At 61.7% G+C, this 57671-nt stretch carries 52 protein-coding genes (2 of these 52 cut by a window edge); 33 read left to right on the top strand and 19 right to left on the bottom strand.

The features are described 5' to 3' along the window. Both mscK and selO read left to right on the top strand, forming a co-directional pair. Positions 1–2678 carry the 3' portion of a mechanosensitive channel MscK gene (gene mscK, locus NF676_RS02895; protein WP_252887202.1) on the top strand. The gene continues 676 nt to the left of window position 1, outside the view, so 2678 of the gene's 3354 nt are visible here — the last part of the coding sequence; its start codon lies beyond the left edge, outside the window; it ends in the stop codon at positions 2676–2678. A 48-nt stretch (positions 2679–2726) separates the two neighbouring features. Then, positions 2727–4190, top strand: a complete 1464-nt coding sequence (gene selO, locus NF676_RS02890) for a protein adenylyltransferase SelO (RefSeq protein ID WP_252887201.1) — start codon at positions 2727–2729, stop codon at positions 4188–4190. 5 nt (positions 4191–4195) lie between these two features. Here selO and mazF read toward each other — a convergent pair whose 3' ends face one another. Next, positions 4196–4558, bottom strand: a complete 363-nt coding sequence (mazF, locus tag NF676_RS02885; protein WP_056787412.1) for a type II toxin-antitoxin system toxin MazF — start codon at positions 4556–4558, stop codon at positions 4196–4198. After that, positions 4558–4827 (bottom strand): type II toxin-antitoxin system antitoxin MazE, encoded by a 270-nt coding sequence (mazE, locus tag NF676_RS02880; RefSeq protein WP_008077592.1) that lies wholly within the window; start codon positions 4825–4827, stop codon positions 4558–4560. Before mazE ends, mazF begins: the two co-directional genes overlap by 1 nt. A gap of 236 nt (positions 4828–5063) precedes the next feature. Between mazE and trxC the strand changes: the two genes are divergently transcribed. Then, positions 5064–5498, top strand: coding sequence for a thioredoxin TrxC (gene trxC, locus NF676_RS02875; protein WP_056787410.1), 435 nt, complete (start codon positions 5064–5066; stop codon positions 5496–5498). A gap of 130 nt (positions 5499–5628) precedes the next feature. Here trxC and NF676_RS02870 read toward each other — a convergent pair whose 3' ends face one another. Next, the gene (locus tag NF676_RS02870; RefSeq protein WP_056787407.1) at positions 5629–6399 is read right to left on the bottom strand and encodes a ParA family protein; all 771 of its coding nucleotides are present in this window, start codon (positions 6397–6399) and stop codon (positions 5629–5631) included. Between the two features lie 356 nt (positions 6400–6755). Between NF676_RS02870 and NF676_RS02865 the strand changes: the two genes are divergently transcribed. The 22 genes from NF676_RS02865 to NF676_RS02760 all read left to right on the top strand — a co-directional run bounded on the left by NF676_RS02865 (position 6756) and on the right by NF676_RS02760 (position 25905). Continuing rightward, positions 6756–7481, top strand: coding sequence for a beta-ketoacyl synthase chain length factor (locus NF676_RS02865; RefSeq protein WP_041477598.1), 726 nt, complete (start codon positions 6756–6758; stop codon positions 7479–7481). After that, positions 7457–8269, top strand: a complete 813-nt coding sequence (locus NF676_RS02860; protein WP_041477597.1) for a lysophospholipid acyltransferase family protein — start codon at positions 7457–7459, stop codon at positions 8267–8269. Before NF676_RS02865 ends, NF676_RS02860 begins: the two co-directional genes overlap by 25 nt. Continuing rightward, entirely contained in the window at positions 8247–8522 is a 276-nt protein-coding gene (locus NF676_RS02855) for a phosphopantetheine-binding protein (RefSeq protein WP_039756723.1), read from the top strand. Before NF676_RS02860 ends, NF676_RS02855 begins: the two co-directional genes overlap by 23 nt. Positions 8523–8531: 9 nt before the next feature. Continuing rightward, positions 8532–8786, top strand: a complete 255-nt coding sequence (locus NF676_RS02850; RefSeq protein ID WP_016772026.1) for an acyl carrier protein — start codon at positions 8532–8534, stop codon at positions 8784–8786. Beyond that, positions 8783–9328 carry a COG4648 family protein gene (locus NF676_RS02845; RefSeq protein WP_041477595.1) on the top strand — a complete coding sequence of 182 codons (546 nt, stop codon included), beginning with the start codon at positions 8783–8785 and terminating at the stop codon, positions 9326–9328. Before NF676_RS02850 ends, NF676_RS02845 begins: the two co-directional genes overlap by 4 nt. Further along, entirely contained in the window at positions 9325–11004 is a 1680-nt protein-coding gene (locus NF676_RS02840; protein WP_252887200.1) for an acyl-CoA synthetase family protein, read from the top strand. Before NF676_RS02845 ends, NF676_RS02840 begins: the two co-directional genes overlap by 4 nt. Then, positions 10997–11731, top strand: a complete 735-nt coding sequence (locus NF676_RS02835; RefSeq protein WP_056787395.1) for a glycosyltransferase family 2 protein — start codon at positions 10997–10999, stop codon at positions 11729–11731. Before NF676_RS02840 ends, NF676_RS02835 begins: the two co-directional genes overlap by 8 nt. After that, positions 11728–12675: a lysophospholipid acyltransferase family protein gene (locus tag NF676_RS02830; RefSeq protein ID WP_252887199.1), complete on the top strand. Its 948-nt coding sequence runs from the start codon at positions 11728–11730 to the stop codon at positions 12673–12675. The genes NF676_RS02835 and NF676_RS02830 overlap by 4 nt, the downstream gene beginning before the upstream one ends. After that, a complete protein-coding gene (locus NF676_RS02825; protein ID WP_095181015.1) occupies positions 12656–14200 on the top strand; it encodes an HAL/PAL/TAL family ammonia-lyase in 1545 nt (514 codons plus the stop codon). The genes NF676_RS02830 and NF676_RS02825 overlap by 20 nt, the downstream gene beginning before the upstream one ends. Beyond that, complete coding sequence (locus NF676_RS02820; RefSeq protein ID WP_056787385.1) at positions 14193–14618, top strand: acyl-CoA thioesterase; 426 nt, start codon at positions 14193–14195, stop codon at positions 14616–14618. Before NF676_RS02825 ends, NF676_RS02820 begins: the two co-directional genes overlap by 8 nt. Then, positions 14615–15217, top strand: coding sequence for an outer membrane lipoprotein carrier protein LolA (locus tag NF676_RS02815; protein WP_252877293.1), 603 nt, complete (start codon positions 14615–14617; stop codon positions 15215–15217). The genes NF676_RS02820 and NF676_RS02815 overlap by 4 nt, the downstream gene beginning before the upstream one ends. Next, positions 15201–17531: an MMPL family transporter gene (locus NF676_RS02810; RefSeq protein WP_252887198.1), complete on the top strand. Its 2331-nt coding sequence runs from the start codon at positions 15201–15203 to the stop codon at positions 17529–17531. The genes NF676_RS02815 and NF676_RS02810 overlap by 17 nt, the downstream gene beginning before the upstream one ends. Then, positions 17528–18691 carry a cation:proton antiporter gene (locus tag NF676_RS02805; RefSeq protein WP_252877291.1) on the top strand — a complete coding sequence of 388 codons (1164 nt, stop codon included), beginning with the start codon at positions 17528–17530 and terminating at the stop codon, positions 18689–18691. The genes NF676_RS02810 and NF676_RS02805 overlap by 4 nt, the downstream gene beginning before the upstream one ends. After that, positions 18678–19925 (top strand): NAD(P)/FAD-dependent oxidoreductase, encoded by a 1248-nt coding sequence (locus NF676_RS02800; RefSeq protein ID WP_252887197.1) that lies wholly within the window; start codon positions 18678–18680, stop codon positions 19923–19925. The genes NF676_RS02805 and NF676_RS02800 overlap by 14 nt, the downstream gene beginning before the upstream one ends. Then, positions 19922–20647, top strand: a complete 726-nt coding sequence (locus NF676_RS02795; protein WP_125925750.1) for a class I SAM-dependent methyltransferase — start codon at positions 19922–19924, stop codon at positions 20645–20647. The genes NF676_RS02800 and NF676_RS02795 overlap by 4 nt, the downstream gene beginning before the upstream one ends. Continuing rightward, positions 20647–21258 carry a hypothetical protein gene (locus tag NF676_RS02790; protein ID WP_252887196.1) on the top strand — a complete coding sequence of 204 codons (612 nt, stop codon included), beginning with the start codon at positions 20647–20649 and terminating at the stop codon, positions 21256–21258. The genes NF676_RS02795 and NF676_RS02790 overlap by 1 nt, the downstream gene beginning before the upstream one ends. After that, on the top strand, positions 21255–22451 hold the full coding sequence (locus NF676_RS02785) for a beta-ketoacyl-[acyl-carrier-protein] synthase family protein (RefSeq protein WP_217851087.1): 1197 nt from the start codon (positions 21255–21257) through the stop codon (positions 22449–22451). The genes NF676_RS02790 and NF676_RS02785 overlap by 4 nt, the downstream gene beginning before the upstream one ends. Beyond that, complete coding sequence (locus NF676_RS02780) at positions 22448–22912, top strand: hotdog family protein (RefSeq protein ID WP_056787367.1); 465 nt, start codon at positions 22448–22450, stop codon at positions 22910–22912. Before NF676_RS02785 ends, NF676_RS02780 begins: the two co-directional genes overlap by 4 nt. After that, positions 22905–23633, top strand: coding sequence for a 3-oxoacyl-ACP reductase FabG (gene fabG, locus NF676_RS02775; RefSeq protein ID WP_041477582.1), 729 nt, complete (start codon positions 22905–22907; stop codon positions 23631–23633). Before NF676_RS02780 ends, fabG begins: the two co-directional genes overlap by 8 nt. Next, positions 23633–24859, top strand: coding sequence for a beta-ketoacyl-ACP synthase (locus NF676_RS02770; RefSeq protein WP_041477581.1), 1227 nt, complete (start codon positions 23633–23635; stop codon positions 24857–24859). Before fabG ends, NF676_RS02770 begins: the two co-directional genes overlap by 1 nt. Before the next feature lie 29 nt (positions 24860–24888). Further along, the gene (locus NF676_RS02765; protein ID WP_041477580.1) at positions 24889–25332 is read left to right on the top strand and encodes a hypothetical protein; all 444 of its coding nucleotides are present in this window, start codon (positions 24889–24891) and stop codon (positions 25330–25332) included. Between the two features lie 135 nt (positions 25333–25467). After that, positions 25468–25905, top strand: coding sequence for a DUF4471 domain-containing protein (locus NF676_RS02760; protein ID WP_252887195.1), 438 nt, complete (start codon positions 25468–25470; stop codon positions 25903–25905). Between the two features lie 103 nt (positions 25906–26008). On the opposite strand, the gene NF676_RS02755 is transcribed toward NF676_RS02760, so the two are convergent. Beyond that, the gene (locus NF676_RS02755; RefSeq protein WP_056787362.1) at positions 26009–26911 is read right to left on the bottom strand and encodes a LysR family transcriptional regulator; all 903 of its coding nucleotides are present in this window, start codon (positions 26909–26911) and stop codon (positions 26009–26011) included. 118 nt (positions 26912–27029) lie between these two features. Here NF676_RS02755 and NF676_RS02750 point away from each other — a divergent pair, with 118 nt between their 5' ends. Next, positions 27030–28304: an MFS transporter gene (locus NF676_RS02750; protein ID WP_056787358.1), complete on the top strand. Its 1275-nt coding sequence runs from the start codon at positions 27030–27032 to the stop codon at positions 28302–28304. Positions 28305–28480: 176 nt separating this feature from the next. Here the strand turns inward: NF676_RS02750 and hemE are convergent, their stop codons facing one another. The 11 genes from hemE to NF676_RS02695 form a co-directional block, all read right to left on the bottom strand. Continuing rightward, on the bottom strand, positions 28481–29548 hold the full coding sequence (hemE, locus tag NF676_RS02745; RefSeq protein ID WP_076565240.1) for a uroporphyrinogen decarboxylase: 1068 nt from the start codon (positions 29546–29548) through the stop codon (positions 28481–28483). A gap of 246 nt (positions 29549–29794) precedes the next feature. Next, complete coding sequence (locus NF676_RS02740; protein ID WP_007909438.1) at positions 29795–31213, bottom strand: FAD-dependent oxidoreductase; 1419 nt, start codon at positions 31211–31213, stop codon at positions 29795–29797. Between the two features lie 33 nt (positions 31214–31246). Then, positions 31247–35692 carry a glutamate synthase large subunit gene (gene gltB, locus NF676_RS02735; protein ID WP_252887194.1) on the bottom strand — a complete coding sequence of 1482 codons (4446 nt, stop codon included), beginning with the start codon at positions 35690–35692 and terminating at the stop codon, positions 31247–31249. Between the two features lie 350 nt (positions 35693–36042). Continuing rightward, the gene (locus tag NF676_RS02730; RefSeq protein ID WP_252887193.1) at positions 36043–37629 is read right to left on the bottom strand and encodes an AAA family ATPase; all 1587 of its coding nucleotides are present in this window, start codon (positions 37627–37629) and stop codon (positions 36043–36045) included. Positions 37630–37639: 10 nt separating this feature from the next. Then, positions 37640–38740, bottom strand: a complete 1101-nt coding sequence (gene aroB, locus NF676_RS02725; RefSeq protein WP_073471604.1) for a 3-dehydroquinate synthase — start codon at positions 38738–38740, stop codon at positions 37640–37642. Between the two features lie 152 nt (positions 38741–38892). Next, positions 38893–39411 carry a shikimate kinase AroK gene (gene aroK / locus NF676_RS02720; protein WP_024011270.1) on the bottom strand — a complete coding sequence of 173 codons (519 nt, stop codon included), beginning with the start codon at positions 39409–39411 and terminating at the stop codon, positions 38893–38895. 4 nt (positions 39412–39415) lie between these two features. Next, the gene (locus NF676_RS02715) at positions 39416–41503 is read right to left on the bottom strand and encodes a type IV pilus secretin PilQ (protein WP_056787342.1); all 2088 of its coding nucleotides are present in this window, start codon (positions 41501–41503) and stop codon (positions 39416–39418) included. 13 nt (positions 41504–41516) lie between these two features. Continuing rightward, on the bottom strand, positions 41517–42041 hold the full coding sequence (locus NF676_RS02710) for a pilus assembly protein PilP (protein WP_056787340.1): 525 nt from the start codon (positions 42039–42041) through the stop codon (positions 41517–41519). Then, on the bottom strand, positions 42038–42661 hold the full coding sequence (gene pilO, locus NF676_RS02705) for a type 4a pilus biogenesis protein PilO (protein ID WP_056787337.1): 624 nt from the start codon (positions 42659–42661) through the stop codon (positions 42038–42040). The genes NF676_RS02710 and pilO overlap by 4 nt, the downstream gene beginning before the upstream one ends. Next, positions 42658–43224 (bottom strand): PilN domain-containing protein, encoded by a 567-nt coding sequence (locus NF676_RS02700; RefSeq protein ID WP_056787334.1) that lies wholly within the window; start codon positions 43222–43224, stop codon positions 42658–42660. Before NF676_RS02700 ends, pilO begins: the two co-directional genes overlap by 4 nt. Further along, on the bottom strand, positions 43224–44288 hold the full coding sequence (locus tag NF676_RS02695) for a pilus assembly protein PilM (protein WP_056787331.1): 1065 nt from the start codon (positions 44286–44288) through the stop codon (positions 43224–43226). Before NF676_RS02695 ends, NF676_RS02700 begins: the two co-directional genes overlap by 1 nt. Before the next feature lie 219 nt (positions 44289–44507). Between NF676_RS02695 and NF676_RS02690 the strand changes: the two genes are divergently transcribed. Further along, on the top strand, positions 44508–46952 hold the full coding sequence (locus tag NF676_RS02690; RefSeq protein ID WP_375709703.1) for a penicillin-binding protein 1A: 2445 nt from the start codon (positions 44508–44510) through the stop codon (positions 46950–46952). Between the two features lie 320 nt (positions 46953–47272). Here the strand turns inward: NF676_RS02690 and NF676_RS02685 are convergent, their stop codons facing one another. From NF676_RS02685 to rpmE, 3 genes are all read right to left on the bottom strand, one after another. Then, the gene (locus tag NF676_RS02685) at positions 47273–48541 is read right to left on the bottom strand and encodes a malic enzyme-like NAD(P)-binding protein (RefSeq protein ID WP_016772053.1); all 1269 of its coding nucleotides are present in this window, start codon (positions 48539–48541) and stop codon (positions 47273–47275) included. Positions 48542–48725: 184 nt separating this feature from the next. Next, positions 48726–49514: a thermonuclease family protein gene (locus tag NF676_RS02680; protein ID WP_252887192.1), complete on the bottom strand. Its 789-nt coding sequence runs from the start codon at positions 49512–49514 to the stop codon at positions 48726–48728. Positions 49515–49555: 41 nt separating this feature from the next. Next, positions 49556–49777: a 50S ribosomal protein L31 gene (rpmE, locus tag NF676_RS02675; RefSeq protein WP_041477565.1), complete on the bottom strand. Its 222-nt coding sequence runs from the start codon at positions 49775–49777 to the stop codon at positions 49556–49558. 284 nt (positions 49778–50061) lie between these two features. Here rpmE and NF676_RS02670 point away from each other — a divergent pair, with 284 nt between their 5' ends. Continuing rightward, positions 50062–52281: a primosomal protein N' gene (locus NF676_RS02670; RefSeq protein WP_252887191.1), complete on the top strand. Its 2220-nt coding sequence runs from the start codon at positions 50062–50064 to the stop codon at positions 52279–52281. A gap of 119 nt (positions 52282–52400) precedes the next feature. Here NF676_RS02670 and NF676_RS27555 read toward each other — a convergent pair whose 3' ends face one another. Further along, positions 52401–52523 (bottom strand): hypothetical protein, encoded by a 123-nt coding sequence (locus tag NF676_RS27555; protein ID WP_016772057.1) that lies wholly within the window; start codon positions 52521–52523, stop codon positions 52401–52403. Here NF676_RS27555 and argS point away from each other — a divergent pair. The 5 genes from argS to NF676_RS02645 all read left to right on the top strand — a co-directional run. Further along, on the top strand, positions 52522–54258 hold the full coding sequence (gene argS / locus NF676_RS02665; RefSeq protein WP_041477563.1) for an arginine--tRNA ligase: 1737 nt from the start codon (positions 52522–52524) through the stop codon (positions 54256–54258). The genes NF676_RS27555 and argS overlap by 2 nt on opposite strands. Before the next feature lies 1 nt (position 54259). Continuing rightward, positions 54260–54970, top strand: a complete 711-nt coding sequence (locus NF676_RS02660) for an SPOR domain-containing protein (protein ID WP_076565226.1) — start codon at positions 54260–54262, stop codon at positions 54968–54970. Positions 54971–55260: 290 nt separating this feature from the next. Further along, positions 55261–55791 (top strand): ATP-dependent protease subunit HslV, encoded by a 531-nt coding sequence (gene hslV, locus NF676_RS02655; RefSeq protein ID WP_007968352.1) that lies wholly within the window; start codon positions 55261–55263, stop codon positions 55789–55791. Between the two features lie 55 nt (positions 55792–55846). Then, positions 55847–57184 carry an ATP-dependent protease ATPase subunit HslU gene (gene hslU, locus NF676_RS02650; RefSeq protein ID WP_016772060.1) on the top strand — a complete coding sequence of 446 codons (1338 nt, stop codon included), beginning with the start codon at positions 55847–55849 and terminating at the stop codon, positions 57182–57184. 153 nt (positions 57185–57337) lie between these two features. Next, positions 57338–57671: the 5' portion of a gamma-butyrobetaine hydroxylase family protein gene (locus tag NF676_RS02645; protein ID WP_217864588.1), read on the top strand. It continues 44 nt past the right edge of the window; the window shows 334 of its 378 coding nt (coding positions 1–334); its start codon is at positions 57338–57340; its stop codon lies off the right edge, out of view.

Raw genomic sequence — 57671 nt, 5'->3', positions numbered from 1 at the left:
AGAAATCCGATCGCCTCGACCGCGAGATCCAGGAACTGCAAACCCTGATCAACCAGAAGCGTCTGGCGCAGTCGCAAGAAACCGTTACCCAGCAATCGATCGAAGCGCAGAAGGCCGGCGGCAGCAGCCTGCTGGCGAGCGAGAGCGCGACCAATCTCAAGCTTTCCGACTATTTGCTCAAGAGCACCGACCGTCTCAACGAAGTCACGCAGCAGAACCTGCAGACCAAACAGCAACTCGACACCCTGACCCAGAGCGATTCGGCACTGGACGAACAGATCAGCGTGCTCAAGGGCAGCCTGTTGCTGTCGAAAATTCTCTATAAACAGAAGCAGGCGCTGCCGCACTTGAAGGTCGACCGCGACCTCGCCGACCAGATTGCCGATATTCGCCTGTATCAGTTCGATGTCAGCCAGCAGCGGGAGCTGTTGAGCAATCCGGCGACCTACGTCGACAATTTGCTGGCCACCCAGCCGCCAGAGCAGGTCACCCCGCAACTGCGCAAAAGCCTGCTCGATCTGGCCAACACACGCGCTGATCTGCTCGAGCGGCTGAACCGCGAATTGAGCGCGATGCTCAATGAATCGATCACCCTGCAGCTCAACCAGAAACAATTGCTGAGCACCGCGCAAAGCCTGCGCGCGACCCTCGACGAACAGATGTTCTGGATCCCCAGCAACAAGCCGCTGGACGTGGAATGGATGCGCGGCGTGCCCGAGCGTCTCGAGCGACAGGTCAACACCCTGCCCTGGGCGTCGAGCCTGAGCGAACTGGCTGACGGCCTGACCCAGCGCCCGCTGCTGTTCCTGCCATTGGCGCTGCTGATCGGCGCCCTGTTGTGGCGCCGCAAGGCGCTGTACGGACGACTCAACAAGGTTCACCAGGACATCGGCCACTTCAAGCGCGATAGCCAGTGGCACACGCCGCAGGCGATTCTGATCAACATTCTGTTGGCGATGCCGGTGGCGTTGGGTCTGGCGCTGTGCGGTCTGGCCCTGCAGATTGACGCGCGCGGGCAGAACGCCAACATGGGCGCGGCGCTGTTGCAGATGGGCCAGGCCTGGCTGGTGTTCTACACCGCGTACCGGATTCTTGCGCCGGGTGGCGTGGCGGAATTGCACTTCCGCTGGGAAAAACCGCAGGTCGAGTTCCTTCAGGGCTGGGTACGTCGATTGGGCCTTGTGGTCATGGCGCTGGTGGCCGTGGTGGCCGTCGCCGAGTTGCAACCGGCGGCGCTGGCCGATGACGTGCTCGGCATGCCGGTGGTACTGACCTGCTACGCCTTGATGGCATGGCTGCTCAGTCGCCTGCTGATCAGCAGCCCGACGCACCAGAACGCTTCGCTGTTCCGCAAAGCCGTCGGAGTGATGTTCACCCTGCTGCCGATCGCCCTGTTTGTCGCGGTGTGCTTCGGCTACTACTACACCGCACTGAAACTCAGCGACCGCTTGATCAATACCCTGTACCTGTTGATGTTCTGGCTGGTGATCGAGGCCACCTTCGTGCGTGGTCTGAGCGTTGCCGCGCGGCGTCTGGCTTACCAGCGCGCGCTGGCCAAACGGCAGGCGGCAAAAGAGGCCGGCGACGGCGAAGCGGTGATCGAAGAGCCGACCCTGGACATCGAAAAGGTCAACGAACAGTCCCTGCGCCTGATCCGCCTGGCCCTGCTCGGCGGCTTCATTGCGGCGCTGTACTGGGTCTGGTCGGACCTAATTTCGGTGTTCTCGTATCTGGACAACATCACCCTTTACGAATACACCAGCGGTACCGGCGCCAACATGAGCATGGTGCCGATCAGCATCGGCGACATGCTCGGCGCGCTGATCATCATCGGCATCACCTTCGCTCTGGCGCGCAACTTGCCCGGCCTGCTCGAAGTGTTCGTGCTGTCCAAACTCAATCTGGCCCAGGGTAGCGCTTATGCGACAACCACGCTGCTGTCCTACGTGATTGCCGGCGTTGGTTTTGTCACCACCCTGTCGACCCTCGGCGTCAGTTGGGACAAGTTGCAATGGCTGGTGGCAGCGCTGTCGGTGGGCCTCGGCTTCGGTATGCAGGAGATCTTCGCCAACTTCATCTCCGGCATCATGATCCTCTTCGAACGCCCGGTGCGGATCGGTGACACCATCACCATCGGCAACCTGTCGGGCACGGTGAGCAAGATCCGCATCCGCGCCACGACCATCACCGACTTCGACCGCAAGGACATCATTGTCCCGAACAAAACGTTCATCACCGGGCAATTGATCAACTGGTCGCTGACCGACACCATCACCCGCGTCACGCTGAAACTCGGCGTCGATTACGGTTCGGATCTGGACCTGGTCAAGGAACTGCTGCTCAAAGCGGCCCGGGAGAACCCGCGCGTGCTCAAAGAACCTGAGCCACACGTGTACTTCCTCAACTTCGGCGAAAGCACGCTCGACCACGAACTGCGCATGCATGTACGCGATCTCGGTGACCGCAACCCGGTGCTGGATGAGGTCAACCGCTTCATCAATCGCGAGTTCAAGAAGCAGCACATCAACATCTCGTTCCGGCAGATGGAGGTTTATCTGAAGAACCTCCACGGTCAGGAATACAAGATGGTGCCTGTGGAACCCGAGAACAAAACCATCGTGCCGATCGTCGACGGGCAGAAACCGTTGCCGGAACCGCCACCGAGCAAACTCGACTAACCGACATGGTCCCAGCAGAATGCTCGGACATTCTGCTGGAGCCGGCCCGTGAAAGCCCTCGACGAACTGACTTTCGATAACCGCTTTGCCCGGCTGGGCGACGCGTTCTCCGCGCACGTGCTGCCCGAACCGATCGACAATCCGCGTCTGGTGGTCGCCAGCCCGGCCGCTCTGGCCTTGCTTGATCTCGATGCGGCCAGCGCCGACACCGAAGAATTCGCGCAACTGTTTGGCGGCCACAAGCTGTGGGCCGATGCCGAGCCGCGGGCGATGGTGTATTCCGGGCATCAGTTCGGCGGTTATACCCCGCAACTGGGTGACGGGCGCGGTCTGCTGCTGGGTGAGGTGTACAACAACGCTGGCGAGCATTGGGACTTGCACCTCAAAGGCGCCGGGCAGACGCCGTTTTCACGCATGGGCGATGGTCGCGCGGTGCTGCGCTCATCGATTCGCGAGTTTCTCGCCTCCGAGGCGCTGTTTGCGCTGAACATTCCATCTTCGCGGGCCGCCTGCGTGATTGGCTCCGACACGCCGGTCTGGCGGGAAAAGCAGGAACGCGCGGCGATGGTGCTGCGTCTGGCGCCGAGCCATATCCGCTTCGGCCACTTCGAATATTTCTACTACACCAAGCGCCCCGAGCAGCAGAAACAGCTTGGCGAGCATGTGCTGGCGATGCACTTTCCCGAGTGTCTGGAACAACCGGAACCGTATCTGGCGATGTTTCGCGAGATCGTCGAGCGCAACGCCGAGCTGATCGCCAAGTGGCAGGCCTACGGCTTCTGTCACGGCGTGATGAACACCGACAACATGTCGATCCTCGGCATCACCTTCGACTTCGGCCCGTTCGCCTTCCTCGATGACTTCGACGCGCATTTCATCTGCAACCACTCCGACGATCAGGGCCGCTACTCGTTCAGCAATCAGGTGCCGGTGGGGCAGTGGAACCTCAGCGCGCTCGCCCAGGCGCTGACGCCGTTCATCAGCGTCGAGGCCCTGCGCGAAACCCTCGGCTTGTACCTGCCGCTGTTCCAGGCGCACTACCTCGACCTGATGCGCCGCCGCTTCGGCTTCACCACCGCCGAGGACGACGATCAGCAACTGCTGGAAAACCTGATGCAACTGATGCAGAACAGCGGCGTCGACTACACGCTATTCTTCCGCCGCCTCGGTGAAGAGTCAGCCGAACAGGCCATCGCCCGCCTGCGCGACGATTTTGTCGATATCAAAGGTTTCGATGCCTGGGGCAAACGCTACGTCGCCCGGGTCGGCCGCGACGGCAATGCCGATCAGGCACAACGCCGCGCACGGATGCATGCAGTCAATCCGCTGTACATCCTGCGCAATTATCTGGCGCAAAAGGCTATTGATGCGGCGGAACAAGGGGATTATGCCGAGGTACGCCGACTGCATGCGGTGCTGAGCAAACCGTTTGAGGAGCAGCCGGGGATGGAGGGTTACGCCGAGCGGCCACCGGAGTGGGGAAAGCATTTGGAGATCAGTTGTTCTTCGTAGGCGCTTCAGCTTAGCGGGTCGATTGCACTGATTACACGGTCGACGATGTCAGACATTGTCACGTCATCCAGTCGCTCGATGAATTTGGCCGTGCCGTCTCGTACCCGTTGTTCTATGTCAAAACTGCGAACCTGATTACACACCGCTACACCATTGGTTTCGTGGCCAGTAATGGCGACCGCCAAACCCATATACCGGCTGAAATTCCCACCGCTAGTAACAGGCACCGTCATGCTCACGCCCAATGCGTTGATCTCTCTGGGCGTGATCACCACAAAGCGATGTCTGTTCATCATCTCCCGCCCCGCCACTGGGTTTGGATCAATCCAGTAAACGTCACCCCGCTGAGGGGGCTGTCGGCGCACCATCAACCCAGCTCCCGGCCGACAGAATCACCTTCAAGGGTCTCGCTAGTCTGGGCGTTAAGTTTCTGCAATTCTTCTGCGCCTTCGAGTAGCTCTGACAAACTATAACGCTTACGCGTAGCGGCTACGGCTGGACGAGCAATCAGTTCGCCATCGACCACATTCAGCTCTAGCTGTGCGCCAACCTCCAGATGCAACAACTTTAAAAGCGTGGGCGGAATCGTAATGACGGCAGCGCCGCCTTGGCGGCGTATCTTGGAAGTTACGGACATTATGTCGCTCCGATTTGATGCATAGGAATCATCGATTCCTGGATTAGTGCAACAAAAGTAGCACGCGAATAAAGACAAAGCGATCTCCTCACGACAAGCGTAAAACGCCGAATTGGTCTTCAGACTAGCCATCGATCCCGGAACTGTTTTGAGAAAAATGTGAGCAGTTGCGACATTGATAAGTTGGCAGATCGACTCCAAATCAGTTCTATAGACTGCCTATCAGAGAACCAATCATGACCACCCCACTCCTCATCCCCTGCCCCTCCTGCAATGGCGTCAACCGCATTCCAGCCGAGCGTCTCGCCGATCAACCCAAGTGCGGACGCTGCAAGTCTGCGGTGATGGTGAGCAAACCCTTCGAACTCAAACAAGGCGATTACGCCAGTCAGATCAAGGGCGATCTGCCGTTACTGGTGGATGTCTGGGCGGACTGGTGCGGGCCGTGCAAGTCGTTTGCGCCGGTGTTCGAACAGGCTGCGGCGCAGCTGGCGGGCAAGTGCCGGCTGGCCAAGCTCGACAGCGAAGCGAATCAGCAGTTGTCGGCGCAGTTGGGGATTCGCTCGATTCCGAGTCTGATTCTGTTTAAAAACGGCAGGGAAGTGGCGCGGCAGAGCGGTGCGTTGCCATTGCCGCAGTTGATGGCGTGGCTGCGTAGCCAAGGCATCTGATCCAGCACAGATCCCCCTGTGGGAGCGAGCCTGCTCGCGAAGGCGGCCGATCATTCAACGCTGATGTTGAATGTGCCGGCCTCTTCGCGAGCAGGCTCGCTCCCACAGGATTTGCGTGTGAGTCGGGGAATCAGTGGCCTTCCAGCAGATTGTGCAGTTCAACAAACTGCTGCGTCAGTTTGTGCCGTGGATCGAGGTGGATCAGCGGCATGCTGGCCTGGTGCGACTCGCGCATGCGCACCGAACTGCTCAGGTACACCGGTAATACCGGCAAGCCTTCGGCGATCAACTCATCGAGCATCTGCTGTGGCAGGCTGGCCCGCGCCTGAAACTGATTGACCACAATGCCTTCGACTTCCAATCCTTCGTTGTGGTCATCCTTCAACTCTTCGATCTCGGCGATCAGCCCATACAGGGCCTGACGTGAAAAGCTGTCGCAGTCAAAGGGGATCAACACTCGATCTGCGGCAATCAGCGCCGATACCGCGTAGAAATTCAGTGCCGGCGGGGTATCCAGATAAATCCGGTCGTAATCCTCGGACAATTCGTCGAGCAACTTGCGCAGCTTGTTGATCTTGTGTTTCGCCTCGAGCTTGGGCTGCAGGTCAGCCAGCTCGGCGGTGGCAGTAATGATGTGCAGGTTGTCGAACGGCGTTTCATAGATGTCCGCCTGATTCTTTTTCGAGAACGGCCCGGACGACAGGGTCTGTTTGAAGAAATCGGCGATGCCCATCGGAATGTCATCACCGGTGAGCCCGGTCAGATACTGAGTGGAATTGGCCTGGGCATCGAGGTCGACCAACAACGTGCGATAACCCTCGCTGGCGCTGACCGCCGCCAGATTGCAGGCGATGCTGGATTTGCCCACGCCACCTTTCTGATTGAACACCACGCGCCGCATGACCAAACCTCCGTGTATCAAAGAATGACCGAGTGTAGTTGGCGGTGACCGCGCTTCGCTACCTTCACCGACATGGACTACGTCGTCAGGTGTAAAAATCGACGCCCAGGCATGGAAAAAACCGCCAGCCATTACGGAGACACCTGACAGACACGCCGCGTCAAATCTGGATAATGGCCAAGTGATAGCCATACAGCGAACCGCTCGGTACATTTTGTTGGGCAAAATGTAACCAACATTTGCTACACACCCGTCGCACCGGGATAATGCGCGCCACCCGGCGCCCTGCGCCAAGCCAAGCCTGCTGCGGCGCTGGCGACTCAACGCGTCAACGAAAGCCCGCAGGGGCGGGATGAATGTCCGTGATCAACTTCAACATCGCCCAATGGCGCGCGTGGGCCCCGGGGCTCGACAGCGTGGACGCCTGGCAGGCCTGGAGCCGACAACCGGTCGTGCTGCAGAGCAGTGATGCCGCGCCCGATGTGTCGTTTCTGCCGGCCATGCAGCGCCGCCGCCTCAGCCGCCTGGCGCGGATGGCCTTCAGCGTTGGCTGGCCGCTGGCCGACGGGCGGGACAATCTGCCGCTGGTGTTCGTCTCGCGGCACGGCGAAACCCCCCGCACGTTTGAAATCCTCCGCGATCTGGCCACCGAGCAGCCCTTGTCGCCGACCCAATTCAGCCTGTCGGTGCATAACGCGATCATCGGTTTGTGGTCGATCATGCGCGGTGAAACCAGCGAAATGACCGCCCTCGCCGCTGCTGGCGACGGCCTCGAACACGGCATGCTCGAAGCGGCGGCATTGCTTGATGAAGGCGCCCCGGCGGTGCTGCTGGTGATCACCGAAGAGCAGCCGCCCGAGGCGTATTCGCAGTGGGTCGATGATGTGCCGTTCCCTTATGCGCTGGGCTTGTTGCTCACGCCCGGTACCGACTGGCGGCTGACCCTGAACAGCAGCACCGAAACCCGGTCAAAGGCGCACTGGCCGCACGCGCTCAACCTGCTGCGAACCCTGCTCGGCCAGCAACCTGACTGCCAACATGCGTGGAAAAATCGTGTATGGACCTGGCATCGCAACCCGTGACCGCCAAACACCGCGACGCCTACTACTGGCGCCTGCTGGCCACTGCTGCGAGCTTCGCCTTGTTCGGGCTCGGCGGGCTGTGTCTGCGCCTGCTGGTATTTCCGCTGCTCGGCTGCCTGCCCGGTGACGCGCTGGTCCATCGCCTGCGCGCGCGGCGTACGGTCAGTCGCTTGTTCTGGTTTTTCGTGCGTTTCATGGCCCGCACCGGCGTGCTCACTTACGACATTGAGGGTGCCGAGCGCCTCGGTCGCCCGGGGCAGATGATCATCGCCAACCACCCGTCGCTGATCGATGTGGTGTTTCTCATCGGTCTGGTGCGCCACGCCAATTGCGTGGTGAAAAAAACCCTCTGGGAAAACCCGTTCACCCGTGGCCCGCTGCGCCGCACCGAGTACATCAGCAACGACGGCAGCATGGACATGCTCGACGCCGCCGCGCAGTCATTGCAGGACGGCCAGACCCTGATCATTTTCCCCGAAGGCACCCGCACCCAGCCGGGGCAGGCGCCGGCCTTTCATCGGGGGGCGGCGGCAATTGCCCTGCGCGGTGCGAAAATCGTTACCCCGGTGATCATCAAGGTCAGCCCGACCACCCTGACCAAAGCCGAGCCGTGGTATCGCATCCCCCATCGCCGCGTGCACTTCAGTTTTCGCGTGGGGGCCGATATAGACCCACAGACCTTCGCCGCGCAAGGCCCCGCACCGCAGGCCTCGCGCAAGCTCAACGATTATTTGCATGACTATTTCATTAAGGAGCTCGCCGCAGATGAGCGAACTGAACACCGCTAGCCTGGTGCGTGACATCAAACTGCTGATCATCGATGCCTTGGGCCTGGAAGACATCAGCCCCGAGGACATCGGCGACGAGCAGACATTGTTCGGCGAAGGCCTCGGCCTGGACTCCGTGGACGCGCTGGAACTGGGCCTGGCGATCCAGAAAAAATACGGCATCAAGATCGACGCCGATGCCAAAGACACCCGCAACCATTTCACCAACGTGGCCAGCCTTGCGGCATTCGTCACGGCAAAACAGGCAGCTTGAGACCGGACCATGCAAACTCGTGACGATATCTTCAACACCCTGCGCGATGCCCTGGTCGAGCTGTTCGAGCTGGATCCGGCCCGCGTAAGCATGGACGCCAATCTGTATCAGGATCTGGAAATCGACAGCATCGATGCGGTTGACCTGATCGATCACATCAAACGCCAGACCGGCAAGAAAATCGCCGCCGAAGAATTCAAATCGGTGCGCACCGTCGGTGACGTGGTCGAGGCGGTGTTCCGTCTGGTTCAACCGGCCGCATGAGCCGACTGATCGGCCTGGGCCTGCTGCTGGCCGGTCTGCTGTACCCCTTTGCGGTGTATTTCGGCATGGAGCATTTCGCCCCGTGGCAATTTGCGCTGCTGTTGGGCAGCCTGTGGCTGGCGCGAGCCCTGACCGGCGAACGCAAGCCGGGCAGCCTGTGGATGGCGTGCGTGGCGATGGTTTTCTGCCTGCTGCTCGCGGTGTTCGACAGCCCGCAGCTGCTGCGCTGGTACCCGGTGCTGATCAGCGCATTCATGCTGGTGCTGTTCGGCGCAAGCCTGAAATTCGGCCCGCCGATGGTCGAGCGTCTGGCGCGCTTGCGTGAGCCGGAGCTGCCGCAGGTTGCCATTCGCTACACGCGCAAGGTCACGCTGGCCTGGAGCGTGTTTTTCTTCTGCAACGGTTTGTGCGCCGCCCTCCTCACCCTGTGGGCGCCGCTGGATTGGTGGATGTTGTACACCGGCCTGATCTCCTACGGATTGATCGGCCTGATGTTTGCCATTGAATGGCTGATACGACAACGGGTAAGAGGCCGTACATGAATTGGATAAAACTTGAGCAGCTGTTGCTCAAGGCACTGCCGGCACGGGCGATCTGCCAGGCGCCGGCACTCGATCACACGCAACTGCGAGCGCAGGCCCTGAGCGTCGCCGCGGGTCTGCAAAGCCAAGGCGTGAAAAGGCTGGCCGTGCATCTGGAAGATGCCGCCGACCTCGCCATCGCCCTGCTCGGCGCGTGGCGTGCCGGCGTCAGCGTGTTGCTGCCGGCGGATCTGCAAGCGCAGACGCGTCAGCGCTGGTCGCAGGAAGTCGATCTATGGCTGACCGATCAATCAGGCGATGCACAGCTGGACGACTTCACTCAGCCCGAACTGCCCGGTGCACAACTGGATCTCGATCAATGCCGACTGAGCCTGTGCACTTCCGGCTCCAGCGGCGAACCCAAGCGCATCGACAAGACCCTGCGCCAATTGGCCAACGAGGTCGAAGCGCTGGAACAGTTGTGGGGCGCAGACCTCGGTGAAGCCTGCATCATCGGCAGTGTCGCCACGCAACACATCTATGGCCTGCTGTTTCGCGTGTTGTGGCCATTGTGCGCCGGGCGCCCGTTCGTGCGCCGGCAACTGGCGTTCTCCGAAGACTTGCAGCGCGCCAGCCGCGAATACCCGGCCTTCGCCTGGGTCGCCAGCCCGGCGCTGCTCAAGCGCATGGGCGACAACCTCGACTGGCCGGCCCTGAGCGCGGTGCGCCGGGTGTTTTCCTCCGGGGGCGCGTTGCCGTCGGAAGCGGCGCAAAGTCTGCAACAGCGCTTGCAGCAATGGCCGACGGAAATCCTCGGCAGCTCGGAAACTGGCGGCATCGCCTGGCGTCAGGGCGAGTCGTTGTGGCGGCCGTTTGCTGGCGTCGAACTGAGCCAGGACAGCGACGGCGCCCTGCTTATTTCTTCGCCTTATCTGCCTGCCGGCCACGTCGAACACAGCGCCGACGCCGCACGCATTGCCACCGATGGTCGCTTCGAACTGCTGGGGAGACTGGACCGCATCGTCAAACTGGAAGAAAAACGCATCTCGTTGCCGATGCTCGAGCAGGCCTTGGCAGCCCATGACTGGGTCGCCGAAGCGCGCCTCGGTGTGGTCCAGGAAAACCGCGCCTCGCTCGGTGCGCTGCTGGTGCTCAGCGAATCGGGCCTGTTCGCCCTGCGCGAGCACGGTCGCCGCGACCTGACCGAAACCCTGCGCAAACATCTGAGCCAACATTGCGAAGCCCTCGCCCTGCCCCGACGCTGGCGCCTGCTGCGGCAGATGCCATTGAACAGCCAGGGCAAACTGGCGCAAGCCGACGTCGAAGCATTGCTGCTGGCCGCGCGACCCAAAGCCCCCGAAGTGCTGGAGCAAAGCGAAAGCGACGGCGAGTGGAGCCTGCAACTCAGCGTGCCGCCGGATCTGGCCTACTTCAGCGGGCATTTTCCCAAGGCACCGGTGTTGCCCGGTGTGGTGCAGGTGGAATGGGCGCTGAATCTGGGTCGGCAGTTGCTGAAGCTGAATGGCGGGTTCGCGGGAATGGAGGTGCTGAAGTTTCAGCAACTGGTGCGCCCGGGTGATGAAATCCAGCTGCATCTGCGTTTCGATGCCGAGCGCGGCAAGTTGTATTTCGCTTATCGCAACGACACGGCGACCTGTTCCAGCGGACGCATTCTCCTGGGGCCTGCCCATGCATAACCCCTGCGCCGTAATCCCGGTATACAACCACGAAACCGCGATCACCACCGTGGTCGATGCCCTGCTCGCACAAGGTCTGCCGTGCATTCTGGTGGACGATGCCAGCGAGCCGTCCTGCGCGCGGGTGCTCGACACCCTGGCCGAGCGCGACAGGGTTTTTCTGGTGCGCCTGACGGCCAATCAGGGCAAGGGCGGCGCGGTGATGACCGGTCTGCGTGAAGCCTCGCGTCTGGGTTACAGCCATGCCTTGCAGGTCGATGCCGACGGCCAGCACGATTTGCACGACGTCGCGCGCTTCGTCGGCGAATCCCGCGGCCATCCCGAGGCGATGATCTGCGGCTATCCGCTGTTCGACGAGAGCGTGCCGAAAGGGCGTTTGTACGCTCGCTACCTGACGCACGTGATGGTCTGGATCAACACCCTGTCGTTGCAGATTCGCGATTCGATGTGCGGCTTCCGTGTTTATCCGCTGGCGCCGACTCTGGCCGTGATCGACTCGGCCAAAGTCGGCAAACGCATGGATTTCGACTCGGACATTCTTGTGCGGCTGGCCTGGCGCAATCAGCCGATGCGCTGGCTGCAGACAAGCGTGCATTACCCGCTGGACGGCGTGTCGCACTTTCGCCTGTTCCACGACAACGCGCTGATTTCCAGCATGCACACGCGGCTGTTCTTCGGCATGTTGCTGCGTTGGCCGGTGATCCTCTGGCGGCGGTGGAAACCATGAGCGAAGAAGTCGACAAGAAGCACTGGGCCGACCGCGAAGAGCGCGGCAGTTTCCTGCTGATGAAATTCACTGCATTCGCCGCCAAAGTCCTCGGACGGCGCCTGCTCAGCCCGTTGCTGTACGCCATCGTCCTGTATTTTTTCCTCTTCGGCCGCGTCGCCCGGCGCAGTGCCTGGCAGTACCAGCAGCGGCTGGCCGAGTGGAGCCGGCGCGACGACCTGCGCCCGAGCCACTGGCGGGTGTTCGGCCAGTTCATGACCTTTGCCGATTCGCTGCTCGACAAGCTCGACGTGTGGAACGGCAAGCTGAGCATCGAGCAGATCGAAATCATCGACCCGGCGCTGCTGCGCAAGCAGTTGCGCGGCAGTCGCGGGCAACTGCTGGTCGGCGCGCATCTGGGCAATCTCGAAGTGTGCCGGGCGCTGGCGGAGATCGGCGAAAAGGTCACCATGAACGTGCTGGTGCACACCAAGCACGCCGAGCAATTCAATCGCTTGCTTGGCGAAGCCGGGGCGACCAATCTGCGCCTGATTCAGGTCAGCGAACTCGACCCGGTGATCATGCTGCAACTGCATGAACGACTGGAACGCGGCGAGTGGCTGGCGATTGCCGGTGACCGCGTGCCACTGCACGGCGGGCGCAGCGTGACGGTGGATTTTCTCGGCCACCCGGCGCCATTTCCGCAAGGCCCGTGGTTACTGGCCGGCCTGCTCAAGTGCCCGGTCAATCTGCTGATGTGCCTCAAGCAACCCGACGGCCACTATCGCCTGACTCTCGAACCGTTCGCCGACGCGGTGGTGTGGACACGCCGCGAACGCGAGCAGGTCATTCATCAGTGGGCCACCCGCTACGCGCAGCGCCTGAGTCACTATTGCCTCGAAGCCCCGCAGCAATGGTTCAACTTTTACCCTTTCTGGAAGACCGATGACGACGCCAACCCATGAGCCGGTAACCTTCGGCGAACGCCCTTTGCGCATCGAAGACGTGCTGGCCCTGGCCAACCGTCAGGCGCCCGTGCAATTGCAGGCTGACGCCGACTATCGCGAGCGCATCGCCAAGGGCGCGCGGTTTCTCGATTCGCTGCTGGACAAGGAAGGTGTGATCTACGGCGTCACCACCGGTTACGGCGATTCCTGCGTGGTCGCGGTGCCGCTGCATCACGTCGAGGCGCTGCCGCGTCATCTCTACACCTTTCATGGTTGCGGCCTGGGCAAACTGCTCGACGCGCAGGCGACCCGCGCGGTGCTGGCGGCGCGCTTGCAGTCGTTGTGTCACGGCGTTTCCGGGGTGCGCGTCGAACTGCTCGAGCGTCTGCACGCGTTTCTCGAATACGACATCCTGCCGCTGATTCCCGAAGAAGGTTCGGTGGGTGCCAGCGGCGATCTGACGCCGCTGTCCTATGTCGCCGCAACCCTGTCCGGCGAGCGCGAAGTGCTGTTCCGTGGCGAACGTCGTCAGGCTGCCGACGTGCATCGCGAGCTAGGCTGGACGCCGCTGGTGCTGCGCCCGAAAGAGGCGCTGGCGCTGATGAACGGCACAGCGGTGATGACCGGCCTCGCCTGTCTCGCTTTCGCCCGCGCCGATTACCTGCTGCAACTGGCCACGCGCATCACCGCGCTCAATGTCGTCGCGCTGCAAGGCAACCCGGAGCACTTCGACGAACGCCTGTTCGCCGCCAAACCGCACCCGGGGCAGATGCAGGTCGCCGCGTGGCTGCGCAAGGATCTGGCGATCGACGCGCCGACCGCGCCACTGCATCGTCTGCAGGATCGTTATTCGCTGCGTTGCGCGCCGCATGTGCTCGGCGTGCTGGCCGACAGCCTGAACTGGCTGCGCGGCTTCATCGAAACCGAGCTGAACAGCGCCAACGACAACCCGATCATCGATGCCGAAGCCGAGCGCGTTCTGCATGGCGGGCACTTCTACGGCGGGCACATTGCGTTCGCTATGGACAGCCTGAAAAACCTCGTGGCCAACGTCGCCGATCTGCTCGATCGGCAATTGGCGTTGCTGGTCGACGAGCGCTACAACCACGGCTTGCCAAGCAACCTCTCCGGCGCGCCAGCCGATCGGGCCATGATCAATCACGGCTTCAAAGCCGTGCAGATCGGCACCAGCGCCTGGACCGCCGAAGCACTGAAAAACACCATGCCGGCCAGCGTGTTCTCGCGCTCCACCGAGTGCCACAACCAGGACAAGGTGAGCATGGGCACCATCGCCGCCCGTGATGCGATTCGCGTGCTGGAGCTGACCGAACAGGTCGCCGCCGCCACGCTGCTCGCCGCCAATCAGGGCGTGTGGCTGCGCGCTCAAGCCGCCGATGCGCGCCCGCTGCCGCCGGCACTGGCAGCGATGCACGAAGAGCTGGGCAAGGACTTCCCGCCGGTCATCGAAGACCGCGCCCTGGAAGGCGAACTGCGCCTGTGCCTGCAACGCATCGCCGCGCAACACTGGAGGCTGCATGCGTAGTGCCGGAGTGCTTCACGCCGATACCGAGATTCTGGTGCCGTTTTTCGACGTCGACACCATGCACGTGGTCTGGCACGGCCATTACGTCAAATACCTCGAAGTCGCGCGCTGCGCGTTGCTGGACAAGATCGGCCACAACTACACGCACATGGTCGAGTCGGGTTACGCCTGGCCGATCATCGACCTGCAACTGCGCTACGTGCGCAGCGCGGTGTTCGGCCAGCGGCTGAACGTGCGCGCCAGCCTGATCGAGTGGGAAAACCGTCTGAAGATCAATTATCTGATCAGCGACCTGCAGACCGGCGAACGCCTGACCCGCGCAAGCTCCGTGCAGGTCGCCGTCGAAGTCAGCAGCCGCGAGATGCAACTGGCCTCACCCAAAGTCTTCACCGATGCCGTGGAAAGGATGCTGCGATGAATGTGTTGTTCAAAAGCCTTGGCGCGTTGGCGCTGCTGGCCGTGTCGTCATGGGCCAATGCCTTCGACCTGCAACAACTCAGTGAACAACTGGCGAAACCGGACGTTATCCACGGCCAGTTCACTCAGGAAAAACACCTGCGCGCCCTGCCGCAGCCGCTGATCAGCAAGGGCAGCTTCGTCCTCGCGAAAAATCATGGCCTGCTGTGGCTGTTGAAAACCCCGCTGCAACAGGATTACCGCATCACCGCCAATGGCATCGCCCGCCGTGACACCAATGGCTGGCAACTGCTGCCGAACAAGAGCGCCGGTGCCGAGCAGAACCGTTTGTTCCTCGCCGTGCTGCAAGGTGACAGCAGCGGTTTGCAGCGCGATTTCGAACTGGCCCTGAGCGGCACGGCGCAGCAGTGGCAACTGACTCTGACGCCGCGCTCGATGCTGCTCAAGCAAGTGTTCCAGCAGATCAATATCGACGGCGGTACTCTGGTGCAAACCATCGAACTGCTGGAAACCCAAGGCGACAGCACCCTGCTACGCATGCAGGACAGCACGGCCGAGCAACCCTTGAGCGAAGCGGAGCAACATGACTTTGCCGAGTGAACGCAAGCTGCCCTGGCTGTTTCTGAGCCTGCTGCTGGCCGTCGTCGCGCTGGCTGCCTGGCAGTGGCGCGACGGTGCGCCGCTGTCGGCCAATCTCATGGAGCTGGTACCCGGGACCAATCCAGACGCGCTGGAGTTGCGCGCCGAACAGCGCATGCAAGAACCGCTCAATCGCGAAATGCTGGTGCTGGTCGGCCACGCCGATCGCCAGCAAGCGCTGACCATGGCTCAACAACTGGGCGAACAATGGCAGGCCAGCGGTCTGTTCGAAACCGTGCAGTGGAACCTGCAAGCCGACTTGCCGGCGCTGCGCAAGCAATTGCTGCAAGGACGCCTTGCGATGCTCTCGGCGGATGATCGGCAGCTACTCAGCAAGCACCCCGACGCGTTCATCCAGCAGCGAGTACAGGCGCTGTTCGATCCGTTCAACGGCTTCACCCTGGTGCCAAGCCAGGACGACTGGCTCGGCCTGACCGGGCGCATCCAGAACAGCCAGCCGAAACATGGCGCAGTGCAACTGGACATTGGCAGCGGCGCACTGGTCGCCGATGCCGACGGCAAGAGCTGGGTGATGCTGCGTGCGCGCACCACCGGTAACGCCTTCGATATGAATCTGCCGCTGCAAGTGGCAGAGCTGCTCCAGCACAGCCGCGAACAGGCGGCGAAAGGCGACGTGCAGTTGCTCGCCGCCAGTGGCCTGCTCTACGCCGCCAACGGCCAGCAACAAGCCACCCGCGAAATGACCTGGGTCGGCGGTGGTGCGACGGTCGGCATTCTGCTGTTGCTGCTGTTGGCGTTTCGCCGCTGGGGCGTGCTGCTGGCATTTGTTCCGGTGCTGGTCGGCATGCTGTTCGGCGCGGTGGCCTGCGTGGCGCTGTTCGGCCACATGCATGTGATGACGCTGGTACTCGGTTCGAGTCTGATCGGTGTCGCCGTCGATTACCCGTTGCACTATCTGTCCAAAAGCTGGAGTCTCAAGCCGTGGCGCAGTTGGCCGGCCCTGCGCCTGACGTTGCCGGGGCTGACCCTGAGCCTGATCACCAGCGTTATCGGCTACCTGGCGCTGGCGTGGACACCGTTCCCGGCGCTGACGCAGATCGCGGTGTTCTCCGCCGCCGGTTTGCTCGGCGCCTATCTGTCGGCGGTCTGCCTGCTGCCGGCGCTGCTGAAAAATGTCGAACTGCGCCCGGCGCAATGGCCGCTGCGTCTGGCCGAGCGCCTGATTCATCTGCGTGAGGCGTTGCTCGGTTGCATACGCACGCCCGCGCTGCTGGCCCTGCTGATCGCCTTCTGCGTCGGCGGACTGATGCAGTTGCAGAGCAAAAACGACATTCGCCAATGGGTTGGCGCGCCGCAGCATCTGACCGACGAAGCGCAGACCATCGCGCGCATCACCGGTTTTCAACCGACCAGCCAGTTCTTCCTGATCCGCGCTGCCAATCAGGAGCAATTGCTTGAGCGCCAGGCAGCGCTGAGCGAACGGCTGCAGCAACTGGTCAACCTCGACAAACTGCAAGGCTATCTGGCCATTGATCAACTGGTCAGTGCGCCGAGCCAGCAACAGCAAGTGCGCGAATCACTGAACAAGCTGCCGTCGTTCTGGCAACCGCTGCTCGATCTGGGCGTGCCGGTGGTTGCGTTGCAAAATGAATTGCAGCAGTTGCAGACCCTGCCCGCCGAAGACATCGACGCAGCGCTGGCCGGCCCGCTCGGTGAGCCGTATCGGACACTGTGGCTTGGACCGACTGAAGACGGCGTCGCAGCGATGACCAGTTTGCAGGGCTTGAACAATCCGTCGTTGTTGCGCGTGCAGGCGCTCGATTTGCCGGGGGTGGTGCTGGTCGATCGCCTCGGTGATCTGAACAAGGTGTTCGCCGCCACGCAGATCAGCGCCGCCGAACTGAAACTGGCCTCCTGCGTGTTGATCGTGCTGGTGCTGATCCTGCCGTTCGGCCTGACCGGCGCCCTGCGTATCGTCGCCCTGCCGCTGCTGGCGGCGCTGTGCAGTCTGGCCAGCCTTGGCTGGCTCGGTCAGCCGCTGACCCTGTTCAGCCTGTTCGGCCTGCTGTTGGTGACGGCGATCAGTGTCGACTATGCAATCCTCATGCGCGAACAGGTGGGCGGCGCGGCGGTGAGCCTGCTCGGCACCTTGCTTGCAGCAGTGACGACGTGGCTGTCGTTCGGCCTGCTAGCGGTGTCCAGCACCCCGGCGGTGAGTAATTTCGGCCTGTCGGTGAGCCTCGGCCTGGCGTTCAGCTTCATGCTCGCGCCGTGGGCCGGGCGCCATGAACCGGTTGCGGAGCCAGCGGCATGATGGTCTTCGGCTTCTGGTTGCTGGCCTTGGCGCTGTTTGCGCTGGCGACTCGTGTCGGCCGTCACTTCGGCCTGATTCCGATCGTCAGTCAGTTGCTGCTGGCGAGCTTCGGTTTGCCGTTGCTGATGTATTTCTGGATCGAGCCGGGCTGGCAGCTCAGCGGCGCACAACTGATCGCCCCGGACTGGCTGAAAAACCTCTACAGCCTGAGCTTCGCCTTGCTGCTCGGGCATATCCTCAGCGATGTCATCGATCTGCGTCTGGATCGCCAGAGCGTGAAAATCGCTATACCGAGTTTCGCTGTGCCGTTCGCTTGCGGGCTGGCGGTTGCGTACTGGTTGCTGCCGTCGCAGCCGTGGCTCAACGCATTGGCCATCGGACTGGTCTTCGCGATTACCGCGATCCCGGTGTTGTACCTGTATCTGCGTCACATCGATTACCCGCCCGCTGCCACGCGGCGTCTGGTGCAAACAGCGATCCTTATCGATCTGACCTGCTGGACGCTGTTCGGCCTCGCCCAGGGCAGCCTGTACCTGAGCAGCCTGTTGCTGCCCGTGGCCATGGCCGGCGTGCCGCTGCTTTTGCACCTGCTGCGCGTGCGTCGCCCGCTGACTTACAGCCTCGGCTTCTTCGCGTTGCTGGTCATGGCCGAGCATTACAAACTCAACGCGCTGATTTTCGGCATCGGCTATCTGCTGTGCATGGCGCTGCTGAAAGTGCCGTTGGTGCTGCCGTTGCCGGCACGCTGGATGAGCCGTTTGCAGACGTGGATCGCAATCCCGCTGATCCTCACGTTCGGCATCGTCCAGATCGACGTGCACAGCGCCCTCGCCAGCCTCGACGCCGGGCAATGGGCGGCGCTGCTGCTGTTGCCGATTGCCAGTAAACTGCTGGGCAACTGGCTCGGCCTCGGTTGGGCTGGAGCCTCGTTCGCGGGTGCCAGCCGCTGGCGCGAAAGCGTACTGCTGAACATTCGCGGCCTGAGCGAAATCGTCTTTCTCAATCTGTTGTTGCAACAACAGCTCATCACCCCGGCGCTGTATTTCGCGCTGATGCTGATGGGCCTGATCGCGACGCTGCTGCCGGCCCTGATCGGCCTGCATCGCGCGCCCCTGAATCTGAACAGTCCTCTGCCCCGGAGCTCACGTGCCAATCGTTGAAATGGAATCCCGTCAGGTCGTGATCATCGGTGCCGGCCCGTCCGGTGCTATCGCCGCTGCCCTGCTCAAGCGCAAGGGCCACGATGTGCTGGTGCTCGAGCGCCAGCACTTCCCACGCTTCTCCATCGGCGAAAGCCTGCTCAGCCACTGCCTGGATTTCGTCGAAGAAGCCGGCATGCTCGACGCCGTCAACGCCGCCGGGTTCCAGCGCAAGACCGGCGCGGCGTTTGCCTGGGGCGAGCGCTACAGCGCTTTCGATTTTGGCGACACTTTCACCGCCGGCAAGCCGACCACGTTCCAGGTGCAGCGCGCCGATTTCGACAAGTTGCTGGCCGATCAAGCAGCATTGCAAGGTGCGGAAATCCGTTATGGCGATGCGATTGTCAGCGTCGATTTCGATCAGGCGAAACCACAACTCGATGTGCGCCGCGAAGATGGCAGCGAGTACCGCGTCGAAGCCGATTTCGTCCTGGACGCCAGCGGCTACGGCCGCGTGCTGTCGCGCTTGCTTGACCTCGAAGCACCTTCGAATTTCCCGGTGCGTCAGGCCGTGTTCACCCATGTCGAAGATCACATCGACAACCCGGCGTTCGACCGTGAAAAGATCCTCGTCACCACCCATCCCGAGCATCGCGATGTGTGGTTCTGGACCATCCCCTTCAGCAACGGCCGCTGCTCGGTGGGCGTGGTCGCGGCTGAGGAACATTTCCGGGGCCGCGACAGCGATCTCGATGCCTGCCTGCGCAGCTTCATCGCCGAGACGCCGAGCCTCGCCGGGGTTCTGAACAACGCGGTCTGGGACACCCCGGCGCGCACCCTCGGCGGCTATGCGGCCAACGTGAAAACCCTGCACGGCCCGGGCTTCGCGCTGCTGGGCAACGCCGCAGAATTCCTTGACCCGGTATTCTCCTCCGGCGTGACCATCGCCATGCGTTCGGCGAGCATGGCTGCCGGCGTGCTGCACCGCCAGTTGCAGGGTGAAACGGTGGACTGGCAAAGCGAATTTGCCGAACCGTTGAAACGCGGCGTCGATACCTTCCGTTGCTACGTCGAAGGCTGGTACGCCGGCACCTTCCAGGACGTGATTTTCTATGAGGACAGCCAAGCGGAAATTCGCCGGATGATCTGCTCGATCCTCGCCGGTTACGCCTGGGACGAGCGCAACCCGTTCGTCAGTGAAGCGCGGCGCCGGCTGAAGATGATTTCCCAACTCTGCGCGCAGGACGCCTCATGAATTACTTGAGCGACAGTTACGTCGAGGAAACCCGCTTCGGTCTCTGGTTCTTGCGCAGCCACACCTGGCAGCACCATGTGCTGCGCGTGGCGATCAACGATTTGCGTGGATTATTCAGTGAGCCGCTGCCGGAACACCCGGTGCTGCTCGACGCCGGTTGCGGTCAGGGCAAGTCCTTCGGCCACCTGCGTCAGACCTTCGCCCCGCAGCGACTGATCGGCGTCGACGCCGACCCGCACAGTTTGCAACTCAGCGCCGAAGAGGCCACCCGCCTGGGCATGCCAGTCGAGTTGATCGGCAGCGATTGCGCCACGCTCAACGTCGCCGATGCCAGCGTCGACCTGCTGTTCTGCCACCAGACCTTCCATCATCTGGTCGAGCAGGAAAAGGCCTTGGCCGAGTTCTATCGCGTGCTCAAGCCAGGCGGCTATCTGCTGTTCGCCGAATCCACCGAGGCTTACATTGATACCTGGGTGATTCGCTGGCTGTTCCGCCATCCGATGCATGTGCAGAAGAGCGCCGCCGGCTACCTGCAGATGATCCGCGAGCAAGGCTTCGAGTTTGCCGAGCGCAATGTTTCCTACCCGTATCTGTGGTGGAGCCGGTCGAAGGATTTTGGTTTGCTGGAGCGGCTGGGGTTGAGCAAACCCAAGCCATTCGGTGAGCGCGAAGAGACGCTGGTAAACGTCGTCGCGCGCAAGCCATTGCAGGAATCTGTCTGATGTACGGCTATCGATCTGAACACCTGAAACCCTGTGGGAGCGAGCCTGCTCGCGAAAGCGGTGTATCAGTCAGCCAAAGTGGCGAATGTCAGATGGCATTCGCGAGCAGGCTCGCTCCCACAGGGTTTTCTGCATGGCTGGCGATCGTTTTGTCAGCCTTGCTGTTGAGTGCCTGCGCCAGCCAGCCACCGCTACCAGCGGCCAACCCGACGCTGCCTCTGCCGCTGCAACTGCACATTGAGCGCGAGCAAGCCGGGCAACGTCAGGACTGGCTGCTGGTGATCCAGCGCGAAGGCGCCGGCACGCGTTGGTCGATGATGGATCCGCTGGGCATTCCCCAAGCCCGTCAGCAACTGATCGATGGGCATTGGCAGGCCGACGGTCTGCTGCCGCCGAACCCGGAAGCGCGGGAGTTGTTCGCCGCACTGCTGTTCGCCTTGACGCCTCCTGCCGAGCTGCTGCGCAACTATCCCGACGCCCGCCAACAGGCCGATCAGCGTTCACTGCCGGCGCGCTGGAACGTCCGCTATTCACAACCGTTGAGCTTCCAATTGAATCTGCCCCAAGGCCCGCACTATCGCGTTTCCCAGTTAGGTGAATCGACGCCATGACCGCTTACCTGAATGCCCTCGGCGTGATCTGCGCCCTGGGCCGCGACAAGTCTGAAGTCGCGCGCAATCTGTTTGCCGGCGACTGTTCGGGGATGCGCCGCGAGTCCGGCTGGGTCGCCGAACGTGAACTGCCTGTGGCTGGCGTACACGGTGAATTGGCGGCGATCCCTGCGGACCTGGTCGAGCACAGCAGTCGCAACAATCAGCTGTTGCTGGAAGCCGCGCTGCAGATTCGAGACGACATCGATCGTGCGATCCAGACCTTCGGCCGCGAGCGCATAGGCGTGGTCCTCGGCACCAGCACCTCAGGCATCGACGAGGCCAGCCGGGGTCTGGCGCATTACATCCGCGAACAGCAATTTCCCCGCGAGTACGACTATCGCCAACAGGAACTCGGCGCCCCGGCGAATTTTCTCGCCGAATGGCTGCAACTGAGCGGCCCGGCCTACGTGATTTCCACCGCCTGTACCTCCAGCGCCCGCGCGCTGATGAGCGCTCAGCGCCTGCTCGATCTGGGCCTGTGCGACGCGGTGCTGTGCGGCGGCGTCGACAGTCTGTGCAAGCTCACGCTGAACGGTTTCTCTTCGCTGGAAGCCGTTTCAGATGAGCGCTGCAATCCGTTCTCCGCCAACCGCAACGGCATCAATATCGGCGAGGCAGCGGTGCTGTTCGTGATGAGCAAACAGCGCGACGAAGGCCCGGGCATCGCCCTGCTGGGTGCGGGCGCCAGCTCGGATGCGCACCATATCTCCGCGCCGGAGCCGAGCGGTCGCGGCGCCCTGCAAGCCATGCAAAAAGCCCTTGGTCGCGCGCATCTGCAAGCCGGGCAAATCAACTACCTGAACCTGCACGGCACCGCCACCCAGCACAACGACGCGATGGAAAGTCTGGCGGTCGCGGCGCTGTTTCCCCAAGGCGTCGCCTGCTCATCAACCAAGCCGCTGACCGGCCACACCCTCGGCGCGGCTGGCGCGCTGGAAGCGGCGTTCTGCTGGCTGAGCCTGAGTGCCGACAACCCTGAGCAGGCGTTACCGCCGCATATCTGGGACGGCCAGGCCGATCCCGCGCTGCCGCCGCTCAAGTGGGTGACCGCGAGCGAACGCCTGACGTCCATTGCACCGCGCTACCTGATGAGCAACTCGTTTGCCTTCGGCGGCAACAACGTCAGCCTGATTATCGGAGACGCCCCATGAGCCACTGGCCGCTCGCCGAACTGCTGCCGCATGCCGGCGACATGATTCTGATCGACGCGATCGAGCGCTTCGACGATGAGCAGATTTTCACCCGCCTCACGGTCAAGCCCGACGGCCTGTTCAACCTGCCCGACGGCAGCCTGCCGGCGTGGGTCGGCGTCGAGCTGATGGCGCAGAGCGTCGCCGCTTTCGCCGGTTGCCACGCCCGGCAGAAAGGCAATCCGCCGGAGCTGGGCTTTCTCCTCGGCACGCGCAAATTCGAGTGCAACGTCGAAGCCTTTGCGCCTGGCAGCGTGCTGACCATCCACGGCCTGCGCTCACTGGAAGACGACAACGGCATGGGCGTATTCGAATGTCACATCCACGGTGACGGCATTCATGCCAGCGCCCGGCTGAACGTGTTCCGTCCGCCGCATGCCAACCAATATCTGCAACAGACAAAGGAGTCGCACGATGACTGAATCCGTACTGGTCACCGGCTCCAGCCGTGGCATCGGCCGCGCCATTGCCTTGCGTCTGGCGCAAGCCGGGCACGACATCGTCCTGCATTGCCGCAGCGGCATGACCGAAGCCCAAGCGGTGCAGGCCGAAATCGAAGCATTGGGTCGCCGCGCACGCATTCTGCAATTCGACGTCGCCGACCGTGAAACCTGCAAAAGCATTCTCGAGGCCGACGTCGAAAACCATGGCGCCTATTACGGCGTGGTACTCAACGCCGGGCTGACTCGCGACGGCGCGTTTCCGGCGCTGAGCGATGACGATTGGGACGTGGTCCTGCGCACCAACCTCGACGGTTTCTACAACGTCCTGCACCCGGTGATGATGCCGATGATCCGTCGTCGCGCCGCCGGGCGCATCGTCTGCATCACCTCGGTATCGGGCCTGATCGGCAACCGTGGCCAAGTCAATTACAGCGCCTCGAAGGCCGGGGTGATCGGTGCGGCAAAGGCGTTGGCGATCGAGCTGGGCAAGCGCAAAATTACGGTTAACTGCGTCGCCCCTGGCCTGATCGACACGGCCATGCTCGACGAAAACGTGCCGGTGGAGGAACTGATGAAAATGATCCCCGCGCAACGCATGGGCACCCCTGAAGAAGTGGCCTCTGCGGTGAATTTCCTGATGTCGGCGGAAGCCTCGTACATCACCCGCCAGGTGCTGGCGGTCAACGGAGGCCTGTGCTGATGAAGCGCGTCGTCGTCACCGGCATGGCCGGCATCACCTCGCTGGGCAGCGACTGGCCGACCATTGCCGGCAATTTCGCGGCCAATCGCAGCGGCATTCGCCGGATGGACGAGTGGGATCGCTTCACTGAGCTCAACACGCGTCTGGCCGGGCCTATCGATGATTTTCTCGTACCGTCGCACTGGACCCGCAAGCAGTTGCGCAGCATGGGCCGGGTTTCGCGACTGGCGGTCGGCGCAGCAGAAAAGGCTCTGGCCGATGCTGGCCTGCTCGGTGACGAATCGATCAAGGACGGGCGCATGGGCGTCGCTTGTGGTTCATCTACCGGTAGCACTGACGAGATCAAAGCCTTCGGCAACATGCTGCTCAACTCGGTGGCCGAGGGGCTCAACGCCAACTCCTACGTGCGGATGATGCCGCACACCACCGCCGCCAATATCAGCATTTTCTTCGGCCTCACCGGCCGCCTGATCCCGACCTCCAGCGCCTGCACCAGCGGCAGCCAGGGCATCGGCTACGCCTACGAAGCAATCAAGTTCGGCCGCCTGCCGTTGATGCTCGCCGGCGGCGCCGAAGAACTCTGCCCGACCGAAGCCATGGTGTTCGACGCGCTCTACGCCACCAGCCTGAAAAACGATGCACCCCAGACCAGCCCACGCCCGTACGACAAGGGCCGCGACGGTCTGGTGATTGGTGAAGGTGGCGGCATGCTCGTGCTTGAGGAGCTGGAACACGCCCTCGCCCGTGGCGCGCACATTCACGCGGAAATCGTCGGTTTCGGCAGCAACGCCGACGGCCAGCACACCACCCGCCCGGAACAGGTCACCATGCGCCGCGCCATGGAGCTGGCCTTGGAAGATGCCGGCCTCAGTCCGGACGCCATTGGCTATGTGAACGGCCACGGCACCGCGACCGAGCAGGGCGACATCGCCGAAACCCTGGCCACCAGCAGCCTGTTCGGCGAACACATGCCGATCAGCTCGCAAAAGAGCTTTCTCGGCCACACCCTCGGTGCCTGCGGTGCGCTGGAGTCATGGTTCAGCATCGAGATGCTCAACAGCGACCGTTACGTGCACACCTTCAACCTCGACGAGGTCGACCCGCACTGCGGCAAGCTCGATTACCTGCGCGGCGAGTTTCGTCAGATGCACCACGATTACGTGATGAACAACAACTTCGCTTTCGGTGGCGTCAACACTTCGTTGATCTTCCGCCGCTGGGCATAACCGAATCAATCCAGGTCAAGGAGACCTACATGCACTTCAAGAAATTCGCCGCCGTTACCCTGCTGCTCTGCGCCCTGCCAGCGGTCAGCCAGGCCCGCGACACGGCGGTGTACCTGCCATTCGACAAAGCCGTCGCCGAAGCCACCCGCTCCGGCAAGATCGATGGCAGCGTGAAATTCTATCTGGCCGGCAACACCCCGGCCGGCAAAGTCACCGTGGTCAGCCCCGACGCCGTGACCAACAAGAAAACCAACGCTTTCAACAAATCCGATGAAGTCGCCTGCGAGTGGGTCGCCCAATCGGCAATCATCAGCCTGCACCAGGCCGCGAAAAACGCCGGCGCCAACGCCGTGACCAACATCGTCAGCTTCTACAAGCGCAACGAACGCAAGGACGCGCAAACCTACGAATGCCACGCCGGCGCGATCATGGCGGGCGTTGCGCTGAAGGGTGATCTGGCGAAGGTTCAATAAACGCCGGAAACGACAAAGGGCGCCGTTTGGCGCCCTTTTTTTTGCGGTGATTGAACAGCATCTACACTCGCTGATGCAGGTCGCAGCACCATAACCTGCCCTCGCAGTTCTCTTTCACCGTCAAAGGAGATGACCATGCAAGTGAAAGCCCTGATCGCCGCTGCGCTTATCGCCCTGCTGCCCAGTGCCAGCCATGCCACCAACCTCATGTACATGCCTTTCGAAACCGTGCTGTCGGACGCCATTCGCGCCGGTCGGCTGGATGGCAGTGTGAAGTTCTACCTGATCGGCAACGGGCCGCAGGGCACTCAGCAGTTGCTGCGCCAAGGGGTGGTCAGTGATTTGAAAACCAACGGCTTCAACAAGAGCGATCAGGCTTCGTGTGAATGGGTGTTGCAGTCGAATCTGATCAAATTGCAGGCTGATGCCAAGCGGGTCGGGGCGAATGCGGTGGTCAATATCGTCAGCTACTACGACCAGCGTGTACGTAAGGATTTGAATACCTACGAGTGCCGGGCAGGAGTTTTTGTTACCCGGGTGGCTTTGAAGGGGGATTTGGTGCGGTTGCCCTGAAATCTGTGATGTTTGGGCCGACGCCTTCGCGAGCAGGCTCGCTCCCACCTTGGAATGCGTTTCCCTGTGGGAGCGAGCCTGCTCGCGAAAGCGCCAGCCGCCTTCACACCGTCAGCGGTTCAACCTTGCGCGTAAGCAGTTCGACAAACGCCTTGGCCATCGGCGATTTCTGGTCTTTGCGCTGCACCAGCCACACCGCTGAGATCGCTTCGGGATCGAGCAGCGGACGGTAGACCACGCCGTCGATGCGCATGCGTTGGTAGGACGCTGGCAGCACCGATACACCCAAGCCCGCCGCCACCAGACCAATAATGGTCATCGCCTCACCAGCCTCTTGAGCGAAGTGCGGGCTGAAGCCGGCGTCACGGGCCAGGTTTAGCAGTTGCGCATAGAGCCCGCTGCCATAGCTGCGCGGGAAAAACACGAAGGGCTCCAGCGCCAGCGCCGATAGAAACAGACCTTCATCGCTACTTTGGGCCAGTGGATGCTTGGAACTGAGCACCGCCACCAATGGCTCGCGCATCAACTCCACAACACTCAGTGAATCTGGCAATCCCAGCGGGCGCATGATGCCGACTTCGATCGACTCGTCCACCAGAGCATCGGCGACCATGGTGCTGCTCATTTCGCGCAGGTTCAGATGCACCGCCGGAAAGCGCTGACGAAAAGAAAAAATCGCCTGCGGAATCGTCGAATTGAACGGCGCCGACGAGGTGAAGCCAATCTTCAATTCACCCAGCTCGCCAAGTTGCGCACGGCGGGCGACATCCGCTGCCTTGTCGACTTGTGCCAGCACCAGCCGCGCCTCCTGCAGAAACAGGCGACCGGCCTCGCTCAACTCGACCCGACGATTGGTGCGCTCGAACAAGCGCGCGCCGAGCTGTTGCTCCAGCGCCTGAATCTGTTGGCTCAGTGGTGGCTGGGAGATGCCCAGCACCTGTGCGGCCCGGCCGAAATGCAGTTCTTCGGCGACTGCGATGAAGTAACGCAGATGACGCAGTTCCATAGGATTTCCATTAGGTCGCTGAAGCTATCAAACAGGTCGAACAATATATTGGATAGAAACATTAGCCAGCTATATGATTTTTTCATTGCCTGCCCGGCTGTGCTTTCCGAGGTCTGAAGTGAAAACTGCTGTCGCGCCCCTTGCCCACGAAATCCCGCCCGCAGCCGACGACGATGCCCTCGCCGAGCTGCAGGAGATCTACATCGAAAAAGGCACGCCGGCGTTCATGCGCACGGTGCTGGCGCTTTTCTGTGGCGGCTTTGCGACGTTCGCGCTGCTCTATTGCGTGCAACCGATGATGCCGCTGCTGTCCCACGAATACGGGATCAACGCGGCGCAGAGCAGTCTGATCCTCTCGGTGGCAACCGGCATGTTGGCCTTCGGCCTGCTGATCACCGGGCCGATCTCCGACCGCATCGGCCGTAAACCGGTGATGGTCGCGGCATTGTTCGCTGCCGCGCTATGCACCATCGCCAGTTCGATGATGCCGAGCTGGCACGGAGTGCTGATCATGCGCGCATTGATCGGCCTGTCATTGAGCGGTCTGGCAGCGGTGGCGATGACCTATCTGAGCGAAGAAATCCATCCTCAACACATCGGCCTGGCGATGGGTTTATACATCGGCGGCAACGCGATCGGCGGGATGAGCGGACGCTTGATAACTGGCGTGCTGATCGACTTCGTCAGCTGGCACACGGCGATGCTGGTGATCGGCGGTCTGGCGCTGGTCGCGGCGGCGGTGTTCTGGAAGATCCTCCCGGAGTCGCGCAACTTCCGCGCCCGCTCACTGCACCCGCGCAGCCTGCTCGACGGCTTCACCATGCACTTTCGCGACGCCGGCCTGCCGCTGCTGTTTCTTGAAGCGTTCGTGCTGATGGGCGCGTTTGTCACGCTGTTCAACTACATCGGCTACCGCTTGCTGGCTGCGCCGTACAACCTCGATCAGGTATTTGTCGGATTGCTCTCGGTGGTCTACCTGTCGGGGATCTACAGCTCGGCGAAGATCGGTTCGCTGGCGGACAAACTGGGGCGGCGCAAAGTGCTCTGGGCGACGATTGCGCTGATGTTCGCCGGGCTCGCGCTGACGATGTTCACGCCGCTGTTGCTGGTCATCATCGGCATGCTGGTGTTCACCTTCGGCTTCTTCGCTGCGCACTCGGTGGCGAGCAGCTGGATCGGCCGGCGCGCGTTGACCGCCAAGGGTCAGGCGTCGTCGCTGTATCTGTTCAGTTATTACGCCGGGTCGAGCATTGCCGGGACTGCGGGCGGGGTGTTCTGGCATCTGGGCGGGTGGAACGGCATCGGCCTGTTTATTGGTGCGTTGTTGCTGATTGCCCTGCTGGTGGCGTTGAAGCTGGCGAAGTTGCCGCCGTTGCAGGGTGTCAAAGCCTGACATAAAACCCTGTGGGAGCGAGCCTGCTCGCGAATGCACTGTGTCAGGCAACATCAGTGTTGAATGACACACCGCTTTCGCGAGCAGGCTCGCTCCCACAGTTGATTTGGGTACGACATTAGATCGTGCAAAAGAAAACGCCCGGCATTGGCCGGGCGTTTTTTATTGGGCGCTGATCACTCGTGATACTGCGCTGACAGCTCATGCACCGCACGCAGGAACGCGCCGGCATGTTCCGGATCAACTTCCGGGGTGATGCCATGACCAAGGTTGAACACGTGGCCGCTGCCCTTGCCATAACTGGCCAGAATGCGCCCGACTTCAGTGCGGATCGCTTCCGGTTTGGCGTAGAGCACGGTCGGGTCCATGTTGCCTTGCAGCGCGACCTTGTCGCCGACACGGGCACGGGCGTTGCCGATGTCGCAGGTCCAGTCCAGGCCGAGGGCGTCGGCGCCGGCTTCGGCGATGCTTTCCAGCCACAGGCCGCCGTTCTTGGTGAACAGAATCACCGGCACTTTGCGTCCGTCGTTCTCGCGGATCAGGCCGCTGACGATTTTCTTCATGTAAGCCAGGGAGAATTCCTGATACGCCGCCGCCGACAGGTTGCCGCCCCAGGTATCGAAGATCTGCACCGCTTGCGCACCGGCCATGATCTGGCCGTTGAGGTACGAAGTCACCGACTGCGCCAATTTGTCGAGCAGCAGGTGCATGGCTTGCGGGTTGTCGTAGAGCATCGCCTTGGTCTTGCGGAAGTCTTTCGAGGAGCCGCCTTCAACCATGTAAGTCGCGAGGGTCCACGGACTGCCGGAGAAACCGATCAACGGCACGCGACCGTTGAGTTCGCGACGGATGGTGCTGACCGCATCCATCACGTAGCCGAGGTCTTTGTGCGGATCCGGGATCGGCAGGGCTTCGATATCGGCCAGGGTACTGACGACTTTCTTGAAGCGCGGACCTTCACCGGTCTCGAAGTACAGGCCCTGGCCCATGGCATCGGGAATGGTGAGGATGTCGGAAAACAGGATCGCCGCGTCCAGTTGCGGGTAGCGGTCGAGCGGTTGCAGGGTGACTTCGCAGGCGAATTGCGGATTCATGCACAGGCTCATGAAGTCGCCGGCATGCGCGCGGCTGGCGCGGTACTCCGGCAGGTAGCGACCGGCCTGGCGCATCATCCACACAGGGGTGACGTCAACGGGTTGCTTGAGCAGGGCGCGGAGGAAACGGTCGTTCTTCAGGGCAGTCATGTCGGCATCCGGAAAAAAAGTGCGGGCATTTTCTCAGAGCGCGAGGCAAAAGGCACGGATGTGGGTCAGCCTTTTGTCTATCGGGTCAATTTGTCGCGCTGGAATGCTGACTTTGCAACACCACAAAACACTGTGGGAGCTGGCTTGCCAGCGATGCAGACAACTCGGTTTGTCAGGTAAACCAAGGAGATGCTATCGCTGGCAAGCCAGCTCCCACAGGTATCGCATTGCAGTTTCGAGCGGCGTTTACACACCCAGGTAATCGAGGATCCCTTCAGCCGCATTGCGCCCCTCGAAGATCGCCGTCACCACCAGGTCGGAACCGCGCACCATGTCGCCACCGGCGAAGATTTTCGGGTTGCTGGTCTGGTGCTTGTACTGACCTTGCTCAGGCGCAACAACGCGGCCCTGGCTGTCGGTCTGGATCTCGAACTGTTCGAACCACGGCGCCGGGCTCGGGCGGAAGCCGAAGGCGATGACCACGGCATCGGCCGGGATGATCTCTTCGGAACCCGGGATCGGCTCGGGGCTGCGACGGCCACGGGCATCCGGTTCGCCGAGACGGGTCTCGACCACCTTCACGCCTTCGACCTTGTCTTCACCGACGATGGCGATCGGCTGGCGGTTGTAGAGGAATTTCACGCCTTCTTCCTTGGCGTTCTTCACCTCTTTGCGCGAGCCGGGCATGTTCGCTTCGTCACGACGATAGGCACAGGTCACCGACTTGGCGCCCTGACGGATGGACGTGCGGTTGCAGTCCATCGCCGTGTCGCCGCCGCCGAGTACCACGACCTTCTTGCCTTTCATGTCGACGAAATCTTCCGGCGACTTTTCAAAGCCCAGGTTGCGGTTGACGTTGGCGATGAGGAAATCCAGCGCGTCATAAACGCCCGGCAGATCCTCCCCGGCAAAACCGCCCTTCATGTAGGTGTAGGTGCCCATGCCCATGAACACCGCGTCGTATTCGGCGAGCAGTTGTTCCATGGTCACGTCTTTACCGACTTCGGTGTTGAGACGGAACTCGATGCCCATGCCGGTGAAGACTTCGCGACGATTGCTCAGCACGGTCTTTTCCAGCTTGAACTCGGGGATGCCGAAGGTCAGCAGGCCACCGATTTCCGGGTTCTTGTCGAACACCACGGGGGTTACGCCGCCACGCACCAGTACGTCGGCACAACCCAGACCCGCCGGGCCTGCGCCGATGATCGCCACGCGTTTGCCGGTCGGTTTGACCTTGGACATGTCCGGGCGCCAGCCCATGGCGAACGCGGTGTCGGTGATGTACTTCTCGACCGAACCGATGGTCACCGCGCCGAAGCCGTCGTTGAGGGTGCAGGCACCCTCGCACAGACGATCCTGCGGGCACACCCGGCCGCAGACTTCCGGCAGGGTATTGGTCTGGTGCGACAACTCGGCGGCCTGGAGGATGTTGCCCTCGGCGACCAATTTGAGCCAGTTGGGAATGAAGTTGTGCACCGGGCACTTCCATTCGCAATACGGGTTGCCGCAACCCAGGCAGCGGTGGGCCTGATCGGCCGACTGCTGGGGTTTGAACGGTTCGTAGATTTCAACGAACTCTTTCTTGCGTTGACGCAACAGTTTCTTCTTCGGATCCTTGCGCCCGACATCGATGAACTGGAAGTCGTTATTCAGACGTTCAGCCATTGTTAAAACCTCATCAAACTCTTCAGGCGCATATCACTGCGGGTTGGCACGAGTGCTGGAAAGCAGGGTTTTCAAGCTGGCAGCCTTGGGCTTGACCAACCAGAAACGCCGCAAGTAATCGTCGAGGTTCTCGGCGAGTTCACGACCCCACTCGCTGTCGGTTTCGGCGACGTACTCGTTCAGCACGTTCTGCAGGTGGCTGCGATAGGCTTCCATCGCCTCGCCGCTGATCCGCTGGATTTCCACCAGTTCGTGATTGACCCGGTCAACGAAGGTGTTGTCCTGATCGAGCACGTAGGCGAAACCACCGGTCATGCCAGAACCGAAGTTGTAACCGGTCTTGCCCAGCACGCAGACGAAACCACCGGTCATGTACTCGCAACAGTGATCGCCAGTGCCTTCCACGACGGTGTGGGCACCGGAGTTACGCACGGCGAAACGCTCGCCTGCGGTGCCGGCGGCGAACAACTTGCCGCCAGTGGCGCCGTACAGGCAGGTGTTGCCGATGATGGCGCTTTCCTGAGTTTTATAGACGCTGCCCTTCGGCGGCACGATGACCAGCTTACCGCCGGTCATGCCTTTGCCGACGTAGTCGTTGGCGTCGCCTTCCAGGTACATGTTCAGACCGCCGGCGTTCCACACACCGAAGCTCTGACCTGCCGTGCCCTTGAAGCGGAAGGTGATCGGCGCTTTCGCCATCCCCTGGTTGCCATGCTTGCGCGCGATTTCGCCGGAGATCCGCGCGCCGATCGAACGGTCGCAGTTGCAGATATCCAGCTCGAACTCGGCACCGCTGAGGTCGTTGATCGCCGACGAGGCCAGCTCGACCATCTTCTCCGCCAGCAGACCTTTATCGAACGGCGGGTTGCGCTCGACGCCGCAGAACTGCGGTTTGTCCGCCGGGATGTGATCGCTGCCCAGCAGCGGGGTCAGGTCCAGGTGATGTTGCTTGGCGGTCTGGCCTTCGAGGATTTCCAGCAGATCAGTGCGACCGATCAGCTCTTCGAGGGAGCGCACACCAAGCTTGGCCAGCCACTCACGGGTTTCTTCGGCGACGTAGGTGAAGAAATTCACCACCATGTCGACGGTGCCGATGTAGTGATCCTTGCGCAGCTTCTCGTTCTGCGTCGCGACGCCAGTGGCGCAGTTGTTCAGGTGGCAGATGCGCAGGTATTTGCAGCCCAGTGCGATCATCGGCGCGGTACCGAAGCCGAAGCTCTCGGCGCCGAGGATTGCCGCTTTGATCACGTCGAGGCCGGTTTTCAGGCCGCCGTCGGTCTGCACCCGGACTTTGCCGCGCAGGTCGTTGCCGCGCAGGGTCTGGTGAGTTTCAGCCAGGCCGAGCTCCCATGGTGCGCCCGCGTATTTGATCGAAGTCAGCGGCGAAGCACCGGTACCGCCGTCGTAACCGGAAATGGTGATCAGGTCGGCATAGGCCTTGGCCACACCGGCGGCGATGGTGCCGACGCCCGCTTCAGCTACGAGTTTCACCGAAACCAGCGCCTGCGGGTTGACCTGCTTGAGGTCAAAGATCAGTTGCGACAAGTCTTCGATCGAGTAGATATCGTGGTGCGGCGGTGGCGAAATCAGGGTCACGCCCGGCACTGCGTAACGCAGTTTGGCGATCAGCCCGTTGACCTTGCCGCCCGGCAGTTGCCCGCCCTCGCCCGGCTTGGCGCCTTGGGCGACCTTGATCTGCAGCACTTCGGCATTGACCAGGTATTCCGGGGTTACACCGAAACGGCCAGTCGCGACCTGCTTGATTTTCGAACTCTTGATGGTGCCGTAACGCGCCGGATCTTCACCACCTTCGCCGGAGTTGGAACGCGCGCCGAGGCGGTTCATGGCTTCGGCCAGGGCTTCGTGAGCTTCCGGCGACAGTGCGCCCAGCGAGATGCCGGCGGAATCGAATCGCTTGAGCACCGACTCCAGCGGCTCGACTTCACTGATGTCCAGCGGCGTGTCGAGGGTCTTGACCTTGAACAGGTCGCGAATCATCGACACCGGACGGTTGTCCACCAGTGAGGTGTATTCCTTGAACTTGGCGTAGTCGCCCTGCTGCACAGCGGCTTGCAGGGTGTTGACCACGTCCGGGTTGTAGGCGTGATATTCGCCACCGTGGACGAACTTCAGCAGACCGCCCTGCTGGATCGGCTTGCGCGGGCTCCAGGCTTCGACGGCGAGGGCTTTCTGCTCGGCTTCGATGTCGACGAAACGCGCACCCTTGATCCGGCTTGGCACACCACGGAAGCTCAGCTCGCAGACTTCTTCGGACAGGCCGATGGCCTCAAACAGCTGCGCACCACGATACGAAGCGATGGTCGAGATACCCATCTTCGACAGGATCTTGAGCAGGCCTTTAGTGATGCCTTTGCGGTAGTTCTTGAACACCTCATAGAGGTCGCCCAGTACTTCACCGGTACGGATCAGGTCGCCCAGCACTTCGTAGGCCAGGAACGGATACACCGCCGAGGCGCCGAAACCGATCAGCACGGCGAAGTGATGCGGGTCACGGGCGGTCGCGGTTTCAACGAGGATGTTGGAATCGCAACGCAGGCCTTTTTCGGTCAGACGGTGGTGCACTGCACCGGTCGCCAGCGAAGCGTGGATCGGCAGCTTGCCCGGGGCGATATGACGGTCGCTGAGGACGATCTGGGTACGCCCGGCGCGCACGGCTTCTTCAGCCTGATCGGCAACGTTGCGGATCGCCGCTTCGAGGCCAAGGCTTTCGTCGTAGTTGAGGTCGATGATCGCCCGTTCGAAACCCGGACGGTCGAGGTTCATCAGCGAGCGCCACTTGGCCGGAGAGATCACTGGCGAGCTGAGGATCACGCGCGAGGCGTGTTCCGGCGACTCCTGGAAAATGTTGCGCTCGGCACCGAGGCAGATTTCCAGCGACATCACGATCGCTTCACGCAGCGGGTCGATCGGCGGGTTGGTGACCTGCGCGAACTGCTGGCGGAAATAGTCGTACGGCGTGCGCACACGCTGGGACAGCACAGCCATCGGCGTGTCGTCGCCCATCGAGCCCACGGCTTCGTAACCTTGCTCGCCAAGCGGGCGCAGCACCTGATCACGCTCTTCGAACGTGACCTGATACATCTTCATGTACTGCTTGAGCTGGTCGACGTCGTAGAAAGCCGAACCGTGGTCGTTGTCTTCCATGGTCGCCTGAATGCGCAGGGCATTCTTGCGCAGCCATTGCTTGTACGGATGACGGGATTTCAGACGGTTGTCGATCGCATCGGTGTCGAGGATCTGCCCGGTTTCGGTATCCACGGCGAAAATCTGGCCCGGGCCGACGCGACCCTTGGCGAGCACGTCTTCAGGCTGGTAGTTCCACACGCCGATTTCCGAGGCGAGGGTGATGAAACCATTCTTGGTGGTGACCCAGCGCGCCGGACGCAGACCGTTACGGTCGAGCAGGCACACCGCGTAGCGACCATCGGTCATCACCACGCCGGCCGGGCCGTCCCACGGTTCCATGTGCATCGAGTTGTACTCGTAGAACGCACGCAGATCCGGGTCCATGGTTTCGACGTTCTGCCACGCTGGCGGAATGATCATCCGCACGCCACGGAACAGGTCGATGCCACCGGTGACCATCAGTTCGAGCATGTTGTCCATGCTCGATGAGTCGGAACCGACACGGTTGACCAGCGGGCCGAGCTCTTCCAGATCCATCAGATCATTGGTGAACTTGGTCCGCCGGGCCTGCGCCCAGTTGCGGTTACCGGTGATGGTGTTGATTTCGCCGTTGTGGGCGAGAAAGCGGAACGGCTGCGCCAGCGGCCATTTCGGCAGGGTGTTGGTGGAGAAACGCTGGTGGAACACGCAGATCGCGGTTTGCAGGCGCTCGTCACTCAGGTCGGGATAGAACGCGGCCAGGTCGGCCGGCATCATCAGGCCTTTATAGATGATGGTCTTGTGCGAAAAGCTGCAGATGTAGTGGTCGGTGTCAGCGGCGTTGGCCACCGACGAACGGCGACGGGCGCTGAACAGCTTCACCGCCATGTCCTGATCGCTCAGGCCTTCGCCGCCGATGTAGACCTGCTCGATCTGCGGCAGGCGCTCAAGGGCCAGGCGGCCGAGGACGCTGGTGTCGATCGGCACTTTGCGCCAGCCGATCAGTTGCAGGCCTTCGGCGAGGATCTCGCGGTTCATGTTCTCGCGAGCGGCTTCGGCCTTGGCCGGATTCTGATTGAAGAACACCATGCCCACTGCATATTGCTTGGGCATTTCGACACCGAAGCTCTCCTGGGCAATGGCTCGCAGGAAGGCGTCGGGTTTTTGAATCAGCAGACCGCAACCGTCACCGGTCTTGCCGTCGGCATTAATCCCACCGCGGTGGGTCATGCAGGTCAGGGCCTCGATGGCCGTTTGCAAAAGGGTATGACTGGGCTCGCCCTGCATATGAGCTATCAGGCCGAAACCGCAGTTATCCTTGAATTCATCTGGTTGGTACAGACCTGCTTTCATAGACACTTTCTCACCAGGCTGCCTCTACTCGAGGCAAATTTCTTTTCAATTCAACCACTTGCGTTCCGCGCCGAACGTACGCCGGCTTAGCGGGGGCAAAAGGGTGGTCATTGTACACAGCGACACAGAGGCTCACAAATTTGACGACGAACTGTCGCAAATTCATGTCGCATTTGTGAAAGGTTTAAAGCGATCTGCTGTGCTAGTCAAAACTTTTTTAATTTTGACCGCAACGACTCAAAGACTACTGTGACGCAGACACCACAAGGCACGCGGCCCTTTCAGGCGGCGCGCACTCGTGGAGATTTTGAGGTGCCGGGAGAGGCGGCCTGGGTAAGGCCGCCGAATCTTCAGCGAGTTGTTGCCAGTTCCTGTTGGACGCTGGCGACAGTGCGAGGCCAAGGTTTACCAGCCTGAACCTTCGCTGGCAAGGCCTTGATGGCAGAAACGGCCGCATCACGATTGGCAAAGTTGCCGTAGGTGATCACGTAAAGCGGCTTGCCGTTGAGGACTTTCTTGAAATAACGGTACTCGCCGCCCTGCTCCTTGACGAAGTTCTGCGCGGCGGTCTCCGAGCTGGTGCCGAGGATCTGCACGACATAGTTGCTGGTCGGCTGACCGGCGTACCAGCTGCCACCGGCAGCCTTGGCCACGGTAACGGGCTTGTCGGCAGGCTTGGCCGGAGCAGGAGCCGGTTTCGCAGCTGGCGCCGGGGTGGCCGGAGCAGGCTTGGCTGTGGCGATCTGCGTCGGTGCCGGGGTTGGCGCCGGTTTGGCGGCAGGAGTCGGAGCCGGTGTCGGCGCGGGACCGGCCGGAACGCCCGCAGGCGGTGCAGAGGTGGTTACGGTCGGCGGCGTATCGCTGGAGCCTTCCAGTGGCACGCCGTCGTCGCCTTCGGTAATGCCACCGGCGGCCTCGGCCAGCGGGCCACGCATGACCGGCTGCGAGTTGCCGACCAATGGCAGCGGCATCGGCTGGGTGTTGCCGGCGAATTCGACGGACGGGTTGGCGCCGTTCGCTGCGCCCTGACCCAATGGCAGTTGCGCCTGTTCGTTGGCCGGAGCACCGGTGGTCGGTGCCTTGCTGCGACCCGGCATCAGCCAGGCGGCGGCAACCGCGACCACAACGACGGCGGAAATCGCCAATACGTGTTTCTTCGGCATGTTGAACCCCATACTTGGACGCTTGACCGCAGAGCGGCTGGCAATCATGACTTCGATCAGTGCATCGCGAGCGACCTGGTTGATGTTGCCCGGCCAGCCCTTGGAGCTTTCGTGAATATCAGAGATCTGATCTGCGGTGAAAAGTTCGACACCCCGGCCCGCGCCTTCCAGCCGCTGGTCGAGATATTCGCGGGTCTCTTCTTCGGTGTACGGCTGCAATTCGATGACGTGGAAACGCTCTTCTTCGAGCTGCAACGCCTCAAGCTGAGCGATCAGCGACGACTCGCCGAACAGGAACACATGCGGACGACCTTCCGGCGTGCCGGCGCCGAGCGCCATCAATGCTTCCAGCGCGGACTCGTCGAGCTGCTCGGCATCGTCCACCAGCAGATAGACTTCCTGCCCGGTCAGCCCCAGTTGCACCACCTGCTCGAGAATCGCGCCGACTTCGGCCTGCGCGACATCCAGCGCCTGCGCCACCTGGCGCAGCACGCCGGCCGCATCACCGGCGCCACGGGCGGAAACCACCACGCTCTGCACCGATTGCTTATTGGTGCTGGCCACCAGCGCCTGCCGCAGCAGGGTCTTGCCGCTGCCTTGCGGGCCGGTGACCACCAGCAGCAACTGGCTGTAACGCGCCAGGTGATGCAGTTGACCCAGCACCGGTTTGCGCTGGGCCGGGAAGAATTTGAAGCCCGGCACCCGTGGCGCGAACGGGTCGTGACTTAACTGGAAATGGCCGAGAAACGCCTCGTCGGCATGCAAACTAGTCATCGGAATCGTTTTAACCTTTAAGCTGAGCCAGGGCGCGGTAATCCGCTCCCAGCGTGGCCTGTAGAACCTCTTTCGGATAATCGTCGGTCACTACCGCTTCGCCCATCCGGCGCAGCAGCACCAGGCGCAGACGACCGTCGATCACTTTTTTATCAATTGCCATGTGTTGGAGAAAATCGGCTTCGCTCATCTCTTCAGGCGGAATGACCGGCAGGCCGGCCCGCTGGAACAGACGAATGCCGCGGTCACGCTCCTGCTCGCTGATCCAGCCCAGGCGCGCGGACATTTCCAGCGCCATCACCGTGCCCGCCGCGACCGCCTCGCCATGCAGCCAGACACCATAGCCCATGTGGGTTTCGATGGCGTGGCCGAAGGTGTGGCCGAGGTTGAGCGTAGCGCGGACGCCGGTTTCCTTTTCATCGGCGCCGACCACCGCAGCCTTGGCCGCGCAGGAACGCTCGATCGCATAGGTCAGCGCGGTTTGATCCAGCGCGCGCAGAGCGTCGACGTTTTCTTCCAGCCAGGTCAGGAACGGCTCGTCGCAGATCAGGCCGTACTTGATGACTTCCGCCAGGCCCGCCGACAACTCGCGCTCCGGCAGGGTTTTCAGCGATGCGGTATCGATGAGCACCACGTTCGGCTGATAGAACGCGCCGACCATGTTCTTGCCCAGCGGATGGTTGATGCCGGTCTTGCCGCCGACCGAGGAATCGACCTGCGACAACAGCGTGGTAGGAATCTGGATGAAATCGACACCGCGCTGATAACAGGCGGCGGCGAAACCGGCCATGTCGCCGATCACCCCGCCGCCCAAGGCGATCACGGTGGTGCGGCGGTCATGACGGGCGGTCAGCAAACCGTCGAAAATCAGTTGCAGGGTTTCCCAGTTCTTGAAGGCTTCGCCGTCAGGCAACACCACCGAGATAACCGAAAACTGCGCAAGGCTGCGGGTCAGACGTTCGAGATAGAGCGGCGCGACGGTTTCGTTGGAGATGATTGCCACCTGCCGCCCGTGGATATGCGGCGCCAGCAGTTCCGGCTGATCCAACAGACCTTCGCCAATATGAATCGGGTAGCTGCGCTCGCCTAGATCGACCTTGAGTGTCTGCATGTGTCCCCACAGTGAAGATGGAAGCAGGCATCCTGCCCTGAAATTATTGGTGTTCTGCGGCTCGTAGCGGTATGACGCCGCTCGCCCGGCATCCGCCACACCCTCGGCGGGCGCTGACAGGACGCCGAGGATAGCGCATTTCGGGCGATGCTTTAACGGGGTGGCAACTGCGCGAGACGGTCGAGAATGTCGAGCACCACCATGCGTGGCGGCCGCTCGTCGGTTTCCACCACCAGATCGGCAATTTCCCGATAAAGCGGATCCCGGATCTCGAGCAGGTCGCGCAGGGTTTTCGCCGGATCGGCGGTACGCAGCAGCGGCCGATTGCGATCGCGGGAGGTGCGGCCGACCTGCTGCTCGACGGAGGCGTGCAGATACACCACGCGCCCGCCTTCATGCAGGGCCTTGCGATTGGCATCACGCATCACCGCGCCGCCGCCGGTCGCCAGCACCACACCATCGAACGCGCACAGCTCGGCGATCATCGCCTGCTCACGGTCACGAAAGCCGGGCTCGCCTTCCTTGTCGAAGATCCATGGGATATTGGCACCCGTGCGCAGCTCAATTTCCTTGTCGGAATCCTTGAACGGCAGGCGCAGCTCTTTGGCCAGCAATCGGCCGATGGTGCTTTTGCCAGCACCCATCGGTCCTACAAGTATCAAATTTCGCACAGAATCAACGACTCACAGCAATCGCCTGGTTATTCATGATACGCGGAGTGAGAAATACCAGCAGCTCGGATTTTTTCTCCGAAACCACATCACGCCGGAAAAGGCGGCCAAGATACGGCACATCGCCAAGAAATGGCACCTTATCTACGACCTTGCTCTGAGTATTTGAAAAAACACCGCCGATTACGATGGTCTCGCCGTCATTTACCAGCACTTTGGCGTTGACCTCGTTTTTCTTGATCGGCGGCACATCCTGCACTTTGTTCAGGTAATCGGGCTCATCCTTGGTGACCTTGACCTCCATGATGATGCGGTTGTCCGGGGTGATCTGCGGGGTGACTTCCAGTGACAGCGAAGCCTCCTTGAACGACACCGAGGTAGCGCCGCTGGAGCTGGCCTCCTGATAGGGAATCTCGGTGCCTTTGAGGATCTTCGCGGTTTCCTTGTCCGAGGTGACCACCTTCGGCTGCGAGACGATTTCGCCATTGCCGGTTTTTTCCATCGCCGTCAGTTCGAGATCCAGCAGTACGTTGTCGGTGATGAAAGCAATGCCGATCCCCGAAGTGTTATTGACCGTGCCCATGTCGACGAACGGCGAGTTGGTGCCGGTGCTGCCCGGCGTACCGATAGTGCTCGACGAACCGTTGACCCCGGAGGCGTTCCAGTTGCCCTTGTTCTGCACCGAACCGCCCCAGCGCACGCCCAGGCTCTTGTCGTAATCGACGTTGGCCTCAACGATGCGCGCCTCGATCATCACCTGGCGCACCGGAATATCCAGCTGGGCGACGATCCGCCGGAGTTCGTCGAGGCGATCCTGGGTCTGGTAGGCAATGATGTTGTTGGTTCGCTCATCGACGGTAATCGAACCGCGCTCGTCGACCTTGGCCTCGGCGCTGGTCACCGACTGGAACAGCTTGGCGATGTCCGCTGCCTTGGCGTAATTGACTTGCAGCAGCTCACGACGCAGGGGCGCCAACTCGGCGATCTGCTTCTGCGATTCCAGTTCCTGACGCTCGCGAGCGGCAATTTCATCGGCCGGCGCGACCAGCAGCACGTTGCCGATCTTGCGCTTGTCCAGCCCCTTGGTTTTCAGCACCAGATCCAGTGCCTGATCCCACGGCACGTTCTGCAGGCGCAAAGTGATACCGCCCTGCACCGTATCGCTCGCCACCAGATTGAGATTGGTGAAGTCCGCGATCAGTTGCAGTACCGAACGCACGTCGATGTCCTGAAAATTCAGCGAGAGCTTGTCGCCGACATAGGCCTGACGGTCGGCGTTGCGCTTTTGCAGGTCGTCGATGCTCATCGGCCGAACGCTCACGGTGAGCTTGTTGTCGGTCTGGAATGTGGAATAGTCGAAGGTGCCGCTGGGCTCGACACTGATCACCGTACGATCGCCGGTGAGCGCTGCGTTGACGAACTGCACCGGGGTGGCGAAGTCCTTGACGTCGAGGCGCACGCGCAGTTTTTCCGGCAGTTGCGTACGGGCGAAGCTGAGGATGATCTTGCCGTCGTGCTCCTGGATATCCGGGGCGATGGTCGGATCAGAGAGATCGATGACCACATTGCCCTCGCCCTCGGTGCCGCGCTGGAAATCGACGCCGCGAATCGCCCTGCTGCGTTGCGCGGCTGGTCTGGCAGGTGCCGCAGCGGCCGTGGCGGCCGTGGCGGCACGCGGTGCAACGGCAGCCGGGCGCGGCGCAGTCGCGGAAGCGCCCTGACCGACCACCACAAACAGATTATTGCCCTCGACCCGCGTGCTGTAAGGCGCCAACTGCGTCAGGCTGACAATCAGCCGCGTGCGATCCTTGGCTTCGGCCACCGTGGCCGTGCGCGCGTTGCCGCTGCCCAGATCAAGATTCTTGTTGGCCATCTGGCTGGTCACGCCCGGCAGATCCAGTGCAATGCGTGCCGGCGACTCGGTTGTGTAGCCCTTGGGCTGTGGTGGCGGGCCGTCGAACGACAGCTTCAGTTCGACGCGGTCACCCGGCAGCGCGGCAACATCCAGCGCTTTCAGACTGGCCGCCATTACCATCGGTGACACCAGCGCTATCCATAGCGAAAAACCGAGGGTGGAGAAAATCCTGTTCATTATTCGACTTCCACTATGAGTGCTCTTTCAAAGGAATGGTGCGCGGCCGCTCCAGCCAGGCGCCGGCGCCGTCGGGCACGATCTCGACGACATCGACCTGGGTAGGGCTGATGGCGACGATGCGGCCGTCGTTGCGGCCCAGGTAGTCTCCGACCTTGAGACGATGCACCCCGCCTGCGCCGCGCAACAGCGCAAACGAGCCCGAGGCATTGGCAATCGTGCCGACCATTTCGAACTGCTCGATGTTGAACCCTTCAAGGTATTGCTTGACCCGGCTGGGGTCGGGTTTGACGTTGCGCGAACCGTGTTTCTGCCCGGCCAGATCGACTCTCGCCTGCCGCGAAAACGGGCTGCGCAGGTTGGCGGCGCTGTAAGTGAATGTGGGGTAAGACCGGAATGTCGGCGTTGGTTCAATCCTGCCCGCCGGACGCAGACGCACTTCGTTGAGGTACGCGTCGAGGTCGCTGAAGTCATCACCGCCACCGCAGCCGCTCAGCGCCAGCATCATGGGCAGGACGAGATAACGAATCGGGGTCATTTCTCCAGCCCCTTGTCGTTATAGCGGTACGTCTTGGCAAGAATGCTCATGCGCAGCTTCGTCCCGCCCTCGGGATTGGCTGGCGCCAGTTCGAAATCGTGCAGAGTGACAATTCGTGGCAGCCCGGCGACGCCGCTGACGAAGGTCGCGAGGTCGTGATAGGCGCCTGTCACGGTGATCTGGATCGGCAGCTCGATGTAGAACGGCTGGGTCACTTCCGGCAGCAGCTTGATTTCCTCGAATTCCAGGCCGCTGCCCAGACCAGTGCGGGTGATGTCTTCGAGCAGGCCCGGCACTTCAGTGTCGCTGGGCAATTGCCGCAGCAATACGCCGAAGGTGTTTTCCATTTCCTTCATTTGCTGGGTATAGAGCTCAAGGTTCGCCGACAGCCGCGCCTTGCTGGCGAATTGTTCCTTGAGGGTGGTTTCCTCTTCGCGCTTGAGGTCGAGCTGATTTTCCATGTCGCTGATGAAGAAGTAATAGCCAAGCGCGAGGATCAACACCATCACCAGCGCACCGCACAGGGTTTTTACCACCGGGGGCCAAGAGCCGATGTTGCTGGTGTCGAGGTCGTTGAAATCGATACTGCGCAGGCTTTGCAGCCATCCGGAGGCGTTCATTGCTCGTCCTCCACAACCTTGGGCTGCGTCTGACGAACGGTCAGCTGGAAGACGTTGGCTTGTTCGACCTGATCAGCGCTGGTGGCCTTGACCTCATTCAGGCTTGGCGCGTCGAACCAGTCGGACGCGTCGAGATTGCGCATCAGCTCGGAGACCCGGTTGTTCGACTCCGCCGCGCCACTGATGGACAGGGTCTTGCCGGCCATTTTCACATCGGTGAAATACACGCCGTCCGGCAGGGTACGCGCCAGTTGGTCGAAGACCCGCCCGCTGATCTGCCGATTGCCCTGCAGGTCCTGGATGATGCGCATGCGCTCGACCAATTGCTGGCGGCGCGCTTTGAGCTCGCTGATTTGCTTGATGCGTTCGTCGACCACGGCAATCTGTTTGCCGATGTAATCGTTGCGCGCCATTTGCCGCTCGATGGCTGCGGTGATGATCTGGTCGGCAATCAGCACCGCGCCGATCGAGCCGGCCAGCACGCCGATAAGTACCAGCAGAAAGCGTTTGCGCCGTTCTTCGCGGCGTTCCTCGCGCCAGGGGAGAAGGTTGATCCGCGCCATCAGTCGAAACTCCTGAGCGCGAGCCCGCAGGCAATCATCAAGGCTGGCGCGTCGCTGGCCAGCGCTCCTGCGTTGACCTTGCTGCCCAAGGCCATGTCGGCGAATGGGTTGGCGACCTGCGTCGGCGTGTCCAGACGCTGTTCGATCAGACGGTCCAGCCCGGGCACCGAGGCGGTGCCGCCGGCCAACAGGATATGGTCGACCGCGTTGTACTGCCCGGAGGCGAAGAAGAACTGCAGCGAACGCGAGACTTGCTGCACCAGCGCCTCGCGAAATGGCTGCAAGACCTCGCTGACGTAATCGTCAGGCAGCCCGCCCTGTTTTTTCGCCAGGCCCGCCTGTTCGACCGTGAGGCCGTAGCGGCGCTGGATCTCCTCGGTGAGTTGGCGCCCGCCAAACAATTGCTCGCGGGTATAGATGATCTTGCCGTTGTGCAGGACGCTGAGGGTGGTCATGGTGGCGCCGATGTCGACCACCGCCACGGTCAGGCGCTCCTGGGAGGCCGCCAGATGCGTTGCCAGCAGGCCGAACGAGCGCTCCAGCGCGTAGGCCTCGACATCCACCACCCGCGCGGTCAGGCCGGCGAGCGCCAGCGCCGCTTCACGTACCTCGACGTTTTCCTTGCGACAGGCGGCAAGCAGCACGTTGACCCGATCCGGGTTGCGCGGCGAGACGCCCTGGACTTCAAAATCGATGGCGACTTCGTCCAGCGGATAGGGAATGTATTGGTCGGCCTCGATCTTGAGCTGGTTTTCCAGTTCGTCGTCGGACAGCCCGGCGTCCATCTCGATGACCTTGGTGATCACCGCAGAACCGGCCACTGCCACCGCCACGCTCTTGACCCCGGTTCGCGCTTTCACCAGCAACCGGCTCAGCGCCTGGCCGACGCCCTCGAGGTCGGCGATGTTCTTTTCGACCACGGCGTTCGCCGGCAAGGGCTCCACCGCATAGGCCTCGACCCGGTAGCGCTCGCCCTGACGGCTCAGTTCCAGCAGCTTCACCGACGTGGAGCTGATGTCGATCCCCAGTAACGCATTGGTCTTTTTATTGAAGAGTCCCAGCACTACCAATTCCCTATGACTTTCCGTGAGTTACGGACTCTGTAATACGCATTGCGTTCCTTCACCCCCGTCTTGACAGAAGCGCCAATGACGCCCCCGACGGAAAAGTGCTTATAATGCCCAGCGATTTTTTCCGCTTTTTACTGCCAGCGCGGATGGCTCTGTGTGTAACCGCAGCCCCGTGCCAAATTCATTCTTTGCCCTGGATGTCCAAAAGCCTTGATTCGTCTGCTGAAATTTTTCGGTTGGTCCATCGTCGCCGTTTTCTGCGGACTGCTCTTAGGTCTCAGCGGCGCCTTCCTTTACCTTAGTCCGGGTTTGCCGTCTGTGGAGGCGCTGAGAAGCATTCAGTTGCAGATTCCTCTGCGCGTCTACAGCAGCGACAACAAGTTGATCGCAGAATTTGGCGAAATGCGCCGTACACCGATTCGTTTCGCCGACATTCCGCCCAACTTCATCAATGCGTTACTAAGTGCTGAAGACGACAATTTTGCCAACCACTATGGCGTCGACCCGAGCAGCCTGATGCGCGCGGCGACGCAACTGGTCAAGAGCGGGCATATTCAGTCCGGCGGCAGCACCATCACCATGCAGGTGGCGAAGAACTTCTTCCTCACCAGCGAGCGCAGCTTCTCGCGCAAAACCACCGAAATTCTTCTGGCCCTGCAGATCGAGCGACAGCTGACCAAGGACGAGATTCTTGAGCTGTACGTCAACAAGATCTACCTGGGCAACCGCGCCTACGGCATCGAGGCGGCGGCGCAGGTGTATTACGGCAAATCGATCCGTGACATCAGCCTGGCGCAGATGGCGATGATCGCCGGTCTGCCAAAAGCACCGTCGCGTTTCAACCCGCTGGCCAACCCGGCGCGCAGTAAAGAACGCCGCGACTGGATCCTCGGGCGCATGTACAAGCTGGGCAAGATCAGCGAAGCCGACTACACCGCCGCGATCAACGAGCCATTGAACGCCAGCTATCACGTACCGACCCCGGAAGTGAACGCACCGTACATCGCCGAAATGGCCCGTGCCGAAATGGTCGGCCGTTATGGCAGCGACGCCTACACCGAAGGTTTCCGCGTCACCACCACAGTGCCGAGCAATCTGCAGGAAATGGCCAACACCGCGCTGCACGAAGGCTTGATGACCTACGACCAGCGCCACGGCTACCGTGGCCCCGAGTCGCGCCTGCCGGGCAAGACCCGCGAAGCCTGGGCCAGCGAGCTGACCAAGCAGCGCACCATCAGCAGCCTCGAACCTGCGATCGTCACCCAGGTCGATAAAACCGGCCTGCAGGTGTTGACCCGCACCGGTGAAGAGCACGTAGCCTGGGACACGATGAAATGGGCGCGACCGTTCCTCAACACCAACAGCATGGGCGCCAACCCGCGCCAGCCGTCGGATGTGGCGCAGGTCGGTGATTTGATCCGCGTGCAGCGCCAGACGGACAATTCGCTGAAATTCAGCCAGATACCACAGGCTCAGGGCGCACTGGTGTCGCTGGATCCGCAAAACGGTGCGATCCGTTCGCTGGTGGGTGGCTTCGCTTTCGAGCAGAGCAACTACAACCGCGCCATGCAGGCCAAGCGTCAGCCGGGTTCGAGCTTCAAGCCATTCGTTTACAGCGCCGCGCTGGATAACGGCTACACCGCTGCCAGCCTGGTCAACGATGCGCCGATCGTGTTCGTCGACGAGTACCTGGACAAGGTCTGGCGACCGAAGAACGACACCAACACCTTCCTCGGCCCGATCCGCCTGCGTGAAGCGCTGTACAAGTCGCGCAACCTGGTGTCGATCCGCCTGCTGCAGGCCATGGGCGTGGGCAAGACCATCGACTACATCACTCGCTTCGGCTTTAACAAGCAGGACCTGCCGCCGAACCTGTCGCTGGCACTCGGCACCGCAACGCTGACGCCGATGGAAATCGCCACTGGCTGGAGCACCTTTGCCAACGGTGGCTACAAGATCACCCCGTACATCATCGACAAGATCGAAAGCCGTAACGGTGACACTTTGTTCGTCGCCAACCCGCCGACCGTGCCACAGGGTGGCGCGGCGACCGACGGTATCGCTGCGCCGGCTACCGAGTCGTTCACGGTCAATGCCGCTCCGGTTGCCGGTGAAGCGTCGGCCAATCCGGCAGTGCCGCAAGCGCCGGCCGTGGCCGAACGGATTGTCGATGGACGTACCACCTACATCCTCAACAGCATGCTGCAAGACGTAATCAAACTCGGCACCGGCCGGCGCGCACTGGCCATGGGCCGCAGTGACATCGCCGGCAAGACCGGTACCACCAACGAATCGAAAGATGCCTGGTTCTCTGGCTACAACGCTGATTACGTAACCACGGTGTGGACTGGTTTCGACCAACCGGAAAGCCTCGGACGCCGTGAGTTCGGCGGTACTGTGGCGCTGCCAATATGGATGAATTACATGTCGGCCGCGCTGAAAGACAAGCCGCCGCATGTGCAGCCTGAGCCAGAAGGCTTGCTCAGCCTGCGGGTAGACCCGGTCAGCGGCCGTGCAGCAACACCGAGCACACCGGGGGCGTACTTCGAACTGTTCAAGGCCGAAGACACGCCGCCATCGGTGAACGAGCTGGGCAACGGCGCCGTGCCAGGCAGCCCGCTGCCGGCGGATGAACAGGCGCCGATCGATTTGTTCTGATCCTGATGCCGCAAAAAGGCCCCGTCTTCGTGAGAAGTGCGGGGCTTTTTATTACCCGAAGATCAAAAGCCCCTCACCCTAACCCTCTCCCAGAGGGAGAGGGGACTTACCGAGTTGTCTGGGGTCAAACACCGACCTGAAAGTGTGGTGTCGATTATGGATTCAAAACCATACATTCAGGTCGGCGTAGCTCCCAAGCGTCCCCCAATCAGTCCCCTCTCTCTCTGGGAGAGGGTTAGGGTGAGGGGCTCTTGATCTTCAGGCATAAAAAAGCCCCGACTCTCACGAGCCGGGGCTTTTGTTTGACACGCTACAACGACTTAGCCGTTGAACACGTCATCCACGCTTTTCAGCGGGTAGTTCTTCGGATACGGCAGAGTAGCAACGCCGGTCTCGATCGCGGCCTTGGCCACGGCGTCGGAGATCAGGGTGATCAGGCGCTTGTCCATTGGCTTCGGAATGATGTACTCACGGCCGAACTCCAGCGGAGCACCGCCGTAGGCATCGCACACGTCCTGTGGAACAGGCAGTTTGGCCAGTTCGCGCAGGGCGTTGGCGGCGGCGACTTTCATTTCTTCGTTGATGCGCTTGGCGCGAACGTCCAGGGCACCACGGAAGATGAACGGGAAGCCCAGTACGTTGTTGACCTGATTGGGGTAGTCCGAACGGCCGGTTGCCATGATCACATCGCTACGGGTGGCGTGCGCCAGTTCCGGGGAGATTTCCGGATCCGGGTTGGAGCAGGCGAACACGATCGGGTTGGCCGCCATCGACAGCAGGCCTTCGGCGCTCAGCAGGTTCGGACCGGACAGACCGACGAATACGTCAGCGCCTGCCAGTGCGTCTGCCAGGGTGCGCTTCTCGGTAGCGTGGGCGAACACGGCTTTGTACTGGTTCAGGTCGTCACGGCCGGAGTGGATCACGCCGGTACGGTCAACCATGAAGATGTTTTCGATGCGAGCGCCCATGCTCACCAGCAGTTTCATGCAGGAGATGGCGGCAGCGCCGGCGCCGAGGCAGACGATTTTTGCTTCCGGCAGGGTTTTGCCAGCGATTTCCAGGGCGTTGATCATGCCGGCAGCGGTCACGATCGCGGTGCCGTGCTGGTCATCGTGGAACACCGGAATGTCGCACTGCTCGATCAGAGCGCGTTCGATCTCAAAGCACTCTGGCGCCTTGATGTCTTCCAGGTTGATGCCACCGAAGGTGATGGAGATGCGCTTGACGGTGTCGATGAAAGCTTGCGGGCTTTCCGAGTCGACTTCGATGTCGAATACGTCGATGCCGGCGAAACGCTTGAACAGTACGCCCTTGCCTTCCATCACAGGCTTGGACGCCAACGGGCCGAGGTTGCCCAGGCCGAGAATCGCGGTGCCATCGGAAATGACTGCCACCAGGTTGCCCTTGCCGGTGTATTTGTAGGCCAGTTCAGGATCGCGAGCGATCTCGCGTACTGGTTCAGCTACGCCGGGGCTGTAGGCCAGCGACAGGTCGCGGGCGGTAGCAGTGGCCTTGGTGAGCTCGACACTCAGCTTCCCCGGACGAGGATTGGCGTGGTATTCGAGAGCGGCAGTTTTCAGATCAGACATTTTGGCATTCCGCTTTTTTACTGTTGGACAGACTGGTCAGCGAGGATACGCGCCTCGCAAAGTCCCCACAAGACTGGGCAGTCACCGCTGTCAAGCGCCCTGCCCTACGACTTTGGGCCAAGAGCCACGGCGCACAAGGGCTGGACTGTTCACAATCAGCTGTAAAAATGTCTACAATTTTTCTTCAACGCGGTACGTGCAGCATCGAAGGATCGGTCAACGGCAACAACCAGCGCGCCTGACCTTTTTGCAATCCACCGCGCCGGGATCGGTCAACCACCCAGCCACGCGCCTCGATCTGCCTGCCTTTCAGTGCTTCCAGATCAGCACTGTCAAATCGTCCGAGCAGATTGGGTGCAACCCGCAATACAAGCCTGTCCTGCAACTCGATCCAGATTCCGCCGCGATTGCGCTGCACCTTGCTCACCCGACCGCTGACTACGGCAAAGCCTGAACGCTGGATCTCCTGCGCTTTCCGCACCGGCGATTGCCGCCAGAGACCAACCCCGGCCTGTCGAGCGCTGCGTTCGGCGGCGTGCTGGCAGGCGACCAGGTCGACATTCGGCGCGACCGCAACGTGAAAACCCAGGCCATCGGCAAGCATTTGCGCTTCGAGATTCACTCCGCTGGCGCTGTAAACATGCGCGAGCGTACGGCCGTAATGGTCTTTCGCCTGCTTGCCGGGCCGCAAGCCGACCCGGCCGCCGCTCTCATCCACCAGCGCTTGCAGGCGTTTACGCGCCGCCACGGCGAACGGTTCGTCGCTGCGGCCCTGCTTGCCCAGCTCCGGCGTATTGAGGCCGATCATGCGCACATTGCGCCCGTCGCTCAGGCGCAGGGTGTCGCCATCGACCACCCGCTGCACGCTGACGCTGACGCTGGTCAGCCCTGCGGGTGTCGGGCAGAACGCCTGGGCGGCGGACAGCCAAATCGCAGACACAAAAAAGGCGCCCGCAAGGGACGCCTTTTTCATCAGTCTGGAGAAGTCGAAACGACCATCCAAAATGATCAGCCTCAGGCTTTTTTGCCGACGCCGAAAGTAGCGAAACGGTCTGCGAACTTCTGCACACGGCCGCCGGTGTCCAGAGTCTTCTGCTTACCGGTGTAGAACGGGTGGCATTCGTTGCAAACGTCGATCGCCAGGGCTTTGCCGTAGGTCGAACGAGTTTCGAACTTGTTACCGCAGCTGCAGGTAACAGCAATTTCCGGGTAGTTCGGATGGATATCGGCTTTCATGGTGTCTTCCTCAGGCTAGCGTGCCGCCACCCAACACTATTGTTGAATACCGCACGTAATTAGGCCGCGGATTCTACCAGACCTTTTCAATCGCGCAAGCTGTCACCGAGACCGACCGTCTGCTAGGCTCCCGGCCTTGAACGCACTTCCCTGTGGGAGCGAGTCTGCTCGCGAAGGCGCCATGGCAGTCGACACATGTGTTGCCTGACCCACCGCCTTAGCGAGCAGGCTCGCTCCCACAGGTCATGCATATCCGATCATTTTGCGTATCGAGATCCCCCCGCGTGCCCGACGCCATTTTGCGCCTTGCCCTGCCTTCGCCTCTGCGCCGCCTGTTCGATTACCGGGCGCCGGCCGGGGTGCGGCGTGAGCAATTGCAGCCGGGCATGCGCTTGCGGGTGCCGTTCGGTCGGCGCGAGATGATCGGGATTCTGGTCGAGGTCACCGACACCAGCGAGGTGCCGGCAGAAAAACTCAAACCGGCACTGGCCCTCCTCGACTCGACTTCACCGCTGCCGCCGGCGCTGTTCAAGCTGTGCCTGTGGACGGCGCAGTATTATCAGCACAGCCTCGGCGACACCTTGAACTGGGCCTTGCCAGTGCTGCTGCGTCAGGGCGAGCTGGCCGAAGCCCGCCAGGAACGCTTCTGGTCGGTGGCCCCCGGCGCCAGCGTCGATGACCCGCGAGTCGCCCGTGCGCCACGCCAGCGCGAGGCGCTGACCACGCTGGCCCAGCACCCCCACGGCGTCGCCCATCAGTTGCTGAGCAAACTGATGCTGAGCAAGGACAGCCTCGATCTGCTGCTGGCCAAGGGACTGGTGCAAGTCGAAATCCGCCGCCACGCCCCCGGCGTCCGCCATGAACACTGGCTGGCACAACCGGAGCTGCCGCTCAACAGCGAACAACGCGCGGCGTATGAAGCGATTCGCGCTGGCTTCGACAGCTATCACGCCTTCCTGTTGGCCGGCGTCACCGGCAGCGGCAAGACCGAAGTCTATCTGCAACTGATCCGCGAAACCCTCGAAGCCGGCAAACAGGCACTGGTGCTGATCCCGGAAATCAACCTCGGCCCGCAGACTCTGGCGCGCTTCGAACAGCGCTTCAATGCGCGCATCGCCCTGCTGCATTCGGCAGTGAATGATCGCGAACGCCTCGACGCGTGGCTCGCCGCCCGTGATGGCGAGGCCGACATTATTATCGGCACCCGCTCGGCGCTGTTCACGCCAATGAAAAATCCCGGGCTGATCATCATCGATGAAGAGCACGACGGCTCCTATAAACAGCAGGAAGGTCTGCGCTACCACGCTCGCGATCTGGCACTGGTACGCGCGCGGCAGGAAAACATCCCGATCGTGCTCGGCTCCGCCACGCCGTCGCTGGAAAGTCTGCATAACGCTTACACCGGTCGCTATGGCCTGTTGCGCCTGAACGAGCGCGCCGGCGGCGCCAAGCAACCGCGTTTCCTGCGTCTGGACGTGAAAAGCCGTCCGCTCGACAGCGGTATTTCCGGACCGATGCAGCAAGCCATCGGCCAGACCCTCGCCAACGGCCAGCAGGTGCTGGTGTTCCTCAATCGTCGCGGCTTTGCCCCGACCCTGCTCTGCCACGATTGCGGCTGGATGTCCGAGTGCTCGCGCTGCGATGCGCGCATGACCGTGCATCAACGTTACGGCGAATTGCGTTGCCACCATTGCGGCAACGTCGAGCGCACGCCGCGCCAGTGTCCGAAGTGCAGCAAGGTCGATCTGCGCCCCGTCGGCGCCGGCACCGAACGCGCCGAAGAACGCCTGGCGATTCTATTCCCGGATTACCCGGTACTGCGCGTCGATCGCGACAGCACCTCGCGAAAGGACGCGATGAATCAGCTGTTCGCGACAATCCAGAAAGGCCAGCCGTGCATTCTGGTCGGCACGCAGATGTTGGCCAAAGGGCACCATTTCCCCCGGGTGACGCTGGTATCGATTCTGGATGCCGACGGTGGCCTGTTTTCCGGCGACTTCCGCGCCAGCGAGCGCATGGCGCAGTTGATCGTCCAGGTCGCCGGGCGCGCCGGCCGGGCTGAGGAGCCGGGCAGGGTGATCATCCAGACGCATTTGGCCGACCACCCTTTATTGGTGCAACTGACCGAGCAGGGTTATTTCGCCTTCGCCGAACAAGCCTTGAGCGAGCGCCGCGCGGCCGGGTTGCCGCCGTTTGCCCATTTGGCGCTGTTGCGTGCCGAAGCGCACAAGCCGGGGCAGGCGGAAGGTTTTCTCGATGAAGCGTGCAGCGAAGCCGAACGCCTGCTGGCCGAATTGAATCTGAGCGGCATCGAGTTGCTCGGGCCGGTGCCGGCGCCGATGGAGCGCCGAGCCGGGCGTTATCGCGCCCAGCTGTTGTTACAGGCGACCGCGCGGGCACCGTTGCACCGCTTGCTGGCGAGCTGGATGCTGGTGCTGGAGCAGATGCCGAGTGGGCGGGCAGTGCGCTGGTCGCTGGATGTTGATCCGGTGGATCTGTATTGAGCTGAAGATCGCTTTCGCGAGCAGGCTCGCTCCCACAGTGGATCAGCGCCGTACATACCTTGTGTGTCCTGCGCAAAAACCTTGTGGGAGCGAGCCTGCTCGCGAAAGCGGACTTTTTGTCACCACATATCCACATCCTGCCTGCTAAGGTTGGCAAGCCCGTCTTCGCAACGGATAATGCCCAGTTTTTCCACCCGCGCATCGATGCGCCCGCCGCGCTTGCGGTCGAAAGAGAAGACCATGAAAGACACCATTCGCCAGCTGATCCAGCAAGCCCTCACCCAACTCGTCAACGAAGGTGTGTTGCCTGAAGGCCTGACGCCGGCGATCCAGGTGGAGAACGCCCGCGACAAGACCCACGGCGACTTCGCCAGCAACATCGCCATGATGCTGGCCAAGCCGGCCGGCATGAAGCCACGGGATCTGGCGGAGAAAATCATCGCCGCACTGCCCGCTGACGAGAACGTCACCAAGGCCGAAATCGCCGGCCCGGGCTTCATCAATTTTTTCCAGAACACCCAGGCACTGGCCTCGCGCCTCGACGCCGCACTGGCCGACGCCCATGTCGGCGTGCGCAAGGCCGGCCCGGCGCAACGCACCGTGGTTGACCTGTCGGCGCCGAACCTGGCCAAGGAGATGCACGTCGGCCACTTGCGCTCGACCATCATCGGCGACGGCGTGGCCCGCGTGCTTGAGTTCCTCGGCGACGAAGTGATCCGCCAGAACCACGTCGGCGACTGGGGCACCCAGTTCGGCATGTTGATGGCGTACCTGCAGGAAAACCCGATCACCAGCGACGAATTGTCCGATCTGGAAAATTTCTACCGTGCGGCCAAGCAGCGTTTCGACGAGTCCGAAGAATTTGCCGATCGCGCGCGTGGCCTGGTGGTCAAGTTGCAGGCTGGCGATGCCGAATGCCTGGCACTGTGGACCAAGTTCAAGGACATCTCGCTGTCGCACTGCCAGAAGATCTACGAACTGCTCAACGTCAAACTGACCATGGCCGACGTGATGGGCGAAAGCGCCTACAACGACGACCTGATCAACGTGGTCAACGACCTGAAAGCAGCGGGCATGCTGGTCGAGAGCAACGGCGCCCAGTGCGTGTTCCTCGACGAGTTCAAGAACGCCGATGGCGACCCGCTGCCGGTGATCATCGTCAAGGCCGACGGCGGTTACCTGTACGCCACCACTGACCTCGCCGCCGTGCGTTACCGCAGCGGCAAGCTCAAGGCTGATCGCGCGCTGTATTTCGTCGACCAGCGCCAGGCCCTGCACTTTCAGCAGGTCTTCGCGGTGGCGCGCAAGGCCGGTTTCGTCACCCATCCGATGGAAATGGAACACATGGGTTTCGGTACCATGAACGGCGCCGATGGCCGTCCGTTCAAAACCCGTGATGGCGGCACCGTGAAGCTGATCGACCTGCTGACCGAAGCCCAGGAACGTGCCTACAACCTGGTGAAAGAGAAGAACCCGACCCTGGCCGAAGACGAGTTGCGCAACATCGCCAAGGTTGTTGGCATCGGCGCGGTGAAATACGCCGACCTGTCCAAGCACCGCACCAGCGACTACAGCTTCAACTTCGACCTGATGCTCAACTTCGAAGGCAACACCGCGCCGTATCTGCTGTACGCCTACACCCGTGTGGCCGGTGTGTTCCGCAAACTGGGCAAGGACTTCAGCGAAGTCGACGGCCAGATCGTCCTCGAAGCGGCGCACGAGCAGGAGCTGGCGGCGAAGCTGGCGCAGTTCGGCGAAGTGCTGAACAACGTGGCTGAAAAAGGCACGCCGCACATTCTCTGCACTTACCTGTACGACGTCGCCGGCCTGTTCTCCAGCTTTTACGAGAACTGCCCGATCCTCGCCGCCGACACCCCGGCACAGATGCAGAGCCGTCTGCGTCTGGCCGCACTGACCGGTCGCACCCTCAAGCAAGGCCTGGAGCTGTTGGGTCTGGAAACTCTGGAGCGTATGTAAGTTGGCTGCCAAGAAAAAACCTGCACCCAAACGCGGCGCCAGCCGCTATCAGGCCCCGGCGAAACAACCGATTCCGGGCTGGCTGTGGATGGCCATCGGCCTGACCGTCGGCGCGTTCATCGTGTTTCTGATGAAACTGGAACCGGGCAAGGGCAGCGACACGGTCAAGCGCGAGAAGGTCGAACAGCAGCAGAAAGCGTCGAAGATCGCCGAGGCCAACAAGACCCCGCCGAGCCCGACGCAACCGGTGAAACCGAAGTACGACTTCTACACCCTGCTGCCGGAATCGGAAGTGATCGTGCCGCCGGACGCGGTGCCGGAAAAGACCCTGCCGACGCCGCAAGTGCCGGCCGTCCCGACCACGCCGGTAACCCCGGCCGAAGCGGCGAAGATCGACACCGCACGGGCACAGGCAGCTCTGGCCGGGATCACGCCGCCGCCAGCGCCACCGGTGAGCAAGGCCGCGCCAGTGACCAAGTTTTTCCTCCAGGCCGGTTCGTTCCGCAAGGAAACCGATGCCGACAAGGTTCGCGCGCAGATCATTCTGCTCGGCCAAGCCGTGTCGGTGGAGTCCGGCACGGTCAAGGATGAAACCTGGTATCGCGTGCTGGTCGGCCCGTTCAGCAACCGTGAACAACTGACCACGGCGCAGAAACAACTGGCCGGTGCCGGCTTCAGCAACCTGTTGTTACAACAACGCCAGAGCCGCTAAGGCTCTCAGAGGTCAGCTGCAACTTGCAGGTGACCTTCAAACTTTGTGGCGAGGGGATTTATCCCCATTTGGCTGCGGAGCAGCCCTGAAACCAGCCATTGCGGTGCAGCAGGCATACCGCAAATGATGGTTTCGCGACTGCTCCGCAGCCGAACGGGGATAAATCCCCTCGCCACAGTCATCACACACACCATTCGTCTCCCATCGTCCCTGCCGGTTGAAATCCCCTCCAGCACCCCCATATGAATGGGCATAAGGCATTTTCGCCCCGCTGCGTGGAGACTCTTCCCTTGACCACCATCGTTTCAGTCCGCCGCCACGGCAAAGTCGTCATGGGCGGCGACGGCCAGGTTTCTCTCGGCAACACCGTGATGAAAGGCAACGCCAAAAAGGTCCGTCGCCTGTACCACGGCCAGGTCATCGCCGGTTTCGCCGGTGCCACCGCCGACGCCTTCACCCTGTTCGAACGTTTCGAAGGCCAGCTCGAAAAACATCAGGGTCACCTGATCCGCGCCGCCGTCGAACTCGCCAAAGAATGGCGCACCGACCGCTCCCTGAGCCGCCTCGAAGCGATGCTCGCGGTCGCCAACAAGGATGCCTCGCTGATCATCACCGGCAACGGTGACGTGGTCGAACCCGAAGATGGCCTGATCGCCATGGGTTCCGGCGGCGCCTACGCGCAAGCCGCCGCCAGCGCCCTGCTGAAAAAGACCGATCTGTCGGCGCGCGAGATCGTCGAAACCGCTCTCGGCATCGCCGGCGACATCTGTGTATTCACCAACCACACCCAGACCATTGAGGAGCAGGATCTCGCTGAATAAGCCTGTTGCGGCCCCTGTGCCACGGCTTGTTTTTGCTTGAGGACCGTCAATTATTATGTCCATGACTCCCCGCGAAATCGTCCACGAACTCAACCGCCATATCATCGGCCAGGACGATGCCAAGCGCGCCGTCGCGATTGCCCTGCGCAACCGCTGGCGCCGCATGCAGCTGCCTGAAGAGCTGCGCGTTGAGGTGACCCCGAAGAACATCCTGATGATCGGCCCGACCGGTGTCGGTAAAACCGAGATCGCCCGTCGCCTGGCGAAACTGGCCAATGCGCCGTTCATCAAGGTCGAAGCGACCAAATTCACCGAAGTCGGTTATGTCGGCCGTGACGTCGAGTCGATCATCCGTGATCTGGCCGATGCCGCGATCAAAATGCTCCGCGAACAGGAAATGACCCGCGTACGCCACCGCGCCGAAGACGCCGCCGAGGACCGCATCCTCGACGCGCTGCTGCCGCCGGCACGCATGGGCTTCAGCAACGAAGAAGCGCCGAGCTCCGATTCCAACACGCGTCAGCTGTTCCGCAAGCGCCTGCGCGAAGGCCAGCTGGACGACAAGGAAATCGAAATCGAAGTCGCCGAAGTCTCCGGCATCGAGATCGCCACGCCGCCAGGCATGGAAGAGATGACCAACCAGCTGCAATCGCTGTTTGCCAACATGGGCAAGGGCAAGAAGAAGTCGCGCAAGCTCAAGGTCAAGGAAGCGCTGAAACTGGTGCGTGATGAAGAAGCCGGGCGTCTGGTCAACGAAGAAGAACTGAAGGCCAAGGCGCTGGAAGCGGTCGAGCAGCACGGTATCGTCTTCATCGACGAGATCGACAAGGTCGCCAAGCGCGGCAATGTCGGCGGCGCCGATGTCTCCCGTGAAGGCGTACAGCGCGACCTGCTGCCGCTGATCGAGGGCTGCACCGTCAACACCAAACTGGGCATGGTCAAGACTGACCACATCCTGTTCATCGCCTCCGGCGCGTTCCACTTGAGCAAGCCAAGCGATCTGGTGCCGGAGCTGCAAGGTCGTCTGCCGATCCGCGTCGAGCTCAAGGCCCTGAGCCCGGAAGACTTCGAACGCATCCTCAGCGAACCGCACGCCTCGCTCACCGAGCAATACTGCGCGCTGCTGAAAACCGAAGGCCTGAACATCCAGTTCCAGCCCGAGGGCATCAAGCGTCTGGCGGAGATCGCCTGGCAGGTCAACGAGAAAACCGAGAACATCGGTGCCCGTCGCCTGCACACCCTGCTTGAGCGCCTGCTCGAAGAGGTGTCGTTCAGCGCCGGCGACCTGGCCAGCGCCCACGATGACAAGGCGATTCTGATCGACGCCGACTACGTCAACAGCCACCTCGGCGAATTGGCGCAGAACGAAGATCTGTCCCGTTATATCCTGTAAGCCATACTTACAGCGGTAGCGGACCCTGTGGGAGCGAGCCTGCTCGCGAAGAGGTCGTGTCAGGCGGTATCAATGCCGTCTGACCCGCCGCTTTCGCGAGCAGGCTCGCTCCCACATTTGAATCAGGGTCGCCCACACATCGGACGCCAGCCCATGAATCGAATCCCCACCGACATCAAACTGCACAAAGCCTCGAAAACCCTGACGCTCACTTACGCGTCCGGCGAGGAATACACTCTGCCCGCCGAGTTTCTGCGCGTGCACTCTCCCTCCGCCGAGGTCCAGGGCCACGGCAAACCGATCCTGCAATTCGGCAAGCTCAACGTGGGTCTTAGCAAGCTGGAACCGGCTGGCAACTATGCACTGAAACTGACCTTCGACGACGGTCACGACAGCGGCCTGTTCACTTGGGAATACCTCTACGAACTCGGCAAGCGCCAGAACGAACTCTGGGACGATTATCTTGCCGAGCTGCGCGCTGCCGGAA

This window comes from Pseudomonas siliginis, from assembly GCF_024072275.1.
Classification (GTDB): domain Bacteria; phylum Pseudomonadota; class Gammaproteobacteria; order Pseudomonadales; family Pseudomonadaceae; genus Aquipseudomonas; species Aquipseudomonas siliginis.
The sequence above is the reverse complement of the archived record's forward strand: the minus strand, read 5'-3'. Positions and strand labels throughout refer to the sequence as shown.

Coding starts and splice junctions, on each gene's coding strand:
- mazF (WP_056787412.1), bottom strand. CDS start 4,558: ATGGTGCGCCGACAGCCCCCTCAGCGGGGTGACGTTTACTGGATTGAT.
- mazE (WP_008077592.1), bottom strand. CDS start 4,827: ATGTCCGTAACTTCCAAGATACGCCGCCAAGGCGGCGCTGCCGTCATT.
- trxC (WP_056787410.1), top strand. CDS start 5,064: ATGACCACCCCACTCCTCATCCCCTGCCCCTCCTGCAATGGCGTCAAC.
- NF676_RS02870 (WP_056787407.1), bottom strand. CDS start 6,399: ATGCGGCGCGTGGTGTTCAATCAGAAAGGTGGCGTGGGCAAATCCAGC.
- NF676_RS02865 (WP_041477598.1), top strand. CDS start 6,756: ATGTCCGTGATCAACTTCAACATCGCCCAATGGCGCGCGTGGGCCCCG.
- NF676_RS02860 (WP_041477597.1), top strand. CDS start 7,457: ATGGACCTGGCATCGCAACCCGTGACCGCCAAACACCGCGACGCCTAC.
- NF676_RS02855 (WP_039756723.1), top strand. CDS start 8,247: ATGAGCGAACTGAACACCGCTAGCCTGGTGCGTGACATCAAACTGCTG.
- NF676_RS02850 (WP_016772026.1), top strand. CDS start 8,532: ATGCAAACTCGTGACGATATCTTCAACACCCTGCGCGATGCCCTGGTC.
- NF676_RS02845 (WP_041477595.1), top strand. CDS start 8,783: ATGAGCCGACTGATCGGCCTGGGCCTGCTGCTGGCCGGTCTGCTGTAC.
- NF676_RS02840 (WP_252887200.1), top strand. CDS start 9,325: ATGAATTGGATAAAACTTGAGCAGCTGTTGCTCAAGGCACTGCCGGCA.
- NF676_RS02835 (WP_056787395.1), top strand. CDS start 10,997: ATGCATAACCCCTGCGCCGTAATCCCGGTATACAACCACGAAACCGCG.
- NF676_RS02830 (WP_252887199.1), top strand. CDS start 11,728: ATGAGCGAAGAAGTCGACAAGAAGCACTGGGCCGACCGCGAAGAGCGC.
- NF676_RS02825 (WP_095181015.1), top strand. CDS start 12,656: ATGACGACGCCAACCCATGAGCCGGTAACCTTCGGCGAACGCCCTTTG.
- NF676_RS02820 (WP_056787385.1), top strand. CDS start 14,193: ATGCGTAGTGCCGGAGTGCTTCACGCCGATACCGAGATTCTGGTGCCG.
- NF676_RS02815 (WP_252877293.1), top strand. CDS start 14,615: ATGAATGTGTTGTTCAAAAGCCTTGGCGCGTTGGCGCTGCTGGCCGTG.
- NF676_RS02810 (WP_252887198.1), top strand. CDS start 15,201: ATGACTTTGCCGAGTGAACGCAAGCTGCCCTGGCTGTTTCTGAGCCTG.
- NF676_RS02805 (WP_252877291.1), top strand. CDS start 17,528: ATGATGGTCTTCGGCTTCTGGTTGCTGGCCTTGGCGCTGTTTGCGCTG.
- NF676_RS02795 (WP_125925750.1), top strand. CDS start 19,922: ATGAATTACTTGAGCGACAGTTACGTCGAGGAAACCCGCTTCGGTCTC.
- NF676_RS02790 (WP_252887196.1), top strand. CDS start 20,647: ATGTACGGCTATCGATCTGAACACCTGAAACCCTGTGGGAGCGAGCCT.
- NF676_RS02785 (WP_217851087.1), top strand. CDS start 21,255: ATGACCGCTTACCTGAATGCCCTCGGCGTGATCTGCGCCCTGGGCCGC.
- NF676_RS02780 (WP_056787367.1), top strand. CDS start 22,448: ATGAGCCACTGGCCGCTCGCCGAACTGCTGCCGCATGCCGGCGACATG.
- fabG (WP_041477582.1), top strand. CDS start 22,905: ATGACTGAATCCGTACTGGTCACCGGCTCCAGCCGTGGCATCGGCCGC.
- NF676_RS02770 (WP_041477581.1), top strand. CDS start 23,633: ATGAAGCGCGTCGTCGTCACCGGCATGGCCGGCATCACCTCGCTGGGC.
- NF676_RS02765 (WP_041477580.1), top strand. CDS start 24,889: ATGCACTTCAAGAAATTCGCCGCCGTTACCCTGCTGCTCTGCGCCCTG.
- NF676_RS02760 (WP_252887195.1), top strand. CDS start 25,468: ATGCAAGTGAAAGCCCTGATCGCCGCTGCGCTTATCGCCCTGCTGCCC.
- NF676_RS02755 (WP_056787362.1), bottom strand. CDS start 26,911: ATGGAACTGCGTCATCTGCGTTACTTCATCGCAGTCGCCGAAGAACTG.
- hemE (WP_076565240.1), bottom strand. CDS start 29,548: ATGACTGCCCTGAAGAACGACCGTTTCCTCCGCGCCCTGCTCAAGCAA.
- NF676_RS02740 (WP_007909438.1), bottom strand. CDS start 31,213: ATGGCTGAACGTCTGAATAACGACTTCCAGTTCATCGATGTCGGGCGC.
- gltB (WP_252887194.1), bottom strand. CDS start 35,692: ATGAAAGCAGGTCTGTACCAACCAGATGAATTCAAGGATAACTGCGGT.
- NF676_RS02730 (WP_252887193.1), bottom strand. CDS start 37,629: ATGACTAGTTTGCATGCCGACGAGGCGTTTCTCGGCCATTTCCAGTTA.
- aroB (WP_073471604.1), bottom strand. CDS start 38,740: ATGCAGACACTCAAGGTCGATCTAGGCGAGCGCAGCTACCCGATTCAT.
- NF676_RS02715 (WP_056787342.1), bottom strand. CDS start 41,503: ATGAACAGGATTTTCTCCACCCTCGGTTTTTCGCTATGGATAGCGCTG.
- NF676_RS02710 (WP_056787340.1), bottom strand. CDS start 42,041: ATGACCCCGATTCGTTATCTCGTCCTGCCCATGATGCTGGCGCTGAGC.
- pilO (WP_056787337.1), bottom strand. CDS start 42,661: ATGAACGCCTCCGGATGGCTGCAAAGCCTGCGCAGTATCGATTTCAAC.
- NF676_RS02700 (WP_056787334.1), bottom strand. CDS start 43,224: ATGGCGCGGATCAACCTTCTCCCCTGGCGCGAGGAACGCCGCGAAGAA.
- NF676_RS02685 (WP_016772053.1), bottom strand. CDS start 48,541: ATGTCTGATCTGAAAACTGCCGCTCTCGAATACCACGCCAATCCTCGT.
- NF676_RS02680 (WP_252887192.1), bottom strand. CDS start 49,514: ATGAAAAAGGCGTCCCTTGCGGGCGCCTTTTTTGTGTCTGCGATTTGG.
- rpmE (WP_041477565.1), bottom strand. CDS start 49,777: ATGAAAGCCGATATCCATCCGAACTACCCGGAAATTGCTGTTACCTGC.
- argS (WP_041477563.1), top strand. CDS start 52,522: ATGAAAGACACCATTCGCCAGCTGATCCAGCAAGCCCTCACCCAACTC.
- NF676_RS27555 (WP_016772057.1), bottom strand. CDS start 52,523: ATGGTCTTCTCTTTCGACCGCAAGCGCGGCGGGCGCATCGATGCGCGG.
- hslU (WP_016772060.1), top strand. CDS start 55,847: ATGTCCATGACTCCCCGCGAAATCGTCCACGAACTCAACCGCCATATC.